Source organism: Streptomyces prunicolor NBRC 13075, from assembly GCF_000367365.1.
GTDB lineage: Bacteria > Actinomycetota > Actinomycetes > Streptomycetales > Streptomycetaceae > Streptomyces > Streptomyces prunicolor.
Map to the genome: position 1 here is coordinate 166,206 of NZ_BARF01000002.1, position 57,395 is coordinate 223,600.

The window sequence follows — 57,395 nt, forward strand, 5'->3', positions numbered from 1 at the left end:
GGCAGCTTGTCCCAGCCGAAGATCCACAGCCCGATGAAGGTGGACTCGAAGAAGAACGCGATCAGCGCCTCGAAGGCGAGCGGGGCACCGAAGATGTCACCGACGAACCGCGAGTAGGCGGACCAGTTCATGCCGAACTGGAACTCCTGCACGATGCCCGTGACGACACCCATGGCGATGTTGATCAGGAAGAGCTTGCCCCAGAACTTGGTGGCCCTGAGGTACTTCTCCTTCTCCGTGCGCACCCACGCGGTCTGCAAGCCGGCCGTGAGAGCGGCGAGCGAGATCGTCAGGGGGACGAACAGGAAGTGGTAGACGGTGGTGATGCCGAACTGCCATCGCGCCAGTGTCTCCGGCGCCAGAGCCAATTCCACGTCGTCAGTCTCCTTACGTCGCCGTGGTACAGCGGCAGTTTGCCCCTTTTGTCGCACACATCATGGGACGAACCGGGACACGCTTGTGAACGCGTTCACATTCACAAGCTATTATGACGTACGGATTTTCGGCAGCGGAAGGGGGGTACCGTCCGGAAGCCCATTACGGAGGGGGGTCCCCCTGAGGCAACCCCCCTGACGTCACTCGTTACGAACCCTCACGTCGGCGGGAGTGACGAACCACACCGCCGGCGAACGCCGGAGCAGCTTCATGGCGAACGCCGGAGCAGCTCCGCGGCGACGGCTAGAGCTCCTTGCGGAACCCCTCCGCCACCTTCAGGAAGATGTCGTTGCCCTCGGTCTCCCCGATCGTGATCCGCACGCCCTCGCCCGCGAACGGCCGCACCACCACGCCCGCCTGGTCGCAGGCCGCCGCGAAGTCGAGCGTGCGCTCCCCCAGCCGTAGCCACACGAAGTTGGCCTGGGTCTCCGGGACCGTCCAGCCCTGGGCGCGCAGCGTGTCGGCCACGCGGGTACGCTCGCCGACCAACGAGCCGACGCGGCCCAGCAATTCGTCCTCGGCGCGCAGCGAGGCGATCGCCGCGTCCTGCGCGAGCTGGCTCACACCGAAGGGCACCGCCGTCTTACGCAGCGCCGCCGCCACCGGCTCGTGGGCGATCGCGAAACCGACCCGCAGCCCGGCGAGGCCGTACGCCTTGGAGAAGGTCCGCAGGACGCAGACGTTCGGCCGGTCGCGGTAGAGCTGGACGCCGTCCGGCACGTCCATGTCACGGATGAACTCGCGGTAGGCCTCGTCCAGGACGACGAGCACATCGCCGGGCACCCGGTCCAGGAAGCGCTCCAGCTCGGCCCGGCGGACGACCGTGCCCGTGGGGTTGTTGGGGTTGCAGACGAAGATCAGCCGGGTCCGGTCGGTGATGGCGTCGGCCATCGCGTCCAGGTCATGCACGTCGCCCGGGGTCAGCGGCACCTGCACCGGCGTGGCACCGCTGATCCGCGTGATGATCGGGTACGCCTCGAAGGAGCGCCAGGCGTACATGACCTCGTCGCCGGGGCCGGCGGTCGCCTGGATCAACTGCTGGGCGACGCCGACCGAGCCGGTGCCGGTGGCCAGGTGGGAGACGGGGACGCCGAACCGTTCCGCCAGCTCGTTCATCAGGCCGGTGCACGCCATGTCGGGGTACCGGTTGAAGTTCAGGGCCGCCGCGGTGACGCTCTCCATCACGCCGGGGAGCGGGGGATACGGGTTCTCGTTGGAGGACAGCTTGTAGGCCACCGGACCGTCCGCCGAGGCAGGCTTGCCCGGCTTGTAGGTGGGGATACCCTCCAGCTCGGCGCGCAGCTTCGGGCTCGTCTCGCTCACCGCAGTCCTCCTTGTGACCACCACCGGCACCACCGGCTATCAATACTGCTCACCTTATGAGGATTCGGGGGCGGGGCGTACAGATCCCGTGCGCCTGAACAACCTCGGGTGTCCGCGTGAGCAGCTTCCGGCGTCCGCGTGAGCAGTCGCCCGGTGTCTGTCGGGAGTCCGTCGGGATCGCCCCACGCGTCACATCCGCATCAGGGGCAACACCGTACGAAGGCGCACGAACCGGGGGCGCGCTGTACATATATCTATGCGCTGGTAGCTCGCGCCGTGGCGCGCATCCCTCGTACAGGTGAGTTGAGACCTCTTCGAAACATGGGGGGCTTGGCAGGCCCATGCGCGCCGACAAGTCACGTAATGCCATTGCATCGTTTAACTGACTTTGTTTCTAAGGTAGTTGACCCCTTCTGACCTTGCAGAAACGTGCCTGTCAACGCGTGCATATGCGTCCGCACTACCCCACCGCATGAGCCCTACTATCGGCTCGCCATGACAGCAGCAGGGAAGCACCAGGTGAGCCGCGCGGAAACCTCTCGTCGAGGAAGCCGGCCGGGCCGGGCGGGAATCAGAGACGTGGCCGCCGCGGCCGGAGTCTCCATCACGACCGTCTCCGACGCCCTCAACGGCAAGGGCCGGCTCCCGGACGCCACCCGACGCCATGTCCGCGAAGTCGCCGACCGGCTGGGCTATCGGCCCTCAGCGGCGGCTCGCACACTCCGTACCGGCAAGTCGGGCCTCATCGGCCTGACCGTGACGACGTACGGGGATGAACCTTTCACCTTCACCGAGTTCGCGTACTTCGCCGAGATGGCGCGCGCCGCCACCTCGGCCGCGCTCGCCCGCGGCTACGCCCTCGTGATCCTCCCGGCGACCTCGCGCCACGACGTGTGGTCGAACGTCGCCCTGGACGGCACGGTCGTCATCGACCCGTCCGACCAGGACCCGGTGGTCAGCGAGCTGGTCCGGCAGGGTTTACCGGTCGTCTCCGACGGCCGCCCGGCCGGCTCGCTCCCGGTGACCGCCTGGGTCGACAACGATCACGAGGCCGCGGTCCTGGGCATCCTGGACCACCTGGCCGACGCCGGCGCCCGCCGGATCGGCCTGCTCACGGGCACGAGCACGGACACGTACACGCATCTCTCGACGACCGCATACCTGCGTTGGTGTGAGCGGGTGGGCCAGGATCCGGTGTACGAGTCGTATCCGGCGCACGATCCGTGCGCGGGGGCCGTCGCCGCCGATCGGTTGCTCGCCCGGCCCGACCGGCCGGACGCGGTCTACGGCCTGTTCGATCCCAACGGCACGGATCTGTTGGCGGCGGCCCGTCGTTACGGGATGCGGGTGCCGGAGGATCTGCTGCTCGTGTGCTGCAGCGAGTCCACGGTGTACGCGAACACCGAGCCGCCGGTCACGACGCTGTCGCTGAAGCCGCGGCGGATCGGTACGGCGGTGGTGCAGCTCCTCATCGACGCGATCGAGGGGGTTGAATCCGACCTGCCGATCGAGCAGGTGATACCGACGGAGCTGATCGTGCGGACGTCGTCCCAGCGGCGTCCGCCTCGGACGACGGTGAGTCCGCCTCGGTCGCCTGAGGGGAAGTAGGGGCGGGGGCCCCGGGGGTCCGGGGGCGGGAGGCGTTGCCGGTTGCCTCTTTCCCCTCCGGCGGGTGCGGGGTCGTTGCCGGTGCGCTCTCTCCTCTCGGGCGGGGCGAGGGGTGGGGGTGTCCGGGCTCGGCTGGGTGCCGGGGGCGGGCGAAGGTGGGGGCGGGTTCGCTTCGGGTGCCGTGACGAGGTTGGCGCGGTGCCGAGCAGGTTTCGGGGTGGGGGGCCGACGGGGCGGTGTACGGACTCCCACCGGGTGCCGGTGGTCGGGCGGGTGTCGGTGGTCGGGCAGGGGTCGGGATCGAGTTCAGGATCGGGATCGGGATCGGGGTTGCTCCGGGTATCCGTGAGGTTCGGTGCCGGGGCGCTCGTCCGGTACGACCCCTGGGGTCGGCTTGCGTCGAGACTCCCCCGGGTGACCGTCAGGCGCGGGAACGGTGCTGGGGCTTACCTCGATTGACCGCCGGCGGCAGGAACCGTGCCAGGACTTCCCTCGGGGCGTGGTGGCGGGCGAGGCGGTGCTCGGACTCCCACCGGGTACCGCGGTCCGGCGGGGCAGGGGCCCGGACTTGCGCCCTCTTCCCGTGGGGAGCCGGTCCGTGTTGGGGCTCACGCCGGGGCCCGTGGTGGGCGGGACGGTGCCCGAACTCCCGCCCACCGTCCCAGTTCCGGCCCAGGCCGGGCTCTGCGTACGCGCCGCGTGCCACGAGCGCGGCCGGGGCAGTGCCGCCAGGCCCCATGGGGGTGGCCGGGGCGGTACTGGGGACTTTGGGGACTCTCCTCGGCACACAGCCCGTACAGGCACCCCTCAGACGCCTGTTTCGGGCCGACCCCGGCGCCGGGACTCCCACCTGGCACCGGGGTCGGCAGGACGAGCGGCGTGGCTCCGGCACCACCAGGGGGCGACCGGCGCCGGAGCCACGCAGGCGGTCAGTACCGGCGCCGGCGCCGCACAGAGCGGACTACGGAACGGCACCCTCGTGGGGCAGGAGCGCACCGTGGGGCAGGAGCGCACCGTGGGCGGGGACAGAGCGACCGGCACCAGACCAGGCACGGCAGTCACCGGCCCCGACCCGGAACAGGCACCCCCGTACCCGCCACCCCGCACCCCGCACCCCGCACCCCGCACCCACGCCGAGGCGAGCAACCAAGCAACCAACATCGCTACCGAGGTGACCACCCGGCACCACCCCCGGACAGGCACCCCGCACCCCCACCGGACAGCCGCTCCACCCCAGCCCACCCCGGACGCCCCACCCCAGCCGCCCCACCCACCGGCGAATTCCAGCCGCCCTCACGGCGCGAACCAACCCCCGTCAAGCAGACGGTGAGTGGGCGAAGCCCGGCCCAATCGGGGCGAAAGCCGCGGTGGAGTGGGGTCCTGCTCCGATTCACCACCCCTGGGTCATCACATGGCGCGATCCGCATTCCTATGATGGGCCCACGACACCGCGGGCCGCTGCGACCAGGCAGTCCGACGCGGTGCAGCTGCGGCGCGATGGTGGAGGGGTCGATGACTCAGGGGGCCGGTCAGGGACCCGAGATGGAGCGGACGGCGACGTTGCGCGACTTCCGGGTACCCGCGTACGTCCACGAGACCGGTCCGTACGCCGACAGCGCGCAGCCCGGCGAGGCCGTACGACCTGACGAGGAGGCCTTTGAGGAGGCCTTCGACGAGGTCTATCCGGAGGGCTACACACCCACGCAGCGCGACCTGCCCGTCATCCGTCGGGGTGACACGGTTCAGGTCGCGGTGGACCCGGCGTCGGTGGCGACTCCGCAGCCGACGGAGGGCCCCGGTCCGCTGTTCGTCGTAGGGGATGTGCACGGCTACCTGGACGAACTGGTGGCCGCGCTGCGGGAGAAGGGCCTGATCGACGCGGCCGGCAGCTGGTGCGCGGGCACCGCGCGGCTCTGGTTCCTCGGCGACTTCACCGACCGCGGGCCCGACGGCATCGGCGTCATCGACCTGGTGATGCGGCTGTCCGCCGAGGCCGCCGCGGCCGGCGGCTACTGCAAGGCGCTCATGGGCAACCACGAGCTGCTCCTGCTCGGCGCCAAGCGGTTCGGCGACACCCCCGTCAACTCCGGCGCGGGCACCGCCACCTTCCAGGCGGCCTGGCTGCTGAACGGCGGCCAGAAGACCGACATGGACCGCCTCCAGGACGTCCACCTGCAGTGGATGGCCCGCCTGGACGCCATGGAGCAGGTCGACGGGCACCTGCTCGTCCACTCCGACACCACCGCGTACCTCGACTACGGCGACTCGATCGAGGCCGTCAACGACAACGTCCGCGAGACCCTCACGCGCAACGACGCGGACGAGGTCTGGGACGTGTTCCGCAAGCTCACCAAGCGCTTCTCCTTCCGCGACGAGGGCGGCGCCGAACATGTCCGCTCCCTGCTCGACATGTACGGCGGGACCCGGATCGTGCACGGCCACAGCCCGATTCCCTATCTCCTGGGCGACGTGGGCTCCGAGGACGGCGAGGATTCCGCGGGTCCCGTGGTCGAGGGACCGCACGTCTACGCCGAAGGACTGGCCATCGCGATGGACGGCGGGGTGACCATGGCCGGAAAACTGCTGGTCCAGCAACTGCCGCTGGATATCTGAGCGTTTAACGGGCAGACGTCCCCCCCTCGGAGGACCGGCCGACGACATCGCTGGCCAGGGGCCAATTTCTGGAAACCCCCTGTCACCGTGTGCCGTCGCCGCTCTACCATCGGCTTATCCGTAGCAGGCTCCCCTCCGTTTCTGCCCGACGGCTCGTTGGCATGCGAGCCCCAAGCCCTACGGAGCATCGGGGGATGCACATGAACAGCGTTCCGCAGCACCTGCACAGCGAGGACCGCCAGGAGTACGAGCGGATCCTCGACGAGGCGCTGCGCTCCGCCCCTACCCGCCCGGAACTGGCCGCAGTCGGTAAGCGGCTCAACCCCGAACAGCTGCGCACCATGGCGCTGAACGCCACCGCACTCATCACGGCGGCCGCGGCGACCGAGTACCAGCACTACGTGAAGGTCCGCGAGGAACTGCGCCAGCCGGCGTCGTCCACCCCGTCGACCGTCCACGAGACCGGCTCCGCGGAGCCGGTCGGCGTGGGCGCGATGGGGCTCGCCACCACCCTGGGGGAAGCGGCCGAGGGTGCGGGCGCCATCGCCGTCGCCGCCGTCCTCACCCCAGTCCTCGCCGGCACGGCCGCGGCGATCTTCCTGCTCGTGGGCTACATCCTCAAGATGCTCACCCCCGAACCGGCGTTCGCCCAGACCATGCTCACCGCCGGCTGGGTGTTCGGCGCGATGACCGCCGCGGCGATCCTCGTCGCCGCCATCGGCCTGCTGCTCACCGCCCTGCGCAACAGGCCCTCGCCCGACACCGGCCCCTACGGCGAGGCGGGCGGCGAAGTGGCCCGCGCCAGGGATGCCTGGCACGACGCCCTCCTGGAACGCGGCATCCTGCCGTTCCTCCAGGACGCGCTCGCGGCTCCGGGGACGGCACCGGTACGCCGTACGACACCTCCGGGACCGAGTCGCATGCCGCACCTCGGCTACGACCGCCCGGGCTTCTCCAGCCCCGACGACGGCCCGGAACCGGGCCACCGCCCGAGCTTCAGCAGCCCGGACTTCAGCAGCCCGGACTTCGGGGGGCCCGAACACCAGCCGGAGTAGCCCCTCGGCTTGCGCCCCCAACCAGGGGAGCGCAAGCCGAACGCCGGGTCACGGGGACACAGGGGCGGCCGAGTGACGCGCGTCGAACGGCAACTCCCCTCAGGAAGCCTTGCCGGGAAGGTCGATGATCGCGATGCTCGCGGTCTGGGCAACAGCCAGTCGGTTGCCGTCCGGATGCAGGGCCGCGACGGGCGTCGGGATGTGGGTGATTCCGTAACTCCCCTCCCTGCTGGGCACCTCCACAGCCGGCCACTCCGCCAGCGACACCCCCGTCGTGACGTCGATCAGCCGGGGATGCCCGTACAGCGAGACGAGCGTGTCACCCCGCGGGATCAGCGTGCCGATGTGAAAGTCGACCCTGTTGCGATGGACCCACCGCTTCTCGGAGAGCGACCACACGCCCAACTGCCGCTTGCCCAGGCCTTCGGTCTCCGCGCTCTCCTCCTCGTCGACGAACTCCTCCCCGGTCGCCACCGCCACCCGGTCACCGTCGAGCCAGCAGGCCGAGATCACCTCGGAACTGTTGGCCGGGTAGAAGGACGGCACGCCACGGCCGTCGAGCACAGCGGGATCCCTCAACGCCCGTTCCAGGTCGAAGACTTCGGCGATCCCGTACGGATGCCACACCCAGCCCGCCGACAGAAGATGAGTACCGCCCGGAGACACCGCCAGCCGCGAGTGGAGGACGTCGTTCCGAGTACGGTCGCCGCCGGTGAGCCGTTCGCCCGTTTCCGCGTCCTCGATCTCCAGCAGGTCGTACTGGTCCGGGCAGTGCACCAGTACCTCACGGCCCTCCCGCAGCACCCCGAGGGCGACCGGATAGTCGAAGTCCTCGGCGTGGTCTTCACTGCGGCCCAGCTCGCGGACCGGCCGATCGCCCTTGAGCAACAGTGCCTCGGTGCCCCGCTCGTCGTAGACCACGGTGAAGCGGCCGGACGGAGAGCGGACGCTCCGGTCGAAGGAATACCCATGATCGTCCGAGACCTGGCGCCCCACACCATCAGGCCCCCACCGCCGACCACCCACGACATCGACCAGACCATCGCCGTCCCACGCCAACGACTGCGCCTCGTCCGTCACCTGCAGAAGATTCACGGTCCCCATCCCCCAGTCCCCCGACCCACGACAACACGGCTCCGAAGCCACTCAACCCCCTGGAGCAGAGCCAATCAACGGGGGGTGAACCCGTCGTTCGTACGGGGGCCAGGTGCACCCCTCATTCGGAGGGCAGTCCCATCCTCGCGCGCCTGGGGATCCGGTTGGCTGGTGATCGTCACCGACCAGGAACCAGAACACCGGGGGATACGACCATGCAGATGCCGTCGTCGAAGAAGACCGGCGCCACAGTGCTGGCAGCAACGCTGCTCGCGCTGGGCTCACCCCTGGCAGCGACCGCCGCCACCACCACCGCCACCGCCACCACAACGCCGAGGCCGTCGGCCTACACCGAGCACACACTCCGCGAGGACCTCGCAGCCGTACGGAAAGCCGGCGGCGGGGATGTGAACGTGCTGGCCAGGGTCGACAGACCGAACGGCAGGCCACTCATGGCACGCATCGGCACCCGCACGGCCGACTCCACTGCCCCGGTCCCCTGGAACGCGCACTTCCGCGTGGCGAGCACGACGAAGACCTTCGTGGCGACCGTCGTCCTCCAACTCGTCGCGGAGAAGCGGCTGTCCCTCGCCGACACGGTCGAACACTGGCTGCCAGGAGTCGTCGAGGGCAACGGCAACGACGGCAGCCGCATCACCGTCCGCGACCTCCTCCGCCAGACCAGCGGCCTGTACGACTACATCGACGACCCGGAGATCCAGGACGCGCTGATCAACCACTTCGACGAGAACCGCTACGACACCACCCCGGCGGCCGACCTGGTCGCCGTCGCGATGAAGCACCGGCCGGTGTTCGTACCCCAGCCGGGCGGGCCCACCCGCTGGGCGTACTCCAACACCAACTACCTGCTCGCCGGGATGATCGCCGAGAAGGCCGGCGGCGCCAGCTGGCAGGACCTGGTCGCGCACCGGGTGATCGCGAAGCTGGGTCTGCGCAACACCTCCATCCCCGGGCTCAACCCGTTCCTGCCCGACCCGCACGTGAACGCGTACCTGACGACCGCCGACGGCAAGCGTCTCGACGTCACCGAGCACAGCTACCAGCACACCGCGGACTCCGGCGTGGTGAGTACCACCGCCGATCTGAACACCTTCTTCCGCGCCCTGGCCGACGGCAGGCTGCTCCCCGCCGAGCAGTGGCGCGAGATGCGGCAGACCGTCGAGCGGACCGACGACCCCGAGGACGTGGCCGAGATGCCCGAGGGAACCTACGGCCTGGGGCTGCGCAAGATCCCGCTCTCCTGCGGCGGTTTCTACTACGCCCACGAGGGCGACGGCGCGGGCGTCAACACCCGCCCCGCGGTGAGCGCGGACGGCAGGCGCGCGGTGACGGTCTCCCTCACGACCACCACCGCGCCGCCGGACCTGGCCGCCCTCAACCGCGCGACCGGCACCCTCGTCGACCACGCCCTGTGCGAGCAGCCCGCCAAGCGCTGACCGAGAGCTGACGAAGAGCCGGCCGAGAGCCGGGCCGCCCGGTCGCCGTCAGTCGGCGATCGGCAGGTACACGCGATTGCCCGCCGCCGCGAACTCCTTCGACTTCCGGGCCATGCCCTCCTCGACCTCCGACTGGGTGCCGCCGTGCTCACGCCGGATGTCGTGGGAGATCTTCATCGAGCAGAACTTCGGCCCGCACATCGAGCAGAAGTGCGCCGTCTTGGCCGGCTCCGCCGGCAGCGTCTCGTCGTGGAACTCCCGTGCCGTGTCCGGGTCGAGGGCCAGGTTGAACTGGTCCTCCCAGCGGAACTCGAAGCGGGCGTCGGACAGCGCGTCATCCCACTCCTGTGCACCTGGGTGCCCCTTGGCGAGGTCGGCTGCGTGGGCGGCGATCTTGTAGGTGATGACGCCGGTCTTGACGTCGTCACGATTGGGCAGGCCCAAGTGCTCCTTGGGCGTGACGTAGCAGAGCATGGCCGTGCCCCACCAGGCGATCATCGCGGCACCGATGCCGGAGGTGATGTGGTCGTACGCCGGCGCGACGTCCGTCGTCAGCGGGCCGAGCGTATAGAACGGAGCTTCATCACAGATCTCCTGCTGAAGGTCGATGTTCTCCTTGATCTTGTGCATCGGGACATGTCCCGGGCCCTCGATCATGGTCTGTACGTTGAAACGCTTCGCGATCGTGTTGAGTTCCCCGAGCGTCCGCAACTCCGCGAACTGCGCCTCGTCGTTGGCGTCCGCGATCGAACCCGGCCGCAGACCGTCGCCCAGCGAGTACGTGACGTCGTAGGCGGCGAGGATCTCGCACAGCTCCTCGAAGTTCTCGTAGAGGAACGATTCCTTGTGATGCGCGAGGCACCAGGCCGCCATGATCGAGCCGCCGCGCGAGACGATGCCTGTCTTGCGGTTCGCGGTCAGCGGTACGAACGGCAGCCGCACGCCCGCGTGGACGGTCATGTAGTCCACGCCCTGTTCGGCCTGTTCGACGACCGTGTCCTTGTAGATCTCCCAGGTCAGTTCCTCGGCGCGGCCGTCGACCTTTTCGAGCGCCTGGTAGAGCGGCACCGTGCCGATGGGGACGGGGGAGTTGCGCAGCACCCACTCGCGGGTGGTGTGGATGTTCCGGCCGGTGGACAGGTCCATGACCGTGTCGGCGCCCCAACGGGTCGCCCAGGTCATCTTCTCGACCTCCTCCTCGATGGAGGAAGTGACCGCGGAATTGCCGATGTTGGCGTTGACCTTCACCAGGAACCGCTTGCCGATGATCATCGGCTCGATCTCGGGATGGTTGACGTTGGTCGGCAGCACCGCCCGCCCGGCCGCGATCTCCTCGCGGACCACCTCGGGCGCGACGTTCTCCCGTACGGCCACGAACTCCATCTCGGGCGTGATCTCACCCCGTCGCGCGTAGGCGAGTTGCGTGACCGGCACGCCCTCACGTCCGCGCCGCGGCTGACGAGGCCGCCCGGGGAAGACCGCGTCGAGGTTGCGCAGCCCACCGCGCGGTGAGGTGTGCTTGATCCCGTCGTCCTCGGGGCGGACGGGCCGGCCCGCGTACTCCTCGGTGTCGCCGCGGGCGATGATCCAGTTCTCCCGCAGCGGCGCCAGCCCCCTGCGGACATCGGTGTCTACGAGCGGATCGGTGTACGGGCCGGAGGTGTCGTACAGCGTCACCGACTCCCCGTTGGTGAGGTGCACCTGACGGACCGGCACCCGCAGATCGGGGCGCGAGCCCCCGACGTACCCCTTGTGCCAGCCGATGGACCGCTCGGTCTCCGTCGGCTTTCCGGCCGCCGTGGACTGCTCGGCCCGCGCGAACTCCTCGCCCGGAATGGGCTGTTCGTCCTGGCTGAAGGCAGACGTGTGTGCGTCCTTGTTGGTCATGAGACCTACTCCCTACGCCGGCATTACCCGGTAACAGGTTCGGCGGTCGGCGCAGCGGCTTCCGCCTGCCGATGTTCCATGTGAAACATCACTCGATTCAGGTGACGTTTCACGTGAAACAACGCAAAGACGAAGGTCAGCGCCCTCTCAGCCCGGTGCTCCGAGCTCCCGCGTGTGCAAAGGTGCCTCCACGCTAGCGTCATAAGTGGCGCGGTGAACAGTGGGCCTCCGGCGTTCTTGCGATGATCGGGCGGTGACCATGACACAGCAGCCCCCGTACCCGCCGACCGGGCCGCCCCATGGCCACGGCCAGGGATCCGGCGACCACCAGGGTTCCGGCTCCGGGCACGACCACGGAACGGGCGGGGACGATGGACACGGTTCGGGTGGAGACGGCGGACACGGACCAGGCGGGGACGGCGGACACGGTTCCGGTGCGGGCGGTGGACACGGTCATTCACACAGCCATGGCCCCGCCGCCCCCGTCTCCCGGCACCTGCGGAAGGTCATCGCGGCGATCCTGATCCCGTTCACGGTGGCAGTCGTGGTCGGCATGGTCGTGCTCTGGCCCGGCGGCGCCCCGTCGCACAAGCGCACCGGAGTCGGCTTCGACCGGCAGACACAGCAGGCGACGGTCACCAAGGTCGTCAGCGTGAGCTGCGCCTCGGTGAACGCCTCGGGCGGGGGCTCGACCGGGGACACCTCCACCGCCGAGGGCTCCTCGGCGGCACAGGAGGCGGCCGGCACCTGCAAGAAAGCCACGGTCACGGTCTCCACCGGCAAGGACAAGGGCCGTACGTTCACGGAGATCGTGCAGCCCGACCAGTCACGGCAGTTGCATCAGGGCGAGAAGGTCGTGGTCGCGTACGAGCCCTCCGCGCCCAAGGATCTGCAGTACTCCGTCACCGATGTGAACCGTAAGTTCCCGATGGCACTGCTCGCCGGAATCTTCGCGCTGGCCGTCGTGGTGGTGGGCCGGCTGCGCGGTGTCATGGCATTGGTCGCACTGGCCATCAGCTTCATGATCCTGAACTTCTTCATCCTGCCCGCGATCCTGCACGGCTCGAACCCGCTGATCGTGGCGGTGGTCGGATCGAGCGCCATCATGCTGATCGCCCTCTACATGTGCCACGGCCTGTCGGCCCGTACCTCCGTGGCGGTGCTCGGCACCCTGATGTCACTGGTGCTGATCGGCGTCCTGGGCTCGGTATTCATCGGCTGGGCCGCGCTGACCGGCAACACGGACGACAACACGGGCCTGATCCACGGGCTCTATCCGTCGATCGACATGAGCGGTCTGCTGCTCGCCGGCGTCATCATCGGTTCGCTCGGTGTGCTCGACGATGTGACGGTCACCCAGACGTCGGCGGTCTGGGAGCTGCACGAGGCCAACCCCTCGATGGGCTGGCGCGGGCTGTATCGCGCCGGCATCCGCATCGGCCGCGACCACATCGCGTCCGTCGTCAACACGCTCGTCCTCGCCTACGCGGGCGCCGCGTTGCCCCTGTTGCTGCTCTTCTCCATCGCGCAGAGCAGCGTGGGGGCGGTCGCCAACAGCGAGTTGGTCGCAGAGGAGATCGTGCGCACGCTGGTGGGCTCGATCGGCCTGGTCGCTTCGGTACCGGTCACCACGGCCCTGGCCGCCCTGGTGGTCTCGGCCGACCGCCCGGGACCCGAGGCGGTTCCGTCGGGTGCGGCCGGAACAGCTGGAACGGCCGGCGCGGGTTCGGCTACGGCGGCCACGTCGGCGCCGAGTGCCAAGCCCGGGGCGGCGCGCGGCGGGAAGGGCCGACGCCGCAAGCACTGAGACGCCGCAGGCAATGAGACGCCGCAAGCCCTGAGTTGACGCAAGCACCGCGATTGCCGCGCCGCAAGCACTGCGGTGGGCGGCGACAACAGCCCCAGGGAGCCACGCAGAAGCGTTACTGCGGATCCCCGGGCCCCGGGGACTTCAAGCTCACACGGGGCTTTCAGGACCCCCGTAGGACCCCGCAGGGCCCTTCGAGAGCTCACGGCGCCTCCAGCGGCTTCAGGGCCTTTGACGAAGCGTTACGCCAACTCCCCGACCCCCGCTGCCGACCAACACGTCACCCGGCGCTCTGCTCCTCCGCCAGAATGCGGTCGAGCGCCTCGTCGAGGTGGGCGTCGAAGTCCGCGAGGGCACCCTCCTGACCGAGCGGAACCAGCCGGTCGGTGCGGTCGAGGAACGCCACGAGCGGTGCCGCGCCGGTGCGGAACAGCGCCTGGTCGCTGCCCACCTGAAGCCGGATCAGCACCTCGCCCAGCGTCTCGGGGTCGACGGGTTCGATGCGCACATCGCCTTCCCCGCACGCCATGCCCAGCCCATCGATCAGCAGCTCCCGGCCGAAGGTCCAGGTCACCGGGGCGTCACCCGGCAAATGGAAAGTCAGCCGCACGGCGTACGGATCGCACGTCTCGTAGCCCAGCTCGACCGGGATACGGAAGGAGAGCTCCTCGGAAACGAGGAAGCTCATCATGACCTCTGCCTGTACGGACTCGCGCATCGCCTATCCCGTCAACTGCCGTCGTCTGGCCGGGAATGATCCCCATGACACTGAAGGAATATTGCTGAACGTACACGTTAGATCACAAGGAGTAAGTTTTCAGATGCTGATAGAGAGCGCGAGCGACCCTAGAAGCCGGTCGACCCCGGTCTGCAACTGCCGAGCCGCGGCCGGCAGTCGATCGGCCTGATGCGAGGGCAGGGAGATGGCCATCGTGGCAGCCGTGGTGCCGAGCGTGATCGGAATCGCCGCGCAGACCGTTCCCAGCGCGTACTCCTGACGCTCCACCACCAGCTCCGTCCGCCGCATCCGGTCCAGGCGCCGCACCAGGGAGTGGCTGTCACGCACGGTGTACGGCGTGAGGGACCGCACGGGGTAGCGGTCGAGGTGGTCGCGGCGGGCGTCCTCGTCCAACTGGGCCAGCAGACACTGGCCGATCGCGTGCGCGTGCCCCGTCTCACGGAAGTCCGCCCACTCCTCGACCGCCGGATTGCCGGGGGCGTCGGAGACGCACAGCACCTCGATCTCGCCGTCGCGGTACATCGCGTAGTACACCGGTGCGCCGATCAAATCCCGCCATTGCGCCAAGGCGTCGACGATCGTGCTGCGACGTTTCTCCTGCGCCCCGCTGCTGCTCAGCCGCTCGGCCGCCTCCCCGAGGAAGAACAGCCCCTTGTCACGGTGGAGATATCCCTCGTGCACGAGGGTGCGCAACAGGTGGTACGCCGTGGGAAGCGCGAGGCCGGTCTCGCGGGCCAACTGCTTGGCGGGAGCGCCGTGTTCGTGCCCGGCGACGGACTCCAGCAGACGCATGGCCCGCTGGACGGAGCCGATGAGGGTGACGGCGGACTGCTGCGGGCCGTCTGCTGTCGCGGAGCGCTGTCGGTCAGGGGCTGCGATGAAGGGCTGCTGCTGGTCCGGGGCCGTCGCGTCGCGCTGCCGAGGCGGAGTCGCCACTGGGCGCTGCTGTGCCACCGGCTTTGGCTGTGACACCGGGCGCAACTGTGCCACCGGACCTGGCTGAGCCACCGCACCGGACCGCTCCACCGAACCCGGCTGTGACACCGGCCGCAGTTGTGCGGGGACCGCCACCGAGCGCGGCCAGGTGGGCGGGACGGGCTGGGTGGGGCGTGGGTGTGGTTCTACGGGTGCGGTGTCAACCGTGGCCAAGGGTCACTCCCGGAGCGCGAGGGGGCAGCCCGTGCGGGGAACACGGGGAGGGGGTGCGCCGCCCGCGGGGGTCGTCCCCGCGTCGAATTCCGGACTTTAACCGCCCGCCACCGCCCGCAGACGGCCTGTCCGGAAAACTTCCCCCGCCCGAGGGAACCGGTGATTCCTGTTACCGATCACCGGTTGCCCAGCAGGTACCTCACCAGTCGCCGCGCGAGGAGGAACTCGACGTGAACTTCCGGACGACGTAGATCACTCCGCCGACCAGCGCCACGAAGACCAGCAGCTTGAAGAGCAGTCCGATGACGATGCTCACGACGGTCGCTATCAGCCCGCCGAACACGACGAGGGCGATGACCGGCACCGCGACCCACTTCACCCACCACGGCAGTCCCGCGAAGATCTCTCGCATTGTCCTCGTCCTGTACCTCTCCGCCCGTCGCTCGTACCGGGTCCGGTCTGTGTCCGGCACTCCCGCACCGGATCTCTGATGTCCTGCACTCGATGCTAGGGCGGGCGAAGGCCGAACGGGGGCCTCGCATCCCTTGTCCTCCCCTGACCGTTCCCCTAGGGAACCCTGAGACGCGAGTCAGGCTTCCGGTGGAGAGAACACCACCAGCACCCGCAGGTCCTCGCTGATGTGGTGGAACTTGTGGGCCACCCCGGCCGGCACGTAGACCACGCTGCCGCGCGCCACCTGGGTGGTCTCCATGCCGACGGTGATCGCGGCCCGGCCGCTCACCACGAAGTACACCTCGTCCTGGTTGTGCGGCTGCTGCCGGTCGTGCTCACCGGAATCGAGTGCGTACAGGCCGACCGACATGTTCTTCTCGCGCAGGAACTGCAGATACGCACCGTCGTTGGCGGCGCGCTCCGTCTCCAGTTCATCCAACCGGAATGCCTTCATCGCCCTCGTCCACGCTCGGAGTCGATCTCTTCTGTCACGATCAGACACATGAAGAATTTTCTAGTCAAGACGATCGCCAACGCGGGCGCCCTGGCGGTCGCCGTATGGCTGCTCGACAAGATCACCCTGACCGGTGACAGCACCTTCAAGAAGGTCTGGACGCTGCTCCTCGTCGCCCTGGTCTTCGGCATCGTGAACTTCCTGGTCAAGCCGATCGTCAAGGTGCTGACCTTCCCGCTGTTCATCCTGACGCTCGGTCTGATCACCCTGGTGGTCAACGCGCTGATGCTGATGCTCACCTCGTGGCTGGCCGACAAGCTCGACCTGAGTTTCCATGTCGAGGGCTTCTGGACCGCCGTCCTGGGCGGCCTCATCATCTCGGTCGTCTCCTGGGCGCTCAACGTCGTCCTGCCCGAGGGGGACTGAGCGCGCGATGACGTACCGCGTCAGCTTCGTCTGCACCGGGAACATCTGCCGTTCGCCGATGGCCGCATCGGTCTTCCGCGCGCGGGTGGCGGAGGCCGGGCTCGACGGCCTGGTCGAGGTCGACAGCGCGGGCACGGACGGCTGGCACGAGGGCGACGGCGCCGACCCGCGCGCCGTCGCCGTCCTGGAGGAGCACGGCTACGGCACCGACCATGCCGCCCGCCGGTTCCAGGCCGCCTGGTTCTCCCGCCTGGACCTCGTCATCGCCCTCGACTCCGGCCACCGCAAGACCCTGCGCCGCCTCGCCCCGACCGAGCAGGACGCCGAGAAGGTCCACCTGCTCCGCTCCTACGACCCCGTCGCCGGCGACGACCTCGACGTACCGGATCCGTACTACGGGGGCCTGGACGGCTTCGAGGAGTGTCTTGAGATGGTGGAGGCGGCGAGCACGGGACTGCTCGCCGCTGTGCGTGAGGAAGTGGAGGGACGAGCGATATGAGTGATTCCGCTGCGGCCGGAGGTATCGGGCGCGACGCCGGGGACGGCACGCGCGCGGTGCGGGCCGGTCTGCCCGAGCCGGTCAAGTACGAACCGACGCTCCCCGGGCCGGTGTTCGCCGCGCACTTCCATCTCCCGGGCGAGGCGACGGGCCCGTACAAGTACGGCCGCGACGAGAACCCGACCTGGACCCACCTGGAGAACGCCATCGGCGAGCTGGAGGCGCCCGGGCAGGACGGCGTCGAGACGCTCGTGTTCGCCTCCGGCATGGCCGCCATCTCGTCGGTGCTGTTCTCGCAACTGCGCGCGGGCGACGTGGCCGTACTGCCCGACGACGGCTATCAGGTACTGCCTCTGCTGCGCGAGCAGTTGACGGCGTTCGGCATCGAGGTGCGCACCGCGCCGACCGGCGGGGACGCCCAGTTCGACCTCCTCGACGGCGCCAAGCTGCTGTGGATGGAGACCCCGTCGAACCCCGGGCTCGACGTGTGTGACGTACGGCGGCTGGCCGAGGCGGCACACACGCGTGGCGCTCTCGTGGCCGTCGACAACACCCTCGCCTCGCCCTTGGGTCAGCGCCCGCTGGAACTCGGCGCCGACTTCGCCGTGGCGAGCGGCACCAAGCAGCTCACCGGGCACGGTGACGTCCTCCTCGGATACGTCGCCGGGACCGACGCATCCGCGATGGCCGCCGTACGCCGCTGGCGCAAGGTCGTCGGCGCGATTCCCGGGCCCATGGAGGCCTGGCTGGCCCACCGTTCGATCGCCACGCTCCAGCTGCGGGTCGATCGGCAGAACGCCACCGCGCTGACCCTCGCGCAGGCCCTGCGCGAACGGGCCGACGTGACGGGGCTGCGCTACCCGGGGCTGCCCGACGATCCCTCGTACAAGATTGCCTCGCAGCAGATGCGGCGCTACGGGTGTGTGGTTTCGTTCACGCTGCCCACGCGCACGCGTGCCGAGCGTTTTCTCGACGCGCTGCGGCTCGTGGACGACGCGACGAGCTTCGGCGGGGTGCGGTCCACCGCCGAGCGGCGGGGACGCTGGGGCGGGGACGCGGTACCGGAGGGCTTCGTTCGTCTCTCGGTCGGTGCCGAGGACCCCGAGGACCTGGTGGCCGATGTGCTGCGTGCGCTGGACGAGTCGGCGCGGTGACCGCTTTACGTACCGCCGATCGGTGTCCGGCTACGCACAACGGACGGTCCGAGCCTCCCCCCTCGTGGCTCGGACCGTCCTCGGTTCTGCGCGCGAAGAACCGCGCGCCCAAGGCTAGTTGACTCTGTGTCAGTGTCCAATCACAGTAGCGACAGCGACCTATCGACTTATTTATAGTTGTGCCCTGCCCGGGGCCGGAGAAAGGGTGGGGAAAGGAGAGTGCGCGCCATGGATCTGGCCTTGCTGCGCACCTTCGTGACCGTGCACCGGGCCGGCTCCTTCACCCGTGCCGCGGCCCTGCTCGGCCTCTCCCAGCCGGCGGTGACGTCCCAGATCCGCACCCTGGAACGGCAGTTGGGCCGCCCGCTGTTCCTGCGCCAGGCCCGTGGGGTCACGCCCACGACCATGGGCGACGAACTCGCGCACAAGGCCGCGCCGCATCTCGACGCCCTCGTGGAGATAGCCGAGACCGGGCCCGACAACGACGCCTCGCTACGGACCCTGCATCTCGCCGGGCCGCCCGAGTTCACCGCCGAGCGGGCGCTGCCCGCGCTCACGGAGCTGACCGGCGAGGACGGCCAGGGCTTCGCGCTGCGCGCGTCCTTCGGGAACGCCGAGGAGACCCTGGAGGGGCTGGCCGCCGGACATCATGATCTGGCCATCAGTACGGCCCGTCCGCGCGGCACTCTGCTCACCGCGACAACACTCTGCGACGAGGAACACGTCCTGGTCGCCGCCCCGCACCGGGCCGAGCAGCTCGACTCCGCGGAGCTCGGCCCCAAGGACGCGCCCGCCCTGGACGAGCTCCCCGTGATCGAGGTCCATGAGTCGCTGCCCTTCGTCTCCCGGTACTGGGCCTCCGTCTTCGACTCCCGCCCGGCCGCCCCGGGGACCGTGATCGTGCCGGATCTCCGCGCGGTGCTCGCCTGCGCGATCGCGGGTGCCGGGCTCGCGGTGCTGCCCCGCTATCTGTGCGCCCTGGCGCTGAAGCGCGGCGAGGTCGTCCCGCTCCACGAACCCGCGATTCCACCCCTGCGGACGTATTTCCTGGTGGTGCGCACCGGCACTCTCGCGATGCCACATATCGCCCGCGCCCACGAGTGGCTCCACCGCGCCGCCGCCCACTGGGGCTGACCAGGGACTTTGTCGCCATTCCGCGGCGAACCGGCTGGTTTCACGTGAAACATCACGCTCCGAGTCGTCAAGGTGACGTCTTGCGATGTTTCACGTGGAACCAGCCGGGCCACATTCCTCCCATGACCGTCCGACCCGTGGTCAAGCGCACCGCACGTGCCGTCCTCCTCGACGGCGACGCCCTGATCCTGATCAAGCGCACCAAGCCAGGTGTCGATCCCTACTGGGTCACGCCCGGTGGCGGGGTCGAACCCGAGGACACCACCGTCGTCGACGCCCTGCACCGGGAGGTGCACGAGGAGCTCGGCGCCAAGATCACCGACGTGGTGCCCTGTTTCGTGGACACCGTCGAGCACATCGGCGCGGACGCGGCCTCGACCGGCGTGAAGGTGCAGCACTTCTTCGTCTGCCACCTGGAGTCCATGGATCCGGCGCTGCGCCACGGCCCTGAAGTGGACGAGCCCCTCGGCGAGTACGAGATCGTCAGAGTGCCCTTCACCCGGGTCGGCATCGCGTCCGTCCACCTCGTGCCCCTGTCCCTACGGCACTACCTGGACGGCAACATCGAAGGGGTCCTCGCGATGCACGCCCCCGACCTGGGCTGACGCCTCCGGCACCGGGTCAGTCCCCGGCCGCCACCAGCTCCTCGACCGAGTCGTGCCGTATGCGCTCCGACGGGAAACCGGCGTCCCGCAGGGCGTCGACACCACTGCGGATCATTCCGGGCGGCCCGGAGACATAGGCGTCGTACTCGTTCCACGGTCCGTACGTGCGTATGGCGTCCGGGAGTTGGAGGTTCCCCTGCCGGTCGACGATCGGCCGGACCGCGAGCCACGGATGAGACTGCTGGAGCCGGAGCATCGTGTCGATGTCATAGAGGTCGTGGTCGGTACGGGCGCCGTAGAACACCTCCACCGGTCGCCGCTCGCCGCGCTCGGCGACATCCTCGACCAGTGCCTTGATCGGCGCTATGCCGGTGCCGCCGCCGACGCAGAGCAGTCCGCTGTCGGTGGTGTGGTCCACGGTCATCGAGCCGGCCGGCGGTCCGAGCCGGATGACGTCGCCGGGCCGGGCGCGGTGCACCAGCGCGTTCGAGACCCAGCCCGCCGGAACCGCCTTCACATGGAAGGTCAGCAGCCCGTCCGAGCGGGGCGCGGAGGCGAAGGAGTAGTGCCGCCAGATCCGCGGCCACCAGGGCGTCTCCAGGCTCGTGTACTGCCCGGCGAGGAACGGGTAGGGCTGGTCCGGGCGGAGGGTCACGACGGCGACGTCCCGGGTCCTGAGGTCGTGGGTGACGACCTCCGCGTGCCACCAGGCAGGGGCGCGCAGTTCGTCGGCGGCCGCCGCGTCGATCATGACCTGCGAGATCGTCGTGTACGCCCGCACCCAGGCCGCCTCCGTCTCGGTGTCCCAGACGGCGGAGGCGTACTTGTTCAGCGCGCCGATGAGGCACTCGCCGACGGCCGGGTAGTGCTCGGGCCGGGTGCCGTACTTGCGGTGCCCGCGCCCGAGGTTCTGCAGATACGCGACGAGGACCTCGGTGTTGTCGATGTGCTCGGCGGCGGTGAGCAGCGCCTTGAGCAACCGGTCCCGCTGGGTGTCCATCGCCGCCGGGAACAGCGACCGCAGCTCGGGGTGGCGCACGAAGAGCAGCGCGTAGAAGTACGAGGTGACCTTGTCGGCCACGGGGCCGACTTCGGTCATGGTCCGACGGATGAGTACGGCGTCCGGGGATGCCTTCTCAGTGGCGGGGCCGGACGAACGCTGGGCGGGCACACGCACGGGGGCGGCCGGGGCCACAGGAGCTGCCGGGGCAGCCTGGGCGACGGTCGGAGCGGGTGCGGCGGGCTGCGGTGCGGGAGGCGCGGGCGCTGCTGGCGCGGGAGCGGCGGGAGCCATGTGCTGGACGGGAGTTGAGGGCTGGACGGGGTGCGAGGGCTGAACGGGAGTTGAGCGCTGCGGGGCGGTCACGGCCGACGGTATTCGCTGCTGTCCCGGCGCTAGGTCCCGCTGAGCTGCGTGCCCGTCCGGATAGGACGCGGCACTGTCGCCGCCCGGAGCCGGCGAGGCGGGCGGAGTCGGTGAGGCCGCTGGAGTTGCTGGAGCCGATGAGGCAGGTGGAGTCGAAGGTGCCGAACTCTCCGTGGGCGGAAGCTTTTTGCTCCCCGCTGCCGCGCCCCTGCGGACCGGACGGAGCACGGCCGGACGCCGTCCCACCGCCGTCCCACGCTCTTCGCCCGGAGGCACCTCCGGCTGCTTGCGCGGAGTGAACCAGCCGGCTCCGCCTCCGCCGCTGCCGCCGGACGTGCCGTTGTCGGCCGACGTGGTGGTCGGAGCGTCCATGGTGTGCCTCGCCTCGAGCATCTTTCGGTCGGTCTGCGCGTTTCCTCAGCCGGAAGCTGCCTGCTTCCGCGCGGACGGCTTGCTTTCTCCCCGTTCGGTCAAGCTGCCGATACAGCCATATCCAATCCACATTCCCACTGCGTACGGACAAGTAAGGCGAGAGTGTGACATTGCCCGCAGTACTCTCACGCGGCGTCCGGCTCCGGACAAGAACCGGAGTCGACCCTACCGGCCCGCGCTCCGCACACAAGTGCCGCCTCGCTCCCCCGCGAACAGGGGAGGGGCGAACCATCGATTCCCTCAACTACCGGGCGCCACGCACCAATTCGTAGGCATCCCACAGATCCCGCCCCTCATAGGAGTGGGTCGCGAGGCCCGACAGATGCTGATCCGCGTTGACCGCGACGGACACGGGCACGGCACCGAACAGGTCCTTGTCCGACATCGAGTCGCCGTATGCGACGCAGTCCGCCCTCGTCACCCCGAACTCCTCACACAGCCGGTCCGCGATCACCACCTTGGCAGCGGAGCTGAGGACTCCGGCCAGGTCCATGGACGGCTCGGTGAACGGAACGACGGGGAAAAGCGATCCGTGTGCCGCGTGGGCGCCCCAGCCCGTGAGCCGTTCCACAAAGAAGGAAGGCGAGAGCGATACGACGGCGCAGTATTCACCGGCGCTCCTGATCTCGGCCCAGACCTCTCGGATCCGCGCCAGCCAAGGGGCCCCTTCGAAGGCGGCCGCCACATGCGCCTCGGTGAGATCCGCCCACAGCGTGTACACGCGGGTCGCGTACTCCGGCGGCCCGATCAGCCCGGCGGAGATCGCCCGCTCGAGTTCCGCCGTCTCGGCCTCCAGGCCGATTTGACGGGAGATCTCCATGGGCGCACTGGTTCCGTGCAGCAAAGTGCCGTCGAGGTCGAAGAGATGAAGTCTCGCCATGAGCCACGAGGTTAGTGGGAGGAGCTGTGGCACCTTCCGCGAGGTTGCCGGATGCTCGTCGTTCGCCGGTGTTTCACGTGAAACATCCGTCTTCTGTCGGTACGTTGTGCCGCTGATCACGACATGGCCAAAAGCACGTACGTCTCACCGGAAACAGGTGGACGCCGACAACGCACGTCAGACAGCCTGACCTGCGTGCCGACTCCTTCCCTCGCCGCTCTGCCCATCCGCCGGCTGACGCTCCGCGATCGCCTCGCCTGCGCCGACTTGTCCGAGGACCGGGGGTGGCCACGCGAGGAACACAAGTGGGGCTTCCTCCTGAGCGCCGGAAAGGGTTACGGCATCGACGCTCCCGACGGCGGTCTCCTCACGGCGTGCGTCATCACGGAGTACGGCCCGCAGGACCGCCCGGATCTCGTTGCGATCGGCATGGTCCTGGTCGCCGAGCGGTACGCCCGTCAGGGCGTCGGACGCCGACTGATGCGCCACCTGGTCTCAGCCCTGGGCACCACACCGCTGACCCTGCACTCGACCCCGTACGGCCGCCCCCTCTACGAAGAACTCGGCTTCAAGGCGACCGGCCGGGCCGAGATGCTGCGCGGCCACTTCACACCTGCCGGACCTGAGTCCCGGATCGCCACCCGCGCGGCCACGGCCGAGGACCTCACCGGCATCCTGCGCCTGGACGAGGTGGTGTTCGGCACCGATCGCACGCCCCTCATCACGCGACTGCCCGCCTTCGCCGACCAGTTGAGGGTCGCGGAGGAGAACGGCCGGATCATCGGCTACGCGGCCGCCTGGCCCAACATGGACACCCAGGTCGTTGGCCCGCTGATCGCACAGGACTCGGAGACGGCCAAGGCCCTCCTCGCCTCCCTCGCCGCCCGCACCGACCGTCCGCTGCGCACCGACATCGACGTACGCCACGAGGACCTGCTGGCCTGGCTGAAGGAACGTGGTCTGGCTTCCGTCGCGTTCAACACCGTCATGACGTACGGAATCGCGGAACTACCCGGCGACTGGACACGACGGTTCGCTCCCCTGACGGTCGCGGCCGGCTGAGACTCTCCGGACACGGCGAACCCCGGCTCCCGACCTCATCGGGAACCGGCGTCTCCCTCACCTCCGGACGTCAGACGAGCGTCTCCACGGCGGCCTGGGCGAAGCCGTGGTCCTGCGTCGGCGCGCCGCCACCGACGCCGATCGCTCCGATCAGCCGGCCGCCACGGTGCACGGGAATGCCGCCCGCGATGAACAGCAGCGGCCGGTCGAGCGCGGTGGGCAGAGTGTGGAAGAGGCCTCCGGGCTGGACGGCGTCGACGAGGTCGGCGGTGGGCGCGTTCAGCTGAAGCGCGGTGTACGCCTTGCGGGTGCTGGTCTCCCCGGAGATCAGCACAGCCTGGTCGTCCCGCCGGAAGGCGAGCAGATGACCGCCGGCGTCCAGCACGGTGATGCTCACCGTGACCCCGGCCGCCTCCGCGGCTCGACGGGCCTCGGCGACGAGCGCTTCGGCGTCCTGGATGGTCAGCGGGGCTACGGCAGTGGTGGTGCTCATCAGGGTTTCTCCTTGCGGGTGTTGCTGTTTCTGTTGGTGGCCGGACAGCCGAGGTCGGCTGTTGGCCGGGTGGCCGAGGCCGGCGGGGATGCACGGAGACGGCCCTGGCCCCGCGTCCCCCGCTCCGGTCCGGCGGGGTCAGTGGTGGACGGCGGTCCGCTGCTCGCTCGGCGTACCGGCCGCGACGACGGCGCCGCGGGCGCTGGTGCGGCGTTCCAGGGCGGCCGAGAGGATCGCGAGGACCAGGGCGGCCGCGGCGAGGACGGCGCCGACCCAGTTGGGGGCGGTGTAGCCGAAGCCGGCCGCGATGACGATGCCGCCGAGCCAGGCGGACAGTGCGTTGCCGAGGTTGAAGGCGCCGATGTTCACGGCGGAGGCCAGCGTCGGGGCACCGTGTGCCTGGTCGAGAACCCGCTTCTGCAGCGGCGGCACGGTGGCGAAGCCCAGGGCGCCGATGAGGGCGATGGTGACGGCTGCCGCGATCTTGTTGTGCGCGGTGACCGTGAAGAGCGCGAGCACGACGGCCAGGGCGCCCAGCGAGACGTACAGCATGGGCATCAGGGCGCGGTCGGCGAACTTGCCGCCGACGAGGTTGCCGCCGACCATGCCGAGGCCGAAGAGGACGAGCAGCCAGGTGACGGAGCCGTCGGCGAAGCCGGCGACGTGAGTCATCATCGGCGCGATGTAGGTGATGGCCGCGAAGACGCCGCCGAAGCCGAGGACGGTCATCGCCATGGCGAGAAGGACCTGGGTGTTCTTGAAGGCGGCCAGTTCGTGCCGCAGGCGAACGCCCTCGGGCTTGGGCAGGTCGGGCACGAGCTTGGCGATACCGGCCAGGCCGATCACGCCGAGGCCCGCGACGATGGCGAAGGTGACACGCCAGCCGACGGACTGCCCGACGAGAGTGCCCAGCGGGACGCCGACGACATTGGCCACGGTAAGTCCGGTGAACATCATCGCGATGGCTCCGGCCTTCTTGTCCGGGGCGACCAGTTCGGCCGCGACGACCGAGCCGATGCCGAAGAAGGCGCCATGGGCGAGCGAGGCGACCACACGGCCGATCAGCATCACCGAGAAGCTGGTGGCGACGGCGGAGAGCAGGTTGCCGAGGATGAACAGGCCCATCAGCAGCATCAGCATCCGCTTGCGGGGGACCTTGGTGCCGAGCACGGTCATCAGCGGGGCGCCGATCACCACACCCAGCGCGTAGCCGGTGACCAGCAGTCCCGCGGTGGGGATGGAGACCCCGAAGTCACCCGCGACCTGGGGCAGCAACCCCATGATCACGAACTCGGTCGTGCCGATTCCGAAGGCCCCGATCGCGAGGGCCAGAAGCGCGAGAGGCATGTGGAGGTACCCTTCCCAGAAGATTGCAGGAGCACTTTGCGTGCGTTCACAATAGTTGCAGACGCGGGCTATATGCAAGCGCGGACTATTTCATCTGTGCTCTATCCTGGGTTCAGCCACTCCGGGACGGAGGAAACGCCAATGACAGCGACGGACCCCGCACTCACCGGCCTCGCCCAGGGCTGGTGCGCCCTCTCCTTGTTGCACGGGAGGATCGAGGCGCACATCGAGCGCGCCCTGCAGGCCAAGCACGACCTGAGCATGCGGGAGTACTCGCTGCTCGACGTGCTCAGCCGGCAGCACGACGGCGACGGGGGGCATCTGCAGATGCGGCAGGTTGCCGACGCGGTCGTCCTCAGCCAGAGCGCCACCACCCGGCTGGTCACTCGGCTCGAAGACCGCGGACTGCTCTCCCGGTACCTGTGCCCGACCGATCGCCGGGGCATCTACACGAACGTCTCCGAGGCCGGCCTCACGCTGCTCGAAGAGGCCCGCCCGACCAATGACACCGCCCTGCGCGAGGCACTCGACGCAGCGGCCACGAACCTCGAACTGGCGCCCCTGGTCCGGGTCGTGGAGTCGATGAACGTCCCCGCATAGGTCCATCCCGCGCCCACACATCTCTGCCTAAGGTGTGGTCATGGGAGATCTTGAAATACGAGCCGCGGTCACCGAGGACGTCCCCGCCATCGTCGGCATGCTCGCCGACGACCCCCTGGGTTCCCAACGCGAGTCACCGGACGACCTGACGCCCTACCTGGCCGCCCTGGACCGCCTGACCGCCGACCCGAACCAGCACCTCGTCGTCGCCGTGCGCGAGGGCCGCATCGTCGGCACCCTCCAGCTCACGGTCGTTCCGGGGCTGTCCCGCAAGGGCGCCACCCGTTCGATCATCGAGGCTGTACGCATCCACGCGGACGAACGGGGCAGCGGCCTGGGCACACAGCTCATCGAATGGGCGATCGCCGAGTCCCGCCGCCAGGGCTGCCAACTCGTCCAGCTGACCTCTGACGCCACCCGCACCGACGCCCACCGGTTCTATGAGCGGCTCGGCTTCACCGCCTCACACGTGGGTTTCAAGCTCCCTCTCTGACCAAGCCTCTCTCCTGAAGAAGAGTGCGAGGCGTCCTACCGGCAGCGGGAGGCGCCATGTTTCACGTGAAACATGGCGCCTCCCCAGCCGCGACGGCTATCGGATCCCCCGCCACCCCTCCGGGTCCACCCCACCCGGCACAGAACCGCTCTCGTCGTACGGCTGACGCGTGAAGACGAACGATCCGAGGTCCAGGTGGCTCAGGTACCCGTCCGGGCGTCGTACGGGCCGCAGGAGCTCTCCGGCGTAGTAGCCCTCCAGCCCGGTCCAGGTGCCGTCACCGTTGCTCCGGAACCGCGACCGGCGGCCACCGCCGGCCAACGGCTCCAGCGAGGCCCCGCCATCAGCCGTCAACCGCAGGGCGAAACCGTGCGTCCCCCAGTACCACGGACCCGCCAACTCCATTACTCCGGCGTCGACTTCAGGCATCGGGCGCCACGGCTCCGGAATCCTCGGCTCAGCCTCGGCGACGATACGGACGAGATCAACGGCCACCGATGCCAGCGGCGGCCCGGAGGTGCAGTTGGCCAGTACCACCGCCGAGACGTCGTCCGCGAGGCTGATGGTGAGGCTCGCCAAGAAGCCGGGCAGCGATCCGCCGTGGCCGATGAGCAGTCGGCCGTCGCGGCGCTGCACCTGGAGGCCGAGACCGTATGTGGAACCGTCCATCACGTCGGCGGCCTCCGCCGGTGCCGCGGGGGTCCGCATCTCCCGCACGGACTCCGCACTCAGCACGCGGTCGTCCCCGTGCGCCAGGAACACGGCGAACCGCGCCAAGTCGCCAGTGGTGGACCAGAGTTGACCGGCCGGTGCCATACGGCCGAGGTCCTCGGAGGGTTCCGGCAACAGCGCGTCGGCCCACGGATGCACCGCCCAGCCACCTGCGTGCGGTGCCTGCGGCTGAGCACTCGTGCGGTCCAGGCCCAGGGGTTCGAGCACTTCCCGCCGGAGTACGTCCTCCCAAGAGGCACCCCGCAGCTCCTCGACGAGCGCGCCCAACACCGTGTAGCCGGGGTTCGAGTAGTGGAACCGGCGGCCGACCGGATGCAGCAGAGGCTGCTCACCCAGCACATCGCGAAGCTCCGGCCGTAGGGAACCCGGCGTCCGCTCCCACCAGGGCGCGGGCGACTCGGCCGCCAACCCACTTGTGTGCGCGAGGAGTTGGGCGATGGTTGCCTCCCCCGCGCCGGTGCCGGGCAGATGCTTCTCCAGCGGGTCACCGAGGTCGAGGACGCCCTCGTCGCGCAGCCGCAGGACCAGGACGGCGGTGAAGGTCTTGGTGATCGAGCCGATCCGGTACTGCACGTTCTCGTCCGGCCCGTGTCCGTCCACCGAGGTCCGCGCGCCGTGCCACACCGCCCGCCCGTCGCGCACCACCGTCGCGACCAGCGAAGGCGCCCGCCCCTCGGCCTGGGCCACGGCGATCCGATGCAACAGCGCCCTGCGCGTACCGGGAAGCAAGTCGTCCTGAGATGTCGTCATGCCCCCAGTCCATCCGGCGGGGCGGCCGTACGTCGAGCACATTTCTCGGGACACGGCACCGGGTCTGCCGTCTACAGGCGCCCGGTCAGGTCTGCGCCATGTCCACGAAGCGCGAGTAGTGGCCCTGGAAGGCGACGGTGATCGTCGCCGTCGGGCCGTTACGGTGCTTGCCCACGATGATGTCCGCCTCGCCCGCGCGCGGGGACTCCTTCTCGTACGCGTCCTCGCGGTGCAGCAGGATGACCATGTCGGCGTCCTGCTCGATGGAACCGGACTCACGCAGGTCGGACACCATCGGTTTCTTGTCCGTACGCTGCTCGGGACCACGGTTCAGCTGCGAGAGCGCGATCACCGGGACCTCCAGCTCCTTCGCCAGGAGCTTGAGGTTTCGGGACATGTCCGAGACCTCCTGCTGACGGCTCTCCTGTCGCTTGGAGCCACCGGCCTGCATCAGCTGCAGGTAGTCGATGATCACCAGTTTGATGTCACTGCGCTGCTTGAGCCGACGGCACTTCGCGCGGATCTCCATCATCGACAGGTTCGGGGAGTCGTCGATGTAGAGCGGCGCGGACGACACCTCGGGCATCCGGCGTGCCAGCCGCGTCCAGTCCTCGTCGGTCATGGTGCCGGAGCGCATGTGGTGCAGGGCGACTCGGGCCTCGGCGGACAGCAGGCGCATCGCGATCTCGTTGCGCCCCATTTCGAGGGAGAAGATGACACTCGGGAGGTTGTTCTTGATCGACGCCGCACGAGCAAAGTCCAGCGCGAGTGTGGACTTACCCATGGCGGGACGGGCCGCGATGACGATCATCTGGCCCGGGTGCAGACCGTTGGTGAGCGAGTCGAGGTCGGTGAACCCGGTGGGCACACCCGTCATCTCGCCGCTGCGTGAGCCGATCGCCTCGATCTCGTCGAGCGCGCCCTCCATGATGTCGCCGAGCGGGAGGTAGTCCTCGCTGGTCCGCTGCTCGGTGACCGCGTAGATCTCGGCCTGGGCCCGGTTGACGATCTCGTCGACGTCGTCGTCGGCCGCGTATCCCATCTGGGTGATGCGGGTGCCGGCCTCGACCAGGCGGCGCAGGACGGCCCGCTCGTGGACGATCTCCGCGTAGTACTCCGCGTTCGCCGCCGTCGGCACGGTCTGGACGAGCGTGTGCAGATACGATGCGCCGCCGACCTTGTTGATCTCACCGCGCTTGGTGAGTTCGGCGGCGATGGTGATCGGGTCGGCCGGCTCGCCCTTGGCGTAGACGTCGAGGATCGCCTGATAGATCGTCTCGTGCGCGGGCTTGTAGAAGTCATGGCCCTTGAGGACCTCGACGACGTCCGCGATGGCGTCCTTGGAGAGAAGCATGCCGCCGAGCACGGACTGCTCGGCATCGAGGTCCTGCGGCGGCACTCGCTCGAAGGCCGAACCGGCGCCCTCCCACTCGCCACCTTCACGGCCGCGGTCGTGCTGTTCGTCCCGGCCGCGGCCTCCGTCACCGCGCCGTCGGGAAGCAGGCAGACGATCACTGGGACCGCTCTCGGCCCACGGGTCGTCCAAGGGCTCGGAAATACTCACCGAGCCACCTCCTCCCGTCCGTCGAGCGGACCTCGCCGTGCCCCTTATTTCTACGGCACGGCACTGACAAATGAAGCGCCCAACTCCGGTACGGGCGCGTCGGTTTTGTGATGGTTCTCGGTCCGACGGACGGGGCGGGTACCGGTCCACCGTAGGCCTGTGGGCACCGTCAGCCAATCTGGTTATCCACAGGCCATGTGGACGACGGCCCGGATGCTGTGGAGAACCCGCCAAAACCTGTGTACGACCCGGTGGACAGCCCTGTGAACAAGACCTCGCCACTTCCGTCGTAACCGATCTGACCTGCACCTTTCCCATCCACCGGCTGTGCAGAAGAAAAACTTTCCACATCGGACCAAGATCGCTTCGAACAGTGCACGAGAGGACACGAGGCGAGATCAGAGGTAAGGGTCACAAGGCAATTGCATCTCTTACCTGTGGACGATTAGATTAGTGCTCATGACACAGGCTCCCGCGGCCACCAGGGCCACCCGACGACAGCACGACCGAGAGATCGTCATGCTGGCCGTCCCGGCCTTCGGCGCACTCGTCGCCGAGCCCCTCTTCGTCATGGCCGACAGCGCGATCGTCGGCCATCTCGGCACCGCACAACTCGCCGGACTCGGAGTGGCATCCGCCCTCCTGACGACAGCCGTGAGCGTCTTCGTCTTCCTCGCCTACGCCACGACAGCGGCCGTCGCCCGACGCGTCGGCGCGGGTGACCTCCAGGCCGCCATCCGCCAGGGCATGGACGGCATCTGGCTCGCCCTGCTGATCGGCGCCACCGTCATCGCCGTCGTCCTCCCCTCGGCACCCGCCCTCATCGGCCTCTTCGGCGCCTCGGACACTGCCGCCCCCTACGCGACGACCTACTTGCGCATCTCCTCCATCGGCATCCCGGCCATGCTGATCGTCCTCGCCGCCACCGGAGTCCTGCGCGGACTGCAGAACACCAAGACCCCGCTGTACGTAGCCATCTCAGGCTTCGTCGCCAACGCCGCCCTCAACGTAGGGCTTGTCTACGGCGCCGACCTCGGCATCGCCGGTTCCGCCTGGGGCACCGTCATCGCCCAGTGGGGCATGGCCGCCGTCTATCTCGTCGTGGTCGTCCGCGGAGCCCGTCGGCACGGCGCCTCCCTCCGTCCCGACGCCGCAGGGATCAGAGCCTCCGCCCAGGCCGGTGTGCCTCTCCTCATCCGCACACTCTCCCTGCGGGCGGTCCTCCTGATCGCCACCGCCGTCGCGGCCCACCTCGGAGACGCCGACATCGCCGCCCACCAGATCATCCTGTCCCTGTGGTCCCTGCTGGCCTTCGCACTCGACGCCATCGCGATCGCGGGCCAGGCCATCATCGGCCGCTACCTCGGTGCGAACGACCCCCAGGGCGCCCGCGCCGCCTGCCGCCGCATGGTCCAGTGGGGGATCGCCGTCGGAGTAGTGCTCGGTCTCCTGGTGACCCTGTCCCGCCCGCTTTTCCTCCCCCTTTTCACCAGCGACCCCACCGTCAAGGACACTGCCCTGCCCGCCTTGATCATGGTGGCGCTCTCCCAGCCGATCTGCGGTGTCGTCTTCGTCCTGGACGGGGTACTGATGGGCGCGGGAGACGGGCCGTATCTCGCAGGGGCGATGGTGGTGACCCTGGCGGTCTTCGCTCCAGCGGCTCTGCTCGTACCGGTCCTCGGTGCCGGACTGACCGCACTCTGGGGAGCGATGACCCTGATGATGGCGGTACGCATGGTGACGCTCCTGCTGCGCACCCGCTCGGGTCGCTGGGTCGTCACGGGTGCGACCCGCTGACCGTTTCACGTGAAACACCGCGCACTGCCATGTTTCACGTGAAACATGAGCGCCGTAGCGCCGTCTCGAACGCACCACTCGGCCCTCGACCCGTCCCGGGCACAGCAGAGGGGCCGCACCCCAACGGGTGCGGCCCCTCTCTCAGCTGTGCCGAGTGCAGCGATCAGGCTGCGATGACCTCGATGTTGACCTTGGCGGCAACCTCGGGGTGCAGACGCACGGACGTCTCGTGGGCGCCCAGGGTCTTGATCGGGGACGTCAGCTCGATACGACGCTTGTCGACCTCGGGGCCACCGGAAGCCTTGATCGCCGAAGCGATGTCGGCGGGGGTGACGGAACCGAAGAGACGACCTGCGTCGCCGGAGCGAACGGCCAGACGGACCTTGACGCCCTCGAGCTGGGCCTTCACGGAGTTGGCCTGCTCGATGGTCTGGATCTCGTGGATCTTGCGAGCACGACGGATCTGCTCGACGTCCTTCTCGCCACCCTTGGTCCAGCGGATAGCGAACTTCCGCGGGATCAGGTAGTTGCGAGCGTAACCGTCCTTGACGTCCACGACGTCGCCCGCGGCACCGAGGCCGGAGACCTCGTGGGTGAGGATGATCTTCATTAGTCGGTCACCCTTCCCTTATCGCGCGGTGGAGGTGTAGGGCAGCAGCGCCATCTCACGGCTGTTCTTCACAGCCGTGGCGACGTCACGCTGGTGCTGCGTGCAGTTGCCGGTCACGCGGCGGGCACGAATCTTGCCGCGGTCGGAAATGAACTTCCGCAGCATGTTCGTGTCCTTGTAGTCCACGTACTGGACCTTGTCCTTGCAGAATGCGCAGACCTTCTTCTTCGGCTTGCGCACAGGCGGCTTCGCCATGGTGTATCTCCTGTGTGATCAAGAAGTGTGGGTACGACCCACCCTCGGCCCAAGGGCCTAGAAGGGGGGTTCGTCCGAGTAGCCGCCGCCACCGCCGCCACCGCTGGCGCCGCCGGAGTTTCCACCCCAGCCGCCACCGCCGCCGCCCTGGTTTCCACCGGCAGGAGCGCCGGTGGCCCACGGGTCGTCGGCGGGAGCGCCGCCGGCCGGCTGACCGCCGCCGGAGTTTCCACCCCAGCTGCCGCCACCCTGGCCACCGCCACCGCCACCGCCACCGCCACCGCCGAAACCGCCGCCCTGGCCACCGCGAGCGCCACCGGCGGTCTTGGTGACCTTGGCCGTGGCACTGCGCAGGCTGGCGCCGACTTCTTCGACGTCCAGTTCGTAGACCGTGCGCTTGACGCCCTCACGGTCCTCGTAGGACCGCTGCTTCAGCCGGCCCTGCACGATGACGCGCATGCCTCGCTGGAGCGATTCGGCGACGTTCTCCGCCGCCTGACGCCAGACCGAGCAGGTGAGGAAGAGGCTTTCGCCGTCCTTCCACTCGTTCGTCTGGCGGTCGAAGGTGCGGGGAGTGGACGCGACACGGAACTTCGCGACCGCCGCACCGGAAGGGGTGAAGCGCAGCTCGGGGTCGTCGACAAGATTGCCGACGACCGTGATGACGGTCTCGCCTGCCATGGGGGAACCTCTCGGCGGGTTTGCTGCTGGCTGCTTGGTGCTGCTACTCGAATCCCGAGATCAGCTGAGCAGGATGCTCAGTGGGTCTCGGGGCGGAGGACCTTGGTCCGGAGGACCGACTCGTTCAGGTTCATCTGGCGGTCGAGCTCCTTGACGACCGCAGGCTCGGCCTGCAGGTCGATGACCGAGTAGATGCCCTCGGGCTTCTTCTTGATCTCGTACGAGAGACGACGACGGCCCCAGGTGTCGACCTTCTCGACCTTTCCGTTGCCCTCACGGACGACGGAGAGGAAGTTCTCGATCAGGGGGGAGACAGCGCGCTCCTCCAGATCGGGGTCGAGGATGACCATCACCTCGTAGTGACGCATGTGGAACCCACCTCCTTTGGACTCAGCGGCCACGGTCGTTCCGTGGCAGGAGGGTTGTGATGCGTAAGCAACAGTGTGTGCCAGTAAAACAGCCGCCACTGACATCGGGTGCCCCTCGCGGGGATTCCGAGTCGTGGCATGGGCAGACACCAGTGCAGAGGGTACAGAGTACCCGCACACCGGCTTCCGGTTGAAATCCGGTGGCGGAGAGCGTCAATCTGTACACATCGGGTGCGTCCGGCGCGACGATGCGCCGCCTTCCGCAGGAGGTGCCACATGGCACAGGCATTGCGACCCAACACCGCCGGCTCTCTTTTCGCCACAGACGGCAAGCCCCATCCGCTCCAGGACACGCTGCTCGCGGTGACCCTGGTGCTCGGGCTGACCGCGTTCATCACGGGCTTCTTCCACAGCCTGCACCTGCTCAGCTCATGGGCCGGCCTGGTGGGGATCCTCACCGGCGCCTACGGGCAGTGGATCTCCGAGACGACGAGGGAGCGCTTCGGTCTGATCCTGGGTCTCGGTGCCGCGGGTGTCGGATTCTTCCTCGGCATGGCGCACGGCGGCCTGTTCGGCGGAGTCATCAACTGAGGCGACGGACTCCGTAGTCCTAACTCCACGTAAAACAGCACGGAACGCCTTGGCGGCCAACAGGCCGAGGCGAAGGTTGCATACGCCCAGTCGGGGCGCTCGTAAGGCGCAGTAGGCTTCGGCGCGAGAGCCGGAGCCCCTGTACCCATGGGGACACCCCAGCCCGAGGAGCGCCCCGAATGAGCCTGACCCTGAGGACCATCAGCCGTGAGCAGCATCTGGCATTCATCCAGAGCCTGCCCTCGGCGAGCCACATGCAGGTCCCGGCATGGGCTGATGTGAAGGCGGAGTGGCGCTCCGAGAGCCTCGGCTGGTTCGACGAGAAGACCGGCGAGCTGGTCGGCGCGGGCCTGGTCCTCTACCGCCAACTCCCCAAGATCAAGCGCTACTTGGCCTATCTGCCCGAGGGCCCGGTCATCAACTGGTTCGCGCCGAATCTGGACGACTGGATCCAGCCGATGCTGGCCCACCTCAAGCACCAGGGCGCCTTCTCGGTGAAGATGGGCCCGCCGGTCATCATCCGGCGCTGGGAGGCCACCTCCATCAAGGCCGGCATCCAGAATCCGGACGTGAAGCGACTGCGGGACATCGAGGCCGACTTCATCGAACCGCGCGCCTTCGAGGTGGCCGACAAGCTGCGCCGTATGGGCTGGCAGCAGGGTGAGGACGGCGGCGCCGGCTTCGGCGACGTCCAGCCGCGCTACGTCTACCAGGTGCCGCTGGCCAACCGCTCCCTCGAAGAGGTCCACAAGAACTTCAACCAGCTGTGGCGCCGCAACATCAAGAAAGCCGAGAAGGCCGGTGTCGAGGTCGTCCAGGGCGGCTACCACGACCTTGAGGAATGGCAGCGGCTGTACGAGATCACGGCTTTGCGCGACCACTTCCGGCCCCGCCCGCTGTCGTACTTCCAGCGCATGTGGACGGCCCTCAACACCGAGGACCCCAACCGGATGCGGCTGTACTTCGCCCGGCACGACGGGGTGAACCTGTCGGCGGCGACGATGCTCGTGGTCGGCGGACACGTCTGGTACTCCTACGGCGCCTCCGACAACATCGGGCGCGAGGTCCGGCCCTCGAACGCGATGCAGTGGCGGATGCTGCGCGACGCCTACGCGCTCGGCGCCACCGTCTACGACCTGCGCGGCATCTCCGATTCGCTGGACGAGACCGACCACCTCTTCGGGCTGATCCAGTTCAAGGTGGGCACCGGCGGGCAGGCCGCCGAGTACCTCGGTGAGTGGGACTTCCCGCTCAACAAGCTGCTCCACAAGGCGCTCGACATCTACATGTCGCGCCGCTGACCTCACGCACTTCGCTTCGATAGCGTCGACAGCTCCCATACTTCTGATACACCGCAGCCACCCGAAAGGTTCCAGGTCCGGCCATGGCGCTCACGCTCTCCGTCGACACCGCGCGCTGGCGGGCGCATCACAAGCACGTCGCCGAGCAGTTCCCCGGGCTCGTCCCGGTCTGCAAGGGCAACGGCTACGGCTTCGGGCACGAGCGGCTGGCGGAGGAGGCGACGCGTCTCGGCGCGGACGTCCTCGCCGTCGGCACGACGTACGAGGCCGCCCGGATCAAGGACTGGTTCGGCGGTGACCTGCTGGTGCTGACGCCGTACCGCCGCGGCGAGGAGCCCGTTCCGCTGCCGGACCGGGTGATCCGCTCGGTGTCGTCCATCGACGGTGTGTACGGCCTGGTGGGCGCCCGTGTGGTCATCGAGGTGATGTCCTCCATGAAGCGTCACGGCGTGAGCGAGCAGGAACTGCCGCAGCTGCACTCGGCCATAGAGAACGTGCGCCTGGAGGGCTTCGCCATCCACCTCCCGCTGGACCGCACCGACGGCTCGGACGCCGTCGAGGAGGTCATCGGCTGGATGGACCGCCTGCGTGCCGCACGGCTGCCGTTGCACACGATGTTCGTCAGCCACCTCAAGGCCGAGGAACTGGCCCGGCTGCAGCAACAGTTCCCGCAGACCCGCTTCCGGGCCCGTATCGGCACCCGGCTGTGGCTGGGGGACCACGAGGCCACCGAGTACCGCGGAGCGGTCCTGGACGTCACCCGGGTCTCCAAGGGCGACCGTTTCGGCTACCGGCAGCAGAAGGCGGCCTCGGACGGCTATCTGGTGGTCGTTGCGGGCGGTACGTCGCACGGGGTGGGCCTGGAGGCCCCCAAGGCGCTGCACGGCGTCATGCCGCGCGCCAAGGGCGTCGCCCGCGCCGGCCTCGCCACGGTCAACCGGAACCTTTCGCCGTTCGTCTGGGACGGCAAGCAGCGCTGGTTCGCCGAGCCGCCGCACATGCAGGTCTCGATCCTGTTCGTACCGGCGGAAGCGGCCGAGCCGAAGGTCGGCGAGGAGCTGGTGGCCCATCTGCGGCACACCACCACGCAGTTCGACCGGATCGTGGATCGCTGAACCTCTCGACCACGTTCGCTGAGCCCCTCCACAACAGCGAAAGGGCCGTACCCGGGACCTCCCTGGTACGGCCTTTTCGCGTGGTCTCGCCGTCTTTCGTGGGCTCTCCGCATGCCCTGTTCGCTCAGAGCGAACGGTTCGCCGGTCCCTCGCTGCCCCACTCCACCTGCGGCCCGTCGAAGGGGGCCGCGTGCCGCCCAGGACGGGCCGCCGCGCCGAACACGAACACGTCCTCCGCCCTGTCGAGCACCCCGCCCGAGGGGTCGTCGTCACCCGCCATGCGCACCACGTCCCGCTCCGGCATGAGGATGTCGCGCACGATCACGGCACACAGGTAGAGCGTGCCCAGCAGGTGCAGGCCGATGGCCAATTGGTAGCCCTCGGTCGGCAGGCCTTTGTGGGCGTCGCCGCTGGTCGTGTACGCGAGGTACATCCAGATCCCCAGGAAGTACGCCACCTCGCACGCCTGCCAGATCAGGAAGTCCCGCCACTTGGGCCGGGCCAGGACCGCCAGCGGGACCAGCCACAGCACGTACTGCGGCGAGTAGACCTTGTTGGTCACGATGAAGGCCGCGACGATCAGGAAGGCCAGCTGGGCGAAGCGCGGCCGGCGCGGAGCGGTCATCGTGAGCGCCGCGATGCCTGCGCAGCACAGCAGCACCAGCAGGGTGGCGAACGTGTTGACGGTGTCGGTGCTCAGCGGGTCGGTGGACTTCTGGGCCAGGATCAGCCAGAACGACCCGAAGTCGACGCCCCGTTCCTGGCTGAACGTATAGAACTTCGACCAGCCGTCGAAGGCGAAGAGCATCACCGGCAGATTCACCGCCAGCCAGGCGACGACAGCTCCTCCGAACGCCTTCCCGAAGTCCCGCCACTTGCCCGCGCGCCAGCACAACAGGAACAGCGGGCCGAGCAGGAAGACGGGATACAGCTTGGCGGCCGTGGCAAGGCCCAACAGGACGCCGAACGCGAGGGAACGACCCCGGGACCACATCAGCATCGCCGCGGCCGTCAGAGCGACCGCCAGCAGGTCCCAGTTGATGGTGGCGGTCAGCGCGAAGGCGGGCGCCAGGGCGACCAGCAGTCCGTCCCAAGGGCGACGGGCGTGCGTGCGGCTGACGCATACGACGATGACAGCCGCGCACACCATCAGCATCCCGGCGTTGACCATCCAATACCACTGTTCCTGGTGCTGGATGCTGCCGCTGCCCGGGGTGAGCCAGGCGGCCACCTCCATGAACACACCGGTCAGCACCGGGTATTCGAGGTACTGCATGTCGCCGGGCAGCTTGTCGAAGTACGGCACGAGACCGTCGGCGAAACCGCGCCCCTGATAGAGGTGCGGGATGTCCGAGTAGCACGCGTGCGTGTACTGCGAGCTGGCCCCGAAGAACCACCCGCTGTTGTAGCAGGGCGCCTTCTGGACCAGGCCGAGGGCGAAGACGCCGATCGCCACCAGCGCGATGACCCGTACGGGAGTCCACCAGGACGTCCCCAGGAGCGCGCGCCGGCCGATGGGGCCACCGATCAGTTCGCTACCGGCGGCGGCGACCTGGTCGTCCTTGGTCGGCCGTACCGGATCCGGCTCGTGCACGCTCGTGGGCGTCAGTTCTGCACTGGGCATGGGGCACATCCTGCCGTACGGACCTAGGAGTACGCCGGGGGCCGCCGCTCCTCGTGGATGCGGCGGCCCCCGTTTCACGTGAAACATCCGGTGAAGGGTGTTTCACGTGAAACACCCTTCACGAGCGATATGACAGCTAACCGGTTGAGCCTCCAAAGATGCCCCCATTGTCGCTGCCTCTACTGGTACCACTGGATTCCGTGGCAGTGGCCGTGTCCGTCGGCGTGGACGACGAACCTCCGTCGGTGCCACCGTCGTCGCTGCACTGCCAGCTGAACTGGCAGGACTCGGTGGCCGAAGGTGTCGAACTCGGCGTCTGGCTCGGCGTCTCACTCGGAGTCTCGCTGGGCGTCTCACTCGGCGTGATTACGGGCGTCGGAGTGGGAGTCGGAGCGCCATCCTCGTTCGACACCTTGTCGATCTTGGTGGCGTCCGGGAAGCCGGGGTCGGACTTCCCCTTCAGCGCGGCCTCCATGTACTCGGTCCACACCGCAGTCGGGATGTCACCACCATGGATGGACGCCACGCCTGCCGTGCCGTTCATGGAGAGCAGTTGGGCGTCCTTGGGGTTCTCCCTGAACATCGCGATCGACGTCGAGAGCTGCTGGGTGTAGCCGACGAACCAGGCCGACTTGTTGCTGTCGGTGGTACCGGTCTTGCCGGCCGCGTCACGGCCCAGAGCCTTCGCGTTCTCGGCCGTACCGTTCTGGATGACGTTCTCCAGGGTGTTCGTGACGTTGTTCGCCACGTTCTCCGGCATCGCCACCTTCACGGTCGGCTTGGTGAAGCCGGCCACCGGCTGTCCGCCCTCCTTCACGGCCGTCACCGAGTACGGGTCCGCCTGCTTGCCGGACGCGGCGAACGTCGCGTAGGCGTCGGCCATCCGGATCGCGCTGGGAGTCGAGGTACCGATGGCGAAGGACGGGTTCAGCGTGGCGAAACTGTCGTCCAGTATCCCGGACGCCTTGGCCACGTCCCGGACCTTCGAGTTCCCCACGTCCATACCCAACTGCACGAACGGCGTGTTGATGGACTGCTCCATCGCCTTGCGCAGCGAGATGTAACCCCAGGGGTATTTGCTCTCGTTGTTCTGGTAGAAGATCGAGTTGTCCTTGTTCAGGACATACGTGCCGTCCTGGTTTCTGACCTTGAGATGGTCGTCGCCGTTGTACTTGCTGAGCGGCGAGATACCGACGCCGTCGGTCTTGTACGTGCCGTACTCCATGGCGGCTGCGAGCACGAACGGCTTCCAGGTCGAACCCACGGGGACACCCGAGGTGTCGGCGTTGTTGGTGAAGTGGCCGTTCTCGTAGCCATCACCGCCGTACAGGGCGACGATCGCTCCGTCCTTGGGCACCACCGACGCCGCGCCGAACTGGACGTACTTGTCCAGGTTGCGCTTCTTGGGATCGATGCGCTCCTTCTGGATCTTCTTCACGGCCGCACTCAGTGCGTTGACCTTGTCCTTCTGGAAGGTCGTGTAGATCTGGTAGCCGCCCTGGTCGAACTCGGTCTGCGAGATGTTCGAGTGGTTCAGGACGTACTTCTTGGCCGTGTCCACCAGGTAGCTGATCTGGCCGGTCATGCCCTTGGTCGCCTTCAGGCCCTGAGGCTCGGGGTACTTCTTGACCGCCGTCTGGTACTCCGCGTCCGTGATGCGCTTGTCGTCGTGCATCTGCTCCAGGATCCAGGCCCAACGCCCCTTGGAGCGGGCGGTGTTGGCCTTGGAGGTCGCCGCGGGGTCGATGTTCGTGGCGCCGATCGGGTCGTAGTACGTCGGGCCCTTCAACAGGGCCGCCAGGAAGGCACACTGGCTGGGCGTCAGCTTGACCGCGTCCACGCCGTAGTACGTCTGCGCGGCGGCCTGTATGCCGTAGGCACCGCGGCCGTAGTACGAGGTGTTCAGGTAGCCCTGCAGCACCTGTTCCTTGCTGAGCGAGGTCCCCACCTTGATGGAGATGAACATCTCCTTGAACTTACGGGTGACCGTCTGTTCCTGGCTCAGGTAGGTGTTCTTGACGAACTGCTGGGTGATCGTCGAACCACCCTGCGTCTCACCGCCCCGGGCCATGTTGGCCAGAGCCCGGGCGATGCCCATGGGGTCGACGCCCGAGTCCGAGTAGAAGCTCTTGTTCTCCGCCGAGATCACCGACCACTGCATGGCCTTGGGAATCTGGTCGATGGTGATGTTCTGACGGTTCGCCCCGGTGCCCGTGGCGACCATCTGGTCGCCGTTGGACCAGTAGTAGACGTTGTTCTGCGACTTGGCCGCGGTGTTCTCGCTGGGGATGCCGACCATCGCGTAGCCGACACCGACCGCGGCCACGAGGCTGCCGAAGAAGAACAGGCACAGGCCGGAGACAAGCTTCCAGGAGGGCATCCAGCGGCGCCATCCGTACTTGTCGAAGCGCGGATAGTCGATGAACCGCTTCTTGCCGGGCGCGGGAGCGCGACCTCTGCCCCGGCCGGGCCCGTTCGGGCCGCCGGGACCTTGACCGGCGGGCTCTCTACGACGGCCGCCGCCTCTCTGCGCAGCCCGACGGGCTTCGGCGCGGCTGCCGAACTGGCGCTCTTCACCCCCCGGCTCGGCGGGGTTCGACCCATAGGAGTCGGAGGGAGACCCGGTGGTGGCGCCTCGCGGTGCCGCGCGGCGGCCGGAGGTCGGTCCGGACTGGCCGCGTCGGGCCGCGGCACGTCCGCCTCCCTGCGGCTGCGGCGGTTTGCGACGGTGCTCGCTCATCGAACGATTACTCCTCGGGCAGGCGCACCCGTGCGCGCCTGGAAACGGCGGCTGGTTTCCGGTCCCCCCGAAGTACGGATGTGGTCGGTTCTGCATTCATCCGTACCGCACCAGGGACGGCGACGCCCCCACGCGTCACTTGGTTCCCGGTGGTGTGCATGCCGGACAGACTACGCACCGTCAAAACCTGCTTAGCCCCGAAGTTCACCCCAAATCAGGCAACTTGATTCCAACGAATCAGTGATGTGACGCCGCTCACCATCTCCCCACTTGTCGCATCCGGAAGGCCGTTCTATCGTCTGGATGTATCGAGTCGATACATCAGCTCGGCATAAAGGCCGTCACGGCGGGGTCACGGACAGGAAGGAGGCGACCATGAGTCGACGCTCCGGCATCCTCGAGTTCGCCATCCTCGGCCTGCTCCGCGAATCCCCCATGCACGGCTATGAGCTGCGCAAACGACTCAACACGTCACTCGGTGTGTTCCGTGCGTTCAGCTACGGGACGCTCTACCCCTGCCTCAAGACGCTGGTCGCCAACGGCTGGTTGATCGAGGAAACGGGAAACACCCCCGAGGACGCCCTTACCGCCACCCTCGCGGGACGTCGCGCCAAGATCGTCTACCGGCTGACGGCGGAAGGTAAGGAGCACTTCGAGGAGCTGCTCTCACAGACGGGGCCCGACGCGTACGAGGACGAACATTTCGCCGCTCGTTTCGCCTTCTTCGGGCAGACGTCACGTGACGTACGCATGCGCGTACTGGAAGGTCGCCGCAGCCGGCTGGAGGAGCGTCTCGACAAGATGCGTACCTCCCTGGCGCGGACCCGGGAGCGCCTCGACGACTACACGCTTGAGCTCCAGCGCCACGGAATGGAGTCCGTGGAGCGCGAAGTGCGCTGGCTGAACGAGCTCATCGAGAGCGAGCGGGCCGGACGGGACCTCAAGGGTCCCGCTTCGGATCGCTCCGCTCAGCAGGACAGCACATCTGGGGAGTCGGGCGGCCTGCCCCGGCTCGGGGGCGCCACCCCCGGGCCGGATCCGTCCGACGAAACCACCACATGAGGTCCAGTCAGGGCCTCACCTCGCACACACAGGGAGCAACCGGAATGGGTTCGGTTCGCGTAGCCATCGTCGGCGTGGGCAACTGCGCCGCCTCACTGGTACAGGGCGTCGAGTACTACAAGGACGCCGATCCGGCGGCCAAGGTGCCCGGCCTGATGCACGTCCAGTTCGGCGAGTACCACGTCGGTGACGTCGAGTTCGTCGCCGCGTTCGACGTCGACGCGAAGAAGGTCGGCCTCGACCTCTCCGACGCCATCGGTGCCAGTGAGAACAACACCATCAAGATCTGCGACGTCCCGAACAAGGGCGTCACCGTCCAGCGCGGTCACACCCTCGACGGCCTGGGCAAGTACTACCGGATGACGATCGAGGAGTCCGACGAGACCCCGGTCGACGTGGTCCAGATCCTCAAGGACAAGCAGGTCGACGTCCTGATCTGCTACCTGCCCGTCGGTTCCGAGGACGCGGCGAAGTTCTACGCCCAGTGCGCCATCGACGCCAAGGTCGCCTTCGTCAACGCCCTCCCGGTCTTCATCGCCGGCACCAAGGAGTGGGCGGACAAGTTCACCGAGGCCGGCGTCCCGATCGTCGGCGACGACATCAAGTCGCAGGTCGGCGCCACCATCACGCACCGCGTGATGGCGAAGCTGTTCGAGGACCGCGGTGTCCGTCTTGAGCGCACGATGCAGCTCAACGTCGGCGGCAACATGGACTTCAAGAACATGCTGGAGCGCGACCGCCTCGAGTCCAAGAAGATCTCGAAGACGCAGGCCGTCACCTCGCAGATCCCGGACCGCGACCTGGGCGAGAAGAACGTCCACATCGGCCCGTCGGACTACGTCCAGTGGCTCGACGACCGCAAGTGGGCCTACGTCCGCCTCGAAGGCCGCGCCTTCGGCGACGTCCCGCTGAACCTGGAGTACAAGCTCGAGGTCTGGGACTCCCCGAACTCCGCGGGTGTCATCATCGACGCCCTGCGCGCCGCGAAGATCGCCAAGGACCGCGGCATCGGCGGCCCGATCCTCTCCGCGTCGAGCTACTTCATGAAGTCCCCGCCGGTCCAGTACTTCGACGACGAGGCCTACGCCAACGTCGAGAAGTTCATCAAGGGCGAGGTCGAGCGCTAGGACCCGCCACCGGTCCGTCCGTCGAGGGTCCCCGGGCATTGCGCCCGGGGACCCTCCTCGTATGTGAGGCTGTGCCCATGGCCGTCGTCCGTGACCTGCGCATCCTCCTGCGCTTCCAGGGTTTCCGGCGCCTGCTCGCCGTACGCCTGCTCTCCCAGGGCGCGGACGGCGTCTACCAGGTCGCACTCGCCACCTACGTCGTCTTCTCACCGGAGAAACAGACCTCGGCCACCGCGATCGCCTCCGCGATGGCGGTCCTGCTCCTCCCGTACTCCCTCATCGGCCCCTTCGCCGGCGTCCTCCTGGACCGCTGGCGCCGCCGCCAGGTCTTCCTCTACGGCAACCTGCTGCGCGCCCTGCTGGCCGCGCTGACAGCCGTCCTGATGGTGAGCCACGTCCCGGACTGGCTCTTCTACGTCTCCGCGCTCTGCGTCACCGCGGTCAACCGCTTCGTCCTCGCCGGCCTGTCCGCCGCGCTCCCGCGCGTGGTCGACGACGAACGCCTGGTCGTCGCCAACTCCCTTTCCCCCACGGCCGGAACACTGGCGGCGACACTGGGCGGCGGCCTCGCCTTCCTCGTACGGCTGCTGGTCGCGGACACCGACGCCGCGGTGGTGCTGCTGGGATCCGCTCTGTATCTGTGCGCGGCCCTCACGTCCTTGCGCATGGCTCCCGAACTCCTCGGCCCCGACCGCGCGTTGACCCAGCCCCGGCTGGCCACAGCCCTCGCCGGCACCGCCCGGGACCTGACAGCGGCGGTACGCCATCTCGCCGCGCCACAGCGCAGGGAGGCGGTCTGGGCTCTCGCCGCGATGACACTGATGCGGTTCTGCTACGGCGCCCTGACCGTCCTGCTGCTGATGCTCTGCCGGTACGCCCTGTCCTCGACCTCCGACGACGGACTGCGCCTGCTGGGGCTGGCGTTGGGGGTGTCCGGCGCCGGCTTCTTCGTGGCGGCCGTGGTGACACCCTGGGCCGCGGGGCGCCTCGGCCCCGGCCGCTGGATCGCCGTCTGCGCCGCGGGCGCCGCCCTCCTGGAACCGGCCCTCGGCCTCCCGTTCACCACCGCCCCCATGCTTGCGGCGGCCTTCGTCCTCGGCCTGACCACACAGGGCGCGAAGATCGCCACGGACACGATCGTGCAGTTCTCGGTCGACGACGGCTTCCGCGGCCGCATCTTCTCCGTCTACGACGTGCTGTTCAACGTCGCCTTCGTCGGCGCCGCCGCGATGGCCGCGCTGATGCTTCCCCCTGACGGCCGCTCAGCGGTGCTGGTGATCACCGTTGCCGTCATCTACGGAGCGGTTGCTGCGACTATGGCCCACTTTGAGCGCCGGAGAGTGTCACATCACTGACACGGAGTCGTCCTGGGTCACAGCGGTGTCAGTGGCGGCAGGTAGCTTACGGGCGTCTTATTTCGCATCATGCCGCACGCCGGACCAAGGGTCACGCCGTGCCATGCGTCCACGTTCCAGGGGGGACCCCAGTGACTACTCCGCCGCCTCAGAGCCCGAACCCATACGCCCAGGGGCCGAACCCCTATGCCCAGGACCAGCAGCCCTACGGCCAGCCTCAGACTCCGGCGCCGCATCCGGCGCAGGCTCAGGCCCAAGCCCCGTATCCGCCGCAGGCGCAGGCTCCGTACCCGCCTCAAGGCGGTTACCCGCAGCAGCCCGGCCAGCCCGGCTTCCCGCCCCAGGGCGCGGCCCCGTACGCTCCGGTCCCCCCACAGCCGAAGCGCAAGTTCAGCTTCAAGATGATCCGGCTTGCCGTCGTGATCGTGATCGCCGCGGGTGCGGCGATCTTCAGCTACATATCCGGGCAGCACGACCCCGATACGGCCAAGGTCGGCGACTGCATGCACCGCGGCAGCACCAGCGACACCGACCCGAAGCTCGAGGTCGTGAAGTGCGGCGACTCGAAGGCCCAGTTCATCGTGCTGGCCAAGGTGAGTGGCAACTACTCCCGGACCGAGGCCGACACCAAGTGCGCGGCGGCCGCCAAGGACTTCCAGTACCAGTACACCCAGACCGGCAAGGGCAGCGACTTCCTGCTCTGCCTGAAGGACTACAAGAAGTAAGGCAGATGTGGCGAGGGGCGGTGTCTCATGTTTCACGTGAAACACCGCCCCTGATGCTGTCCGGGGTCATGTTTCACGTGAAACATGACCCCGTCCCGCGACCTCAGCTCTCCGCGGCCCACCACTCCTTGAGGGCGGCCACGGCTGCCTCATGCTCCATCGGCCCGTTCTCCAGCCGCAGTTCCAACAGGAACTTGTACGCGCGACCGATGACCGGTCCGGGAGTGACGCCCAGGACCTCCATGATCTGGTTGCCGTCGAGGTCGGGACGGATCGAGTCCAGCTCCTCCCGCGCCTGCAACTGGGCGATGCGTTCCTCCAGACCGTCGTACGCACGGGACAGCGCGGCGGCCCTGCGCTTGTTCCGTGTGGTGCAGTCCGAGCGGGTCAGCTTGTGGAGGCGGTCGAGGAGTGGGCCGGCGTCACGGACGTAGCGGCGGACGGCCGAGTCGGTCCACTCGCCGGTGCCGTAGCCGTGGAAGCGCAGGTGGAGTTCGACGAGACGTGAGACGTCCTTCACCAGGTCGTTGGAGTACTTGAGCGCCAGCATGCGCCTCTTGGTCATCTTCGCGCCGACCACCTCGTGGTGGTGGAACGAGACCCGGCCGTCGTTCTCGAACCGGCGGGTGCGCGGCTTGCCGATGTCGTGCAGAAGGGCGGCCAGCCGGAGGACGAGGTCGGGACCGTTCTCCTCCAGTTCGATCGCCTGCTCCAGAACGATCAGCGTGTGTTCGTAGACGTCCTTGTGCCGGTGGTGCTCGTCGCTCTCCAGGCGGAGGGCGGGAAGCTCGGGCAGGACGTGGTCGGCGAGTCCGGTGTCGACCAGCAGGGTCAGTCCCTTGCGCGGGTTCGCGGAGAGGATCAGCTTGTTCAGCTCGTCCCGCACCCGCTCGGCCGAGACGATCTCGATCCGCCCGGACATCTCCGTCATCGCCGCGACGACCTCGGGAGCGACCTCGAAGTCGAGCTGCGCGGCGAAGCGGGCCGCCCGCATCATCCGCAGGGGATCGTCCGAGAAGGAGGCCTCGGGGGTGCCGGGGGTCCGCAGTACCCGGGCCGCGAGGTCGTCGAGGCCGCCGTGCGGGTCGATGAACTCCTTCTCCGGGAGCGCGACAGCCATCGCGTTCACCGTGAAGTCGCGCCGGACGAGGTCCTCCTCGATGGAGTCGCCGTACGACACCTCGGGCTTGCGAGAGGTCCGGTCGTACGCCTCCGACCGGTAGGTGGTCACCTCGATCAGGTAGCCGTCCTTCTGCACCCCCACGGTGCCGAAGGCGATCCCGACCTCCCACACCGCGTCGGCCCACGGCCGGACGATCTTCAGTACGTCCTCGGGGCGCGCATCCGTCGTGAAGTCCAGGTCGTTGCCGAGCCGGTCGAGCAGCGCGTCCCGGACCGAGCCGCCGACCAGGGCGAGGGAGAACCCGGCCTCCTGGAAACGGCGGGCGAGGTCGTCGGCGACGGGAGCCACCCGCAGCAGTTCACTCACCGCGTGGCGCTGCACCTGGCTCAGGGCACTGGGGTTGTCTTCGTTGGCGTTCGGCACAACAGAAAAGGGTACGTGGCCCCGGCCACCGCGAGCGCCTCCATTAAATGTGCACGGACACGTCCGCTGATACCCGCGCAAGCGCTGCCCTTGCGACGTACAGGAACGCTCCCCTTTATACGGGCACATACGGGATGGTCCGGCGCTGTTCTCCGATCTTGTGGAGCAGACCGCGGCACTTCCCCTCAGCGCGCATCGTTACCATGCGTGGACGCACATTGCGACGACCACTGACGATGACGAGGGACGGGCGAGCGCGTGGCCGAGGCGGCAGACTTCCAGGGGACGTGTCCCTCACCTGCCCGCCGGTGGCTGCGGCGCACCGGCGCACTGCTCGCCGGGGCGCCTCTGCTGGCCGGCCTGCTCCAGTTGTCCGCCACCACGCCCGCCGGCGCGGCCGAGCAGACGTCCGCGAAGGCTGCCTCCGGCTCGCAGACGGTGTCGGTCTCCGTGGACTCGCTCAGCCCCAGCATCCCCACGGACGGGGACACCCTGACCGTCTCCGGGACGGTCACCAACAACGGCAAGCAGACGGTCACGGACGCCCACGTGGGCCTGCGCCTGGGCCAGGCGGTCAGCACCCGCTCGGCGATCGACACCGTCGCCAACCGCACCGACTACGTCCAGGGCGTCGACGGCTCGGAGATCGGCGACAAGTACACCGAGAAGTTCGCCAAGCTCACTCCGGGCGTCGCGGAGCCCTTCACCCTCTCCGTGCCGGTCGACAAGCTGGACCTCGGTGACGACGGCGTCTACCCGCTCGGTGTCTCACTCTCCGGCCAGACCTCCGCGCAGCCGTGGGAGCAGGTGCTGGGCATCCAACGGACGTTCCTGCCGTGGCAGCCCGACGAGGCGGACACGAAGACGAAGACGACGTATCTGTGGCCGCTGATCTCCGGCGTCCACATGACGGCGCAGACGGGTTCCAACGAGCAGCAGACGCCGGTCTTCCTCAACGACGACCTCGCCAAGGAGATCTCCCCGGGCGGTCGCCTCGACCAGATGCTGTCGCTGGGCAAGGATCTCGACGTCACCTGGGTGATCGACCCGGACCTGCTGGCCTCCGTCGACGCGATGACCAGCAGCTACAAGATCCAGGGCGACGGCGACACCACGACGACGGGCACCCACCAGGCGGTCGCCAAGGCGTGGCTCGCCGAGCTGCAGTCGGCGGTCGCGGACAAGGAGGTCGTCGCTCTCCCCTTCGCCGACCCGGACCTGGCGTCCCTCGCCCACAACGGCACCAGCGTCACCGGCTCGCTGAGCCACCTCAAGGACGCCACGGACGTCGCCGCGAGCACCGTGGAGACCGTGCTCCACGTGACGCCGACCACGGACTTCGCGTGGCCGGTGAACGGCGCCGTGGACCCGTCGATCATCAAGGTCGCCACCTCGGCCGGCGCCGACAAGGTGATCGCCCGCAGCGACAGCCTCCAGGAGACCGGCGGCCTGTCGTACACGCCCTCCGCCGCCCGCCCCATCGGCGGCGGTACGACCGCGGTGGTCGCGGACTCACGGCTCTCCACGGCGTTCGAGGGTGATCTGACGAGGGCCGGGGCCGCCACACTCGCCGAGCAGCGGTTCCTCGCCCAGAGCCTGACGCTCGATCTGCAGACGGACAAGCAGCGCAGCATCGTCGTCGCCCCGCAGCGCATGCCGACCGCGAGCCAGGCCCAGGCGATGGCCGAGGCGCTGACGACCCTCCAGGGCAGCACCTGGAGCGAGTCGCAGGACCTCACCGCGGCGGCCAAGGCGAAGCCCGACCCGAGCGCCACCACAAGGATCCCGTCGTCCTCCTCGTACCCCTCCTCGCTGCGCAAGCAGGAGCTGCCGAAGTCGGCCTTCGAGCAGATCGCGGCCACCCAGGACAAGCTCGACAACTTCCGGGTGATCCTCACCGACGAGTCCCGGGTCGTGACCCCGTTCGGGCGGGCCATGAACCGTGAGATGTCCACGTCGTGGCGAGGACAGGCGGGCGAGGCGACGAACTTCCGCCAGAGCGTGCTGGATTATCTCGACGACCTCACCAACCAGGTGAAACTGATCGACAAGTCCGAGACCAAGCTCTCGGGCCGCAGCGCCACGATCCCCGTGACCGTGCAGAACAACCTCGTGCAGGGCGTCGACCACCTGATCCTGCGCCTCACCTCGACGAACCCCACCCGCCTGAAAATCAAAGGCAGGGCCTACACGGAGCAGCCGGTCACGGTCAACGGCGGGCACAGCCAGTCCGTGAAGTTCACCACGTCGGCCAACGCCAACGGCAAGGTGGGCGTGACCGCCCAGCTGTACACGGAGGACGGCCAGGAGTACGGACAGGCCGTCAACTTCGACGTGAAGGTCACCGAGGTCACGGCCACCGTCATGCTGGTCATCGGCGGCGGTGTCCTGCTGCTCGTCCTCGCCGGCTTCCGGATGTACACGCACCGCAAGCGTGCCGTCGCCCGCCAGGCCGAGGAAGGTCCCGACGGACCCGACGACGAAGCGACCGAGGAACCCGAAGGCCCGGAGAACCCCAAGAGCCCCCAAGACCGTCTCAAGGAGGAGTCCGGCACTCCGTCCCGGGCAGACGACCCGGAGCAGCCGAGTGACCCGACACCGGACACCGCACCGGAAAGCGCCGACCCGTCCGGCACGGGTGAGAGAGTGGACCGTTGAGCGATGTCGTGGCCGGTGGGCCCGGGGACGATGAGGTGGGGTAACCATGAACGCGCCGTACGACGGTGACCGCGGTCAGGGCGCGGGCGGCTCGGGCTACCCCGAGGGTCCGCAGCCCGAGCCCGGTCAGGTGCCGCCGCAGCCTCCCGCGGACATGTACCTCCAGGACGCCTACGACCAGGACCCCTACCGGGCGCAGGACCTCTCCGCCCAGGACCCGGTCGCCGAGGCGCTCTACGACCGCGCCGCGCACCCACCGCCCCCTCCGGGCACGTACCAGCCGCAGCCCCCGCTCTACGCGCAGCCGCCTCAGTCCCCGTACGCCCCCGATCCCCGCGTGTGGGCGCAGACCCCGGCACCCGAGCCGGAGGGCCCGACCCAGTACCTGCCGTACGGCGACGACGCCCGGACGACGCAGTTCGTGGGCGTGGACGACCTGGTGACGGGGGCCGGCGAGGAGCACCACGAGCCGGACGCCTTCGCGCACCTCTTCCGGGACCAGGGACAGGGCGGCGGACGTCCGCCGATGGAGTCCCCGGCGGTCCCCGGCCCGTCCCCGGCACCGCCCTCGGGCCATGCCCCCACCGCGCCGTCTCCGGTACCAATGTCCGACGCCACGATGCAGCTCACTCCTACGGCGCCGGCGCCCGCTGCGGCCGCGCCCAAGAAGGGCGGCCGGGCCACCGGCCTGCTGAAGTCGAGCGCCGTGATGGCGGCGGGCACGATGGTCTCCCGCCTGACCGGCTTCGTCCGCTCGGCGCTGATCGTCTCGGCGCTGGGTGTCGGCATGCTCGGCGACACCTTCCAGGTCGCCTACCAGCTGCCGACGATGATCTACATCCTGACCGTGGGCGGTGGCCTCAACTCCGTCTTCGTGCCGCAGCTCGTGCGGGCCATGAAGGAGGACGACGACGGCGGTGAGGCGTTCGCCAACCGGCTGCTGACCCTTGTCATGGTGGCCCTGGGCGCGCTCACCGCGCTCGCGGTCTTCGCGGCACCCCTGCTGATCCGTCTGCTGTCCGACTCGGTGGCCAACGATCCGGCGGCCAACGACGTGGGCGTCACCTTCGTCCGCTACTTCCTGCCCTCGATCTTCTTCATGGGCGTCCACGTCGTGATGGGCCAGATCCTGAACGCGCGTGGCAAGTTCGGCGCGATGATGTGGACCCCGGTCCTGAACAACATCGTCATCATCGTGACGCTCGGCATGTTCATCTGGGTGTACGGCACCTCCGCGAACTCCGGCATGAAGGTCACGAACATCCCGCCGGAGGGCCAGCGACTGCTCGGCATCGGCGTGCTGCTCGGCCTGGTCGTCCAATCGCTCGCGATGATCCCGTACCTGCGGGAGACCGGCTTCCGGCTGCGGTTGCGCTTCGACTGGCGGGGCCACGGTCTCGGCAAGGCCGCGACGCTCGCCAAGTGGACCGTCCTCTTCGTCCTCGCCAACCAGGCCGGCGCGATCGTCGTGTCCCAACTGTCCACCGCCGCGGGCAAGTCCTCGCCCGTCGACGGCACCGGCTTCGCCGCCTACGCCAACGCCCAGCTGATCTGGGGTCTGCCGCAGGCCATCATCACCGTCTCCCTGATGGCCGCGCTGCTGCCGCGTATCTCGCGCTCGGCGGCTGAGGGCGACGGGGGTGCCGTCCGCGACGACATCTCCCAGGGGCTGCGCACCACCGCCGTGGCGATCGTGCCGATCGCCTTCGGCCTTCTTTCCCTCGGCATCCCGATGTGCACGCTGATCTTCGGTTCCTCGGGGACCAGCGAGGCCACCAACATGGGCTTCATGCTGATGGCCTTCGCCCTCGGTCTGATCCCGTACTCGGTGCAGTACGTCGTCCTGCGCGCCTTCTACGCGTACGAGGACACCCGAACTCCCTTCTACAACACGGTCATCGTGGCCGCCGTCAACGCCGGCGCCTCGGTGGCCTGCTACTTCGTCCTCCCGGCCCGCTGGGCCGTGGTGGGCATGGCCGCCTCGTACGGCCTCGCGTACGCGACCGGTGTCGGTGTCGCCTGGAACCGGCTGCGCAAGCGGCTGAACGGCGACCTGGACGGCGCTCGCGTCATGCGGACGTACGCTCGGCTCTGTATCGCCTCCGTGCCGGCCGCACTGCTCAGTGGTGCGGCCTGCTACGGGATCGGACATACGCTCGGCCAGGGGGTCGTCGGCTCGTTCGCGGCCCTTCTTGTGGGCGGTGCCGTACTGCTCGGAATCTTCTACGTCGCGGCCCGGCGCATGCGCATCGAGGAGCTCAACTCCCTCGTGGGCATGGTGCGCGGGCGCTTGGGACGTTGAGGCGGGGGCACACGCACAACCATCGTCCGCCGCTGTGTGTCGTGCATAGCGGCAGACTGTGGGCACAATTGGTTTCGGCGTCGAACAGCGTGCAACGGATGGGGAGGCAGGAGCGACGGTGGCGGAACGGAGCACGGCTGCCGTCGACGTGGCAGACAACAGCGGCGACGAGCCGCTGACCGCCAAGGCGGACCAGTCCACGGCCGACGGGGTGGCCCAGAACCCGGAGCGGGACACGGAGAGCGACAAGGCACAGGGGAGCGGCGGGATCGAGGAAACCGAGAAGGCCTCGCCTCCCGAACTGCACAGCGGTCACAAGCTCGCCAGACGCTATCGACTCGAAGAGTGCGTCACCCGTCTGGACGGCTTCAGCAGTTGGCGCGCGGTGGACGAGAAACTCCGCCGTGCCGTCGGCGTCCATATCCTGCCCGCGGATCATTCGAGGGCCCGCTCCGTGCTGGCCGCGGCCCGTTCCTCGGCGTTGCTGGGCGATCCCCGCTTCGTCCAGGTCCTGGACGCCGTGGAGGAGAACGACCTCGTCTACGTCGTCCACGAATGGCTGCCCGACGCCACGGAACTGACGGCGCTTCTGGCCCCAGGACCGCTGGAGGTGCACGACGCCTACCAGATGGTCAGTCAGATCGCCTCGGCCATGGCCGCCGCGCACCGCGAGGGCCTCGCCCATCTGCGGCTGAACCCGAACGCCGTGCTGCGTACCTCGTCCGGCCAATGGCGCATCCGTGGTCTGGCCGTCAACGCGGCGCTGCGCGGCATCAGTTCGGACACACCGCAGCGCACGGACACGGAGGCGATCGGCGCCCTGCTGTACGCGGCGCTCACCCAGCGCTGGCCGTACGAGAGCGATGCCTACGGCCTGTCCGGGCTGCCCAAGGGCGTCGGTCTCATCGCCCCCGACCAGGTACGCGCCGGTGTCCACCGAGGTCTGTCGGAGCTCGCCATGCGCGCGCTCGCCAACGACGGTGCCACGGCCTCCCGGCACGAGTCGGCGTGCACCACGCCGGAGGAGCTGGTGAAGGCGATCGGCGAGATGCCCCGCATCCGCCCGCCGGAGCCCGCCTACACCGCGCCGCCCGAGTACCAGCGCACGACGTACCAACAGGGCACATACGGCCGCCCGTCGCCGCCCGGTGCCACCCAGGTTCTGCCGACCCCGCCGCCCCCGCTGCAGAGCCGCACCGGCAAGGCCCTCAAGTGGGCCGTGTCCGCGCTGCTGATCGCCGCGCTGGGCCTGGGCAGCTGGCAGCTCGCGGACGCGCTCATGGACCAGGGCAACAAGTCCGAGGACACGAAGCAGACGCAGACGACGGACGGGAACGACAAGACCGGCGACAAGACCAAGCCGGTCAAGACGCTCGCGATCCAGGGCGCCAAGGAGTTCGTGGCAAAGGGCGACCCGCAGCATCCGAACGACGTCGACAAGACATACGACGGCGACAAGTCAACGTACTGGCGGACCTCCAGCTTCATAGGGGGCCCGGTGCTCGCGCCGTACAAGCCGGGCGTGGGCATCGTCTACGACCTCGGTTCGGTCCAGGACGTCTCCGCGGCGACCATAGGGCTCTACTACAGCGGCGATCACACGACGGTGAAGCTCTACGCGACCAACTCGCTGTCGCCCTCCTCGCTGGACTCCATGACGCAGCTCGGCACCGTCACGACGACCGGGACCAGTGCCACGGTGAAGGTCACCAAGCATGTGAAGAGCCGGTACGTTCTTGTCTGGCTCACCGCTCTGCCGCACGCGGACAGCGACCAGTACAGCGATGCCGGCTACAAGCAGGCCATTACCGACGTGAAGTTCACGGGCTGACGTCTCACCAGAGGGGGAGGGGGTCCGATGGCGGAAGGCGCCGGATACGACGAGACGAGCGATCAGGATCTGCTCGCCCGCCATGTCGAAGGCGACCCGGACGCCTTCGGAGAGCTCGTACGGCGGCACCGGGACCGGCTCTGGGCCGTGGCCCTGCGCACGCTGGGAGACCGTGAGGAGGCCGCTGACGCGGTCCAGGACGCCCTCGTGTCCGCCTACCGGGCCGCCCATACCTTCCGCGGCCAGTCGGCCGTCACCACCTGGCTGCACCGGATCACGGTGAACGCCTGCCTGGACCGCGCCCGCAAGGCCGCTTCCAGGAAGACGTCCCCGGTCGATGACACCGAGCGCCTGGAACAGCTCCTGGAACCGCACGAGTCGGCCTCGGCTCCCGCGGAGCGCAACGATCTGCACCGCCAACTGCTTGAAGCCCTCGGCACTCTTCCGCCCGACCAGCGCGCCGCCCTCGTCCTGGTGGACATGCAGGGCTACCCGGTCGCGGAGGCCGCGCGCATGCTCGACGTGCCGACCGGCACGGTGAAGAGTCGCTGCGCCCGCGGAAGAGCCCGGCTGCTGCCGCTACTCACCCATCTACGGCCGGAAAGAACCGGTGGCGACAAGGAACCGGGCGCTGGACGGAACCGGGCGCAGGGGGCATCCGTCCCACCGGCAGCGGGACCTCGCGACGGAGGTCCCAAGGATGCAGGGCCGAGCGATTCAGCTGCTGTGAAGGGCGGAGGTGGGCGAGCGTGACATCCACGACAGACACGACCGGGCACCCGGACGTCGCGGAGATCTCCGACCTCACCGAGGGCCTTCTCCCACCGTCCAGGACAGCCGAGGTACGACGGCATCTGGACGAGTGTGAACTCTGTGCGGACGTCCACGACTCGCTGGAGGAGATCCGGGGTCTGCTGGGCACCATGCCCGGCCCACCACGCATGCCCGCCGAGATCGCGGGCCGTATCGACGCGGCTCTCGCCGCGGAGGCCCTGCTGGGTGCCACAGCCCCCGAGACCCTGGCCGCGCCAACGTTGGTGAGTGCCTCCCGCGTCACGTCGGACGTGGACCGCAAGGTCGGTGAGAACGCCGGGGCGCATGTTTCACGTGAAACATCGCCCACGGCGGACCGCCCGTCAGGACGCGCACACGCGGCAACCGGTCCTGGACGCAAGGACCGTAAAGAGGGCAAGGAACGGAATCGCGGCAGTCGTCGCGGGAGGATCGTTCTGGGAGCGGTGTTCACCGCGGCCGTTCTGGGAGCCGGATCTCTGTTCATCCAGTCGCTGGGCGACCACAAGTCGTCCGACACAGCTCAAGGGCACCCGACGAGTTCCGCGGACACCTTCTCCAAGGGGAAGCTGGAGAGCGAGGTCTCGGCGCTCCTCCCCACCAAGTCGTCCACGATTCAGGGCACCAGCAGTGAGTCGCCCTGGCACGCCGCGGTCGACCCCGGCGGGGCGGAGTCTTCCACCAAGACTCCTAAAACCCTGAAGGAGCTCACCGGCTCCCTCCCGGACTGCATCCGGCAAGGCGTGAACCGCGGCAACACAGATGTCCTCGGCTTCAAGAAGGGCACCTACAACGGGACCGCCGCCTATCTCGTGGTGCTGCCCGACGCTTCCGACAACAATCGGGTCATGGCCTACGTCGTCGACGCGGCCTGCGTGAGCCAGCCGACATCCACCCCTGGCAAGGTCCTTCTGACGCAGTCGTTCGCGCATTCCTGACCACGAACGTCTCTTCTCGATCCGGCGTGGTACTTCCCTACCGTGTGCCGTCTCCGTGTGCCCGGACACAGCGGGAATGCGGGCCCCGTAGGATCCGTTGGGTGGTGTGGAGGCTCCGAGAGGGGCTCCCACCGGTCGTACTGACGCAGTCCAGAGACGAGGAACCAAGCCGTGAGCGACGTCCGAAACGTGATCATCATCGGCTCCGGGCCCGCCGGCTACACGGCGGCGCTCTACACCGCGCGCGCGTCGCTGAAGCCGCTGGTGTTCGAGGGTGCCGTCACCGCTGGTGGCGCGCTGATGAACACCACCGAGGTCGAGAACTTCCCGGGCTTCCAGGACGGCATCATGGGCCCCGAGCTCATGGACAACATGCGCGCCCAGGCCGAGCGCTTCGGCGCCGAACTGATCCCGGACGATGTGGTCTCCGTCGACCTGACCGGTGAGATCAAGACCGTCACGGACACCTCGGGCACCGTCCACCAGGCGAAGGCCGTCATCGTGACCACCGGTTCGCAGCACCGCAAGCTGGGCCTGCCGAACGAGGACGCACTGTCCGGTCGGGGTGTCTCCTGGTGTGCCACCTGTGACGGGTTCTTCTTCAAGGACCAGGACATCGCCGTCATCGGTGGTGGTGACACGGCGATGGAGGAGGCGACCTTCCTCTCCCGCTTCGCCAAGTCAGTGACGATCGTCCACCGCCGCGACAGCCTGCGGGCCTCCAAGGCGATGCAGGAGCGTGCCTTCGCCGACCCAAAGATCAAGTTCGTCTGGGACAGCGAGGTCGCCGAGATCGAAGGCGACCCCAAGCTCGCCGGCCTCAAGCTGCGCAACCTGAAGACCGGGGAACTCTCGGACCTGGCGGTGACGGGCCTGTTCATCGCGATCGGCCACGACCCCCGCACGGAGCTCTTCAAGGGTCAGCTCGACCTGGACGGCGAGGGCTACCTGAAGGTCGAGGCGCCCTCGACCCGCACCAACCTGACCGGTGTCTTCGGCGCCGGTGACGTCGTCGACCACACCTACCGCCAGGCGATCACCGCCGCCGGCACTGGCTGCTCCGCCGCTCTGGACACCGAGCATTTCCTTGCCGCCCTCGCGGACAAGGAGCAGGCAGAGCCCGCGAAGACCACCGTCTGACCCCCATCCTCCCCACCGCACGATCAAGTTAAGGAGCCCGCCGTGGCCGGCACTCTGAAGAATGTGACCGACGCTTCCTTCGACGAGGACGTCCTCAAGAGCGACAAGCCCGTCCTGGTGGACTTCTGGGCTTCCTGGTGCGGCCCGTGCCGTCAGATCGCTCCGTCCCTCGAAGCCATCGCCGCCGAGCACGGCGAACAGATCGAGATCGTCAAGCTCAACATCGACGAGAACCCGGCGACGGCCGCCAGGTACGGCGTCATGTCCATCCCCACCCTGAACGTCTACCAGGGTGGCGAGGTCGCCAAGACCATCGTCGGCGCCAAGCCGAAGGCCGCGATCCTTCGCGACCTCGACGAGTTCATCGCCAGCAAGTGATGTTTCACGTGAAACCGTGTTTCACGTGAAACATGAAGGGGCCGACTCTCCGGAGTCGGCCCCTTTGCTTTAGAGCGGTCGAAGCGCTGGTTCCTTCTGTACGGCCCCCAGCAACCGGTCGAGCGCCATCTCCACGTCTTCCTTCCAGGAGAGCGTCGTGCGCAGCTCCAGCCGCAACCGTGGATAGGCGGGATGCTGACGGACCGTCTTGAAGCCCACGGCGAGGAGATGATCGGCGGGCAGCACGCAGGCCGCCTCTTTCGCATGGGCATCACCGAAGGCTTCGATCGCCTTGAAGCCCCGCCGCAGCAGATCCTTGGCGACCGTCTGAACCATGACCCGCCCCAGTCCCTGCCCCTGATAGCCCGGCATGATGAACGACGTCATCAGCTGCACGGCGTCCGGCGACACGGGGCTTGTGGGAAACGCCGTCGAGCGGGGGACGTAGGCGGGAGGGGCGTAGAGGACGAAGCCCACCGGCAGGTCGTCGACGTAGACGACCCGCCCGCAGGAGCCCCAGTCCAGGAGGACGGCGGAGATCCACGCTTCCTTCTCCACGGACGCCGTGTCCGCCTTTACCGCGGCTTGCCCGCGGACGGGGTCCAGCTCCCAGAAGACGCACGACTGACAACGGTTGGGAATGTCCGGGAGATTATCCAGCGTGAGCGGTACGAGCCGACGCCCCATGAAGGCTGATCCTCGCTTCCTTCGCCCGCAGCGCCGCGGGCGGCTGTCAGAGCGCTGCGTTCCCTGAGCAGACTGCCGACGAACCCGCCGACTGCGCCCAGGCCCAGACCCGCGCTCACCAGTCCGGTGCGGCTCACCGTTCGCATGGCCCCCGCCTCCC

50 protein-coding genes (1 of these 50 only partly in view) are annotated in these 57,395 nt (G+C 68.5%); 28 read left to right on the top strand and 22 right to left on the bottom strand.

The window, feature by feature from the left end; all coding sequences use genetic code 11:
- A protein-coding gene (locus SPR02S_RS01185; RefSeq protein ID WP_019055100.1) for a cytochrome ubiquinol oxidase subunit I crosses the window boundary here: on the bottom strand, positions 1-374 show its beginning. Its footprint begins 1,135 nt before the window's first position; only the first 374 of its 1,509 coding nucleotides appear in the window; it begins with the start codon at positions 372-374; its stop codon lies beyond the left edge, outside the window.
- Positions 375-678: 304 nt separating this feature from the next.
- A complete protein-coding gene (gene hisC, locus SPR02S_RS01190) occupies positions 679-1,758 on the bottom strand; it encodes a histidinol-phosphate transaminase (protein ID WP_019055101.1) in 1,080 nt (359 codons plus the stop codon).
- Positions 1,759-2,253: 495 nt separating this feature from the next.
- On the opposite strand from hisC, the gene SPR02S_RS01195 reads away from it, so the two are divergent.
- The 3 genes from SPR02S_RS01195 to SPR02S_RS01205 all read left to right on the top strand — a co-directional run bounded on the left by SPR02S_RS01195 (position 2,254) and on the right by SPR02S_RS01205 (position 7,034).
- Positions 2,254-3,366, top strand: coding sequence for a LacI family DNA-binding transcriptional regulator (locus SPR02S_RS01195; protein WP_078622773.1), 1,113 nt, complete (start codon positions 2,254-2,256; stop codon positions 3,364-3,366).
- A gap of 1,497 nt (positions 3,367-4,863) precedes the next feature.
- Positions 4,864-5,979, top strand: a complete 1,116-nt coding sequence (locus SPR02S_RS01200; RefSeq protein ID WP_086021577.1) for a metallophosphoesterase — start codon at positions 4,864-4,866, stop codon at positions 5,977-5,979.
- A 194-nt stretch (positions 5,980-6,173) separates the two neighbouring features.
- The gene (locus SPR02S_RS01205; RefSeq protein ID WP_019055104.1) at positions 6,174-7,034 is read left to right on the top strand and encodes a membrane protein; all 861 of its coding nucleotides are present in this window, start codon (positions 6,174-6,176) and stop codon (positions 7,032-7,034) included.
- Positions 7,035-7,133: 99 nt separating this feature from the next.
- On the opposite strand, the gene SPR02S_RS01210 is transcribed toward SPR02S_RS01205, so the two are convergent.
- Positions 7,134-8,138: a hypothetical protein gene (locus SPR02S_RS01210; RefSeq protein WP_019055105.1), complete on the bottom strand. Its 1,005-nt coding sequence runs from the start codon at positions 8,136-8,138 to the stop codon at positions 7,134-7,136.
- Between the two features lie 206 nt (positions 8,139-8,344).
- Between SPR02S_RS01210 and SPR02S_RS01215 the strand changes: the two genes are divergently transcribed.
- Positions 8,345-9,586, top strand: a complete 1,242-nt coding sequence (locus SPR02S_RS01215; protein WP_019055106.1) for a serine hydrolase domain-containing protein — start codon at positions 8,345-8,347, stop codon at positions 9,584-9,586.
- Between the two features lie 48 nt (positions 9,587-9,634).
- Here the strand turns inward: SPR02S_RS01215 and thiC are convergent, their stop codons facing one another.
- Positions 9,635-11,473, bottom strand: a complete 1,839-nt coding sequence (gene thiC / locus SPR02S_RS01220) for a phosphomethylpyrimidine synthase ThiC (RefSeq protein WP_019055107.1) — start codon at positions 11,471-11,473, stop codon at positions 9,635-9,637.
- Between the two features lie 253 nt (positions 11,474-11,726).
- On the opposite strand from thiC, the gene SPR02S_RS01225 reads away from it, so the two are divergent.
- Positions 11,727-13,280 carry a YibE/F family protein gene (locus SPR02S_RS01225; RefSeq protein WP_019055108.1) on the top strand — a complete coding sequence of 518 codons (1,554 nt, stop codon included), beginning with the start codon at positions 11,727-11,729 and terminating at the stop codon, positions 13,278-13,280.
- Positions 13,281-13,560: 280 nt separating this feature from the next.
- Here the strand turns inward: SPR02S_RS01225 and SPR02S_RS01230 are convergent, their stop codons facing one another.
- The 4 genes from SPR02S_RS01230 to SPR02S_RS01245 form a co-directional block, all read right to left on the bottom strand.
- Positions 13,561-13,998 (bottom strand): SsgA family sporulation/cell division regulator, encoded by a 438-nt coding sequence (locus SPR02S_RS01230; RefSeq protein ID WP_019055109.1) that lies wholly within the window; start codon positions 13,996-13,998, stop codon positions 13,561-13,563.
- 99 nt (positions 13,999-14,097) lie between these two features.
- The gene (locus tag SPR02S_RS01235; protein WP_019055110.1) at positions 14,098-14,955 is read right to left on the bottom strand and encodes an IclR family transcriptional regulator; all 858 of its coding nucleotides are present in this window, start codon (positions 14,953-14,955) and stop codon (positions 14,098-14,100) included.
- A 412-nt stretch (positions 14,956-15,367) separates the two neighbouring features.
- Positions 15,368-15,580: a DUF5326 family protein gene (locus SPR02S_RS01240; protein ID WP_019055111.1), complete on the bottom strand. Its 213-nt coding sequence runs from the start codon at positions 15,578-15,580 to the stop codon at positions 15,368-15,370.
- A 177-nt stretch (positions 15,581-15,757) separates the two neighbouring features.
- The gene (locus tag SPR02S_RS01245; RefSeq protein ID WP_019055112.1) at positions 15,758-16,075 is read right to left on the bottom strand and encodes a cupin domain-containing protein; all 318 of its coding nucleotides are present in this window, start codon (positions 16,073-16,075) and stop codon (positions 15,758-15,760) included.
- Positions 16,076-16,123: 48 nt separating this feature from the next.
- Here SPR02S_RS01245 and SPR02S_RS01250 point away from each other — a divergent pair, with 48 nt between their 5' ends.
- The 5 genes from SPR02S_RS01250 to SPR02S_RS01270 all read left to right on the top strand — a co-directional run bounded on the left by SPR02S_RS01250 (position 16,124) and on the right by SPR02S_RS01270 (position 19,893).
- Entirely contained in the window at positions 16,124-16,501 is a 378-nt protein-coding gene (locus SPR02S_RS01250; protein ID WP_019055113.1) for a phage holin family protein, read from the top strand.
- A gap of 7 nt (positions 16,502-16,508) precedes the next feature.
- Entirely contained in the window at positions 16,509-17,000 is a 492-nt protein-coding gene (locus tag SPR02S_RS01255) for a low molecular weight protein-tyrosine-phosphatase (RefSeq protein ID WP_019055114.1), read from the top strand.
- Positions 16,997-18,154, top strand: coding sequence for a cystathionine gamma-lyase (locus tag SPR02S_RS01260; RefSeq protein ID WP_019055115.1), 1,158 nt, complete (start codon positions 16,997-16,999; stop codon positions 18,152-18,154). Before SPR02S_RS01255 ends, SPR02S_RS01260 begins: the two co-directional genes overlap by 4 nt.
- A 228-nt stretch (positions 18,155-18,382) precedes the next feature.
- Entirely contained in the window at positions 18,383-19,288 is a 906-nt protein-coding gene (locus SPR02S_RS01265) for a LysR family transcriptional regulator (protein ID WP_019055116.1), read from the top strand.
- 122 nt (positions 19,289-19,410) lie between these two features.
- Entirely contained in the window at positions 19,411-19,893 is a 483-nt protein-coding gene (locus tag SPR02S_RS01270) for an NUDIX domain-containing protein (protein ID WP_019055117.1), read from the top strand.
- 16 nt (positions 19,894-19,909) lie between these two features.
- On the opposite strand, the gene SPR02S_RS01275 is transcribed toward SPR02S_RS01270, so the two are convergent.
- Positions 19,910-21,631: a globin domain-containing protein gene (locus SPR02S_RS01275; RefSeq protein WP_169389412.1), complete on the bottom strand. Its 1,722-nt coding sequence runs from the start codon at positions 21,629-21,631 to the stop codon at positions 19,910-19,912.
- 304 nt (positions 21,632-21,935) lie between these two features.
- The gene (locus SPR02S_RS01280; RefSeq protein WP_019055119.1) at positions 21,936-22,571 is read right to left on the bottom strand and encodes an HAD family hydrolase; all 636 of its coding nucleotides are present in this window, start codon (positions 22,569-22,571) and stop codon (positions 21,936-21,938) included.
- 195 nt (positions 22,572-22,766) lie between these two features.
- On the opposite strand from SPR02S_RS01280, the gene SPR02S_RS01285 reads away from it, so the two are divergent.
- The gene (locus SPR02S_RS01285) at positions 22,767-23,633 is read left to right on the top strand and encodes a GNAT family N-acetyltransferase (protein WP_019055120.1); all 867 of its coding nucleotides are present in this window, start codon (positions 22,767-22,769) and stop codon (positions 23,631-23,633) included.
- A gap of 70 nt (positions 23,634-23,703) precedes the next feature.
- On the opposite strand, the gene SPR02S_RS01290 is transcribed toward SPR02S_RS01285, so the two are convergent.
- A complete protein-coding gene (locus SPR02S_RS01290) occupies positions 23,704-24,126 on the bottom strand; it encodes a GlcG/HbpS family heme-binding protein (RefSeq protein ID WP_019055121.1) in 423 nt (140 codons plus the stop codon).
- Positions 24,127-24,264: 138 nt separating this feature from the next.
- Positions 24,265-25,473, bottom strand: a complete 1,209-nt coding sequence (locus SPR02S_RS01295) for an MFS transporter (RefSeq protein WP_019055122.1) — start codon at positions 25,471-25,473, stop codon at positions 24,265-24,267.
- A 141-nt stretch (positions 25,474-25,614) separates the two neighbouring features.
- On the opposite strand from SPR02S_RS01295, the gene SPR02S_RS01300 reads away from it, so the two are divergent.
- Both SPR02S_RS01300 and SPR02S_RS01305 read left to right on the top strand, forming a co-directional pair.
- Positions 25,615-26,073, top strand: a complete 459-nt coding sequence (locus tag SPR02S_RS01300; RefSeq protein ID WP_019055123.1) for a MarR family winged helix-turn-helix transcriptional regulator — start codon at positions 25,615-25,617, stop codon at positions 26,071-26,073.
- A 40-nt stretch (positions 26,074-26,113) separates the two neighbouring features.
- Positions 26,114-26,566 (top strand): GNAT family N-acetyltransferase, encoded by a 453-nt coding sequence (locus SPR02S_RS01305; RefSeq protein ID WP_019055124.1) that lies wholly within the window; start codon positions 26,114-26,116, stop codon positions 26,564-26,566.
- 96 nt (positions 26,567-26,662) lie between these two features.
- Here the strand turns inward: SPR02S_RS01305 and SPR02S_RS01310 are convergent, their stop codons facing one another.
- Positions 26,663-28,048: a serine hydrolase domain-containing protein gene (locus SPR02S_RS01310; protein WP_019055125.1), complete on the bottom strand. Its 1,386-nt coding sequence runs from the start codon at positions 28,046-28,048 to the stop codon at positions 26,663-26,665.
- Between the two features lie 85 nt (positions 28,049-28,133).
- On the bottom strand, positions 28,134-29,612 hold the full coding sequence (gene dnaB / locus SPR02S_RS01315; RefSeq protein WP_026150108.1) for a replicative DNA helicase: 1,479 nt from the start codon (positions 29,610-29,612) through the stop codon (positions 28,134-28,136).
- 459 nt (positions 29,613-30,071) lie between these two features.
- Here dnaB and SPR02S_RS01320 point away from each other — a divergent pair, with 459 nt between their 5' ends.
- Complete coding sequence (locus tag SPR02S_RS01320) at positions 30,072-31,409, top strand: MATE family efflux transporter (protein ID WP_026150109.1); 1,338 nt, start codon at positions 30,072-30,074, stop codon at positions 31,407-31,409.
- A gap of 163 nt (positions 31,410-31,572) precedes the next feature.
- On the opposite strand, the gene rplI is transcribed toward SPR02S_RS01320, so the two are convergent.
- From rplI to rpsF, 4 genes are all read right to left on the bottom strand, one after another.
- Positions 31,573-32,019 carry a 50S ribosomal protein L9 gene (gene rplI, locus SPR02S_RS01325; RefSeq protein WP_019055128.1) on the bottom strand — a complete coding sequence of 149 codons (447 nt, stop codon included), beginning with the start codon at positions 32,017-32,019 and terminating at the stop codon, positions 31,573-31,575.
- A gap of 18 nt (positions 32,020-32,037) precedes the next feature.
- Complete coding sequence (gene rpsR, locus SPR02S_RS01330) at positions 32,038-32,274, bottom strand: 30S ribosomal protein S18 (protein WP_006381652.1); 237 nt, start codon at positions 32,272-32,274, stop codon at positions 32,038-32,040.
- 57 nt (positions 32,275-32,331) lie between these two features.
- Positions 32,332-32,955, bottom strand: a complete 624-nt coding sequence (locus SPR02S_RS01335; RefSeq protein ID WP_019055129.1) for a single-stranded DNA-binding protein — start codon at positions 32,953-32,955, stop codon at positions 32,332-32,334.
- A gap of 77 nt (positions 32,956-33,032) precedes the next feature.
- Positions 33,033-33,323, bottom strand: coding sequence for a 30S ribosomal protein S6 (gene rpsF, locus SPR02S_RS01340; protein WP_006604399.1), 291 nt, complete (start codon positions 33,321-33,323; stop codon positions 33,033-33,035).
- A 276-nt stretch (positions 33,324-33,599) separates the two neighbouring features.
- Between rpsF and SPR02S_RS01345 the strand changes: the two genes are divergently transcribed.
- The 3 genes from SPR02S_RS01345 (at position 33,600) to SPR02S_RS01355 (ending at position 36,330) form a co-directional block, all read left to right on the top strand.
- Positions 33,600-33,914 (top strand): hypothetical protein, encoded by a 315-nt coding sequence (locus SPR02S_RS01345; protein WP_019055130.1) that lies wholly within the window; start codon positions 33,600-33,602, stop codon positions 33,912-33,914.
- Positions 33,915-34,093: 179 nt separating this feature from the next.
- The gene (femX, locus tag SPR02S_RS01350; protein WP_019055131.1) at positions 34,094-35,215 is read left to right on the top strand and encodes a peptidoglycan bridge formation glycyltransferase FemX; all 1,122 of its coding nucleotides are present in this window, start codon (positions 34,094-34,096) and stop codon (positions 35,213-35,215) included.
- Between the two features lie 83 nt (positions 35,216-35,298).
- On the top strand, positions 35,299-36,330 hold the full coding sequence (locus SPR02S_RS01355; protein WP_019055132.1) for an alanine racemase: 1,032 nt from the start codon (positions 35,299-35,301) through the stop codon (positions 36,328-36,330).
- A gap of 124 nt (positions 36,331-36,454) precedes the next feature.
- Here SPR02S_RS01355 and SPR02S_RS01360 read toward each other — a convergent pair whose 3' ends face one another.
- Both SPR02S_RS01360 and SPR02S_RS01365 read right to left on the bottom strand, forming a co-directional pair.
- Positions 36,455-37,954, bottom strand: a complete 1,500-nt coding sequence (locus SPR02S_RS01360) for a glycosyltransferase family 87 protein (RefSeq protein WP_019055133.1) — start codon at positions 37,952-37,954, stop codon at positions 36,455-36,457.
- A 136-nt stretch (positions 37,955-38,090) separates the two neighbouring features.
- Complete coding sequence (locus tag SPR02S_RS01365; RefSeq protein WP_019055134.1) at positions 38,091-40,334, bottom strand: transglycosylase domain-containing protein; 2,244 nt, start codon at positions 40,332-40,334, stop codon at positions 38,091-38,093.
- Positions 40,335-41,069: 735 nt separating this feature from the next.
- Here SPR02S_RS01365 and SPR02S_RS01370 point away from each other — a divergent pair.
- From SPR02S_RS01370 to SPR02S_RS01385, 4 genes are all read left to right on the top strand, one after another.
- Positions 41,070-41,756, top strand: coding sequence for a PadR family transcriptional regulator (locus tag SPR02S_RS01370; RefSeq protein WP_019055135.1), 687 nt, complete (start codon positions 41,070-41,072; stop codon positions 41,754-41,756).
- 44 nt (positions 41,757-41,800) lie between these two features.
- Positions 41,801-42,883, top strand: coding sequence for an inositol-3-phosphate synthase (locus tag SPR02S_RS01375; RefSeq protein ID WP_019055136.1), 1,083 nt, complete (start codon positions 41,801-41,803; stop codon positions 42,881-42,883).
- A gap of 77 nt (positions 42,884-42,960) precedes the next feature.
- Complete coding sequence (locus SPR02S_RS01380) at positions 42,961-44,238, top strand: MFS transporter (RefSeq protein WP_019055137.1); 1,278 nt, start codon at positions 42,961-42,963, stop codon at positions 44,236-44,238.
- Between the two features lie 131 nt (positions 44,239-44,369).
- On the top strand, positions 44,370-44,963 hold the full coding sequence (locus SPR02S_RS01385) for an LppU/SCO3897 family protein (protein WP_026150110.1): 594 nt from the start codon (positions 44,370-44,372) through the stop codon (positions 44,961-44,963).
- Between the two features lie 103 nt (positions 44,964-45,066).
- On the opposite strand, the gene SPR02S_RS01390 is transcribed toward SPR02S_RS01385, so the two are convergent.
- Entirely contained in the window at positions 45,067-46,509 is a 1,443-nt protein-coding gene (locus SPR02S_RS01390) for a CCA tRNA nucleotidyltransferase (protein ID WP_019055139.1), read from the bottom strand.
- 258 nt (positions 46,510-46,767) lie between these two features.
- Between SPR02S_RS01390 and SPR02S_RS01395 the strand changes: the two genes are divergently transcribed.
- From SPR02S_RS01395 to trxA, 7 genes are all read left to right on the top strand, one after another.
- Entirely contained in the window at positions 46,768-49,167 is a 2,400-nt protein-coding gene (locus SPR02S_RS01395; protein WP_019055140.1) for a DUF6049 family protein, read from the top strand.
- Between the two features lie 46 nt (positions 49,168-49,213).
- Positions 49,214-51,469, top strand: coding sequence for a murein biosynthesis integral membrane protein MurJ (gene murJ, locus SPR02S_RS01400; RefSeq protein WP_019055141.1), 2,256 nt, complete (start codon positions 49,214-49,216; stop codon positions 51,467-51,469).
- A 118-nt stretch (positions 51,470-51,587) separates the two neighbouring features.
- The gene (locus SPR02S_RS01405; RefSeq protein WP_019055142.1) at positions 51,588-53,300 is read left to right on the top strand and encodes a protein kinase family protein; all 1,713 of its coding nucleotides are present in this window, start codon (positions 51,588-51,590) and stop codon (positions 53,298-53,300) included.
- A gap of 27 nt (positions 53,301-53,327) precedes the next feature.
- Positions 53,328-54,053, top strand: a complete 726-nt coding sequence (gene sigM, locus SPR02S_RS01410; protein WP_019055143.1) for an RNA polymerase sigma factor SigM — start codon at positions 53,328-53,330, stop codon at positions 54,051-54,053.
- Positions 54,050-55,030: an RsmA family anti-sigma factor gene (locus SPR02S_RS01415; protein WP_019055144.1), complete on the top strand. Its 981-nt coding sequence runs from the start codon at positions 54,050-54,052 to the stop codon at positions 55,028-55,030. The genes sigM and SPR02S_RS01415 overlap by 4 nt, the downstream gene beginning before the upstream one ends.
- Before the next feature lie 171 nt (positions 55,031-55,201).
- The gene (trxB, locus tag SPR02S_RS01420) at positions 55,202-56,170 is read left to right on the top strand and encodes a thioredoxin-disulfide reductase (protein WP_019055145.1); all 969 of its coding nucleotides are present in this window, start codon (positions 55,202-55,204) and stop codon (positions 56,168-56,170) included.
- A gap of 42 nt (positions 56,171-56,212) precedes the next feature.
- Positions 56,213-56,548 carry a thioredoxin gene (trxA, locus tag SPR02S_RS01425; protein WP_019055146.1) on the top strand — a complete coding sequence of 112 codons (336 nt, stop codon included), beginning with the start codon at positions 56,213-56,215 and terminating at the stop codon, positions 56,546-56,548.
- 69 nt (positions 56,549-56,617) lie between these two features.
- On the opposite strand, the gene SPR02S_RS01430 is transcribed toward trxA, so the two are convergent.
- On the bottom strand, positions 56,618-57,235 hold the full coding sequence (locus tag SPR02S_RS01430; protein ID WP_019055147.1) for a GNAT family N-acetyltransferase: 618 nt from the start codon (positions 57,233-57,235) through the stop codon (positions 56,618-56,620).
- Positions 57,236-57,395: the final 160 nt, after the last annotated feature.

What these genes read in the sequence shown, in the direction of transcription:
- SPR02S_RS01300 (WP_019055123.1), top strand. Translation starts at nt 25,615, where the DNA reads ATGACAGCGACGGACCCCGCACTCACCGGCCTCGCCCAGGGCTGGTGC.
- SPR02S_RS01320 (WP_026150109.1), top strand. Translation starts at nt 30,072, where the DNA reads ATGACACAGGCTCCCGCGGCCACCAGGGCCACCCGACGACAGCACGAC.
- SPR02S_RS01380 (WP_019055137.1), top strand. Translation starts at nt 42,961, where the DNA reads ATGGCCGTCGTCCGTGACCTGCGCATCCTCCTGCGCTTCCAGGGTTTC.
- femX (WP_019055131.1), top strand. Translation starts at nt 34,094, where the DNA reads ATGAGCCTGACCCTGAGGACCATCAGCCGTGAGCAGCATCTGGCATTC.
- SPR02S_RS01270 (WP_019055117.1), top strand. Translation starts at nt 19,411, where the DNA reads ATGACCGTCCGACCCGTGGTCAAGCGCACCGCACGTGCCGTCCTCCTC.
- SPR02S_RS01210 (WP_019055105.1), bottom strand. Translation starts at nt 8,138, where the DNA reads ATGGGGACCGTGAATCTTCTGCAGGTGACGGACGAGGCGCAGTCGTTG.
- rplI (WP_019055128.1), bottom strand. Translation starts at nt 32,019, where the DNA reads ATGAAGATCATCCTCACCCACGAGGTCTCCGGCCTCGGTGCCGCGGGC.
- SPR02S_RS01305 (WP_019055124.1), top strand. Translation starts at nt 26,114, where the DNA reads ATGGGAGATCTTGAAATACGAGCCGCGGTCACCGAGGACGTCCCCGCC.
- murJ (WP_019055141.1), top strand. Translation starts at nt 49,214, where the DNA reads ATGAACGCGCCGTACGACGGTGACCGCGGTCAGGGCGCGGGCGGCTCG.
- SPR02S_RS01370 (WP_019055135.1), top strand. Translation starts at nt 41,070, where the DNA reads ATGAGTCGACGCTCCGGCATCCTCGAGTTCGCCATCCTCGGCCTGCTC.
- SPR02S_RS01360 (WP_019055133.1), bottom strand. Translation starts at nt 37,954, where the DNA reads ATGCCCAGTGCAGAACTGACGCCCACGAGCGTGCACGAGCCGGATCCG.
- SPR02S_RS01200 (WP_086021577.1), top strand. Translation starts at nt 4,864, where the DNA reads ATGGTGGAGGGGTCGATGACTCAGGGGGCCGGTCAGGGACCCGAGATG.
- SPR02S_RS01215 (WP_019055106.1), top strand. Translation starts at nt 8,345, where the DNA reads ATGCAGATGCCGTCGTCGAAGAAGACCGGCGCCACAGTGCTGGCAGCA.
- thiC (WP_019055107.1), bottom strand. Translation starts at nt 11,473, where the DNA reads ATGACCAACAAGGACGCACACACGTCTGCCTTCAGCCAGGACGAACAG.
- SPR02S_RS01195 (WP_078622773.1), top strand. Translation starts at nt 2,254, where the DNA reads ATGACAGCAGCAGGGAAGCACCAGGTGAGCCGCGCGGAAACCTCTCGT.
- SPR02S_RS01260 (WP_019055115.1), top strand. Translation starts at nt 16,997, where the DNA reads ATGAGTGATTCCGCTGCGGCCGGAGGTATCGGGCGCGACGCCGGGGAC.
- rpsF (WP_006604399.1), bottom strand. Translation starts at nt 33,323, where the DNA reads ATGCGTCACTACGAGGTGATGGTCATCCTCGACCCCGATCTGGAGGAG.
- SPR02S_RS01355 (WP_019055132.1), top strand. Translation starts at nt 35,299, where the DNA reads ATGGCGCTCACGCTCTCCGTCGACACCGCGCGCTGGCGGGCGCATCAC.
- SPR02S_RS01295 (WP_019055122.1), bottom strand. Translation starts at nt 25,473, where the DNA reads ATGCCTCTCGCGCTTCTGGCCCTCGCGATCGGGGCCTTCGGAATCGGC.
- SPR02S_RS01275 (WP_169389412.1), bottom strand. Translation starts at nt 21,631, where the DNA reads ATGGACGCTCCGACCACCACGTCGGCCGACAACGGCACGTCCGGCGGC.
- SPR02S_RS01430 (WP_019055147.1), bottom strand. Translation starts at nt 57,235, where the DNA reads ATGGGGCGTCGGCTCGTACCGCTCACGCTGGATAATCTCCCGGACATT.
- sigM (WP_019055143.1), top strand. Translation starts at nt 53,328, where the DNA reads ATGGCGGAAGGCGCCGGATACGACGAGACGAGCGATCAGGATCTGCTC.
- SPR02S_RS01345 (WP_019055130.1), top strand. Translation starts at nt 33,600, where the DNA reads ATGGCACAGGCATTGCGACCCAACACCGCCGGCTCTCTTTTCGCCACA.
- SPR02S_RS01240 (WP_019055111.1), bottom strand. Translation starts at nt 15,580, where the DNA reads ATGCGAGAGATCTTCGCGGGACTGCCGTGGTGGGTGAAGTGGGTCGCG.
- SPR02S_RS01205 (WP_019055104.1), top strand. Translation starts at nt 6,174, where the DNA reads ATGCACATGAACAGCGTTCCGCAGCACCTGCACAGCGAGGACCGCCAG.
- rpsR (WP_006381652.1), bottom strand. Translation starts at nt 32,274, where the DNA reads ATGGCGAAGCCGCCTGTGCGCAAGCCGAAGAAGAAGGTCTGCGCATTC.
- SPR02S_RS01245 (WP_019055112.1), bottom strand. Translation starts at nt 16,075, where the DNA reads ATGAAGGCATTCCGGTTGGATGAACTGGAGACGGAGCGCGCCGCCAAC.
- SPR02S_RS01365 (WP_019055134.1), bottom strand. Translation starts at nt 40,334, where the DNA reads ATGCCCTCCTGGAAGCTTGTCTCCGGCCTGTGCCTGTTCTTCTTCGGC.
- SPR02S_RS01255 (WP_019055114.1), top strand. Translation starts at nt 16,509, where the DNA reads ATGACGTACCGCGTCAGCTTCGTCTGCACCGGGAACATCTGCCGTTCG.
- SPR02S_RS01265 (WP_019055116.1), top strand. Translation starts at nt 18,383, where the DNA reads ATGGATCTGGCCTTGCTGCGCACCTTCGTGACCGTGCACCGGGCCGGC.
- SPR02S_RS01375 (WP_019055136.1), top strand. Translation starts at nt 41,801, where the DNA reads ATGGGTTCGGTTCGCGTAGCCATCGTCGGCGTGGGCAACTGCGCCGCC.
- SPR02S_RS01335 (WP_019055129.1), bottom strand. Translation starts at nt 32,955, where the DNA reads ATGGCAGGCGAGACCGTCATCACGGTCGTCGGCAATCTTGTCGACGAC.
- SPR02S_RS01310 (WP_019055125.1), bottom strand. Translation starts at nt 28,048, where the DNA reads ATGACGACATCTCAGGACGACTTGCTTCCCGGTACGCGCAGGGCGCTG.
- SPR02S_RS01280 (WP_019055119.1), bottom strand. Translation starts at nt 22,571, where the DNA reads ATGGCGAGACTTCATCTCTTCGACCTCGACGGCACTTTGCTGCACGGA.
- SPR02S_RS01250 (WP_019055113.1), top strand. Translation starts at nt 16,124, where the DNA reads ATGAAGAATTTTCTAGTCAAGACGATCGCCAACGCGGGCGCCCTGGCG.
- SPR02S_RS01290 (WP_019055121.1), bottom strand. Translation starts at nt 24,126, where the DNA reads ATGAGCACCACCACTGCCGTAGCCCCGCTGACCATCCAGGACGCCGAA.
- SPR02S_RS01230 (WP_019055109.1), bottom strand. Translation starts at nt 13,998, where the DNA reads ATGCGCGAGTCCGTACAGGCAGAGGTCATGATGAGCTTCCTCGTTTCC.